Below are 56,738 nucleotides of genomic sequence, written 5' to 3' on the forward strand. Positions count from 1 at the left end.
CATGTTTCAAATCCTTCGGGCCGGTGCGGATAAGGTTTCCATCAACACGGCCGCCCTTCAACAACCGGAATTGGTGGAAAACGCCGCAAGCCGTTTCGGTTCCCAATGTATCGTCGTGGCCATCGATGCTCTTTATGATCCGTCGGAGAAGGATTGGTACGTCTATACCCACGGTGGACGCCGCAGGACCGAGTGGAAGGTTTTGGACTGGGCTCAGCAAGCGGTGGACCGGGGAGCGGGGGAAATTCTCTTGACCAGCATGGACCAGGACGGCCGTAAAAACGGATACGACCTGGCCCTGACCCGGACGGTCTCCGATCGCGTCCGGGTGCCGGTGATCGCCTCCGGAGGTGCGGGAACGAAAGATCATTTTGTCAAGGTTTTCACTCAAACTCGAGCGGAAGCCGCTTTAGCCGCCTCGATCTTTCACTACCGGGAGGTCGGTATCGAGGATTTGAAAGCGGAGCTGAAGCAAAAGGGGGTGCATGTCCGTTGAATATCGAGATGAAGCCGGAAGAGATCCGTTTCGACGAGCACGGTTTAATACCCGCCATCGTTCAGGATGCCGCCAGTAAAAAAGTACTCACGCTGGCGTATATGAATGAAGATTCCCTGAAGAAGACCCTTGAAACGGGTGAAACTTGGTTTTGGAGCCGTTCCCGCCGCCGACTGTGGCACAAGGGGGCTACCTCCAGGAACATTCAAAAAGTGGTTTCCATCACTGCAGACTGCGATCGGGACGCCTTGCTGGTTCGGGTGAATCCCGCCGGCCCCGCCTGTCATACCGGAGACTACTCTTGCTTTCACACCTCCGGCTCCCCCGACTCCTTGGATCGATTCGCTATCATCGACACACTGGAACAGGTGATCGCCCAACGTGAAGCGGAACAACCGGAAGGATCCTATACGACTTACCTGTTCCGGGAAGGAGTGGACAAGATCCTGAAAAAAGTGGGGGAGGAAGCCGGGGAAGTGATCATCGCCGCCAAAAACCGATCCTCCGCCGAGCTCTCCTGGGAAACCGCGGATTTGCTCTTTCACCTCTTGGTTCTGCTTCGGGAACAGCATCTGCCCTTGGATCGGGTGCTCCGGGAGCTGGAACAGCGGCATGGAGGAGAAGGAAAAGGATAAGATTCGAAACCAAAACACCGGTATCCTTTAGTGAAAGCCACTAAAGGATATTTACTTCCTAAATTCACAATCGAATCGAATAGATACCAAAATAAAAAACCGGTTCTCTTTTAACGGATCCGGTTTTTCTCATGGGCCATTCTTTGTGAACTTCTCGTTGTTTATTCAACCCGATAGAAGTTCTTCCAAGTTTTGTTGAATATCAGGATGTTTGGACTGAACTGATATTCCCTGAGCATTTACTCGAACGAAAGAGCTCGACGCATAGAAGTCGCTTCGAAACATTTTGTTCCAACGATTTCTTTTTTCTGTAATAATAGAAACAATATAGTATGGCTGTAATTGTCGTTGAATTTTTTTGATCCGTTGGGCTACCTCTCTTACATTAGAAAAGGCGTTATCATCAATTAGGACGACAACGTGTTGAATGGATGATTGAATTTGAACGAATTGGGCAAGGACAGATACACCGATCCCCATACAGACAGCCGGAATCTGTTTCTGGCTGAACTTAGAGCACAACGTATCGATACGTCCCCCATCTCCAATTAACAGGTTTTTCTCTTTTTCAGTATTCACATACACCTGGTAATTAAAGCCGGAGTAATGGCCAGTCCCTTCTAGGTTTTTTAACGAAAATAGGATTATTTCATCTGGCAGCAGGAATTGCAACCAATTGATAACTTCTAAAACCTTATTCATCTCTGACCGGACTTTCTTATGTACAATCTGGTCTACCCATGTTCGAAGGGTTTCAATTTTCATGGGGCCTTGTGTAAACAAACGACTTAATATCTGCTGATCAACTAAATTAAGGTCTGTTTTTTCCAATTCCTCTAATCCTTTAAACCGAATATCCTCGGCTAGCGATGGTCTAACCGAGTTAAAAATGTTGTGGTTTGAAAGTTGAATATATGATACGTTTACGGAGGAAACCCGGTTGAGAGCCTGACAGGTTAATGTGAGGAGTTCCGCATCCGCAAAATAGGAAGAAAGCCCCCATGTTCCAACAAGGATCTGCTGAAATTCACGACGATAACCGGGTCGTTGTGGAATACGGTCCCTGTATAAATTCCCAATTTGTATCAACTTGAGAGGAAAGGTTTTGTTGAGATCAGCAACAAACCGAGACATACTCATCGCGAGATCGGCTTGCAATGCATATTTGGTTTTTTCCTTCACCCGATGCACTTCAAAAATCTTGCTATGATGAACATGGGTAGCATTCAAATATCTCTTTCGTAACTCAACCATAGTTGTTTGGATTTCCTCGAATCCTGCAGGTTTTGTTAGGTCTAGAAACTGCTGATAAATATGTCGAACGGTCTCAATCTCTTTGGTTAAAAGATCATAAAACTGCGGGACCTTAGACTCGATATAGGTTTTCTTCAAACGTCGCTTCCTCCCTCCGAATCTAGTTGAAGCAGTTGAATATCTTTTCGGACAGGATCTACTCTTACGATGGAACCTATGGGAAGGGTCATAATAGGAGCCGTATGCCCAAAATCCAACTGTGCCACTACCGGAATATCCCTATTCTCGTGCTTCAAGACCTCTTGAATAATAGTCTTCATGTCTTTAACCTTATTCAAACTCATACCTTCAATTTTTCCGATAAGTAGAGCATGGATGTGCTTAAAAACCCCCCTCAATTTAAGGGACCAGATCATCATGGCCCACTGTTCAAGGGAGATGTAGGTATCTTCTATAAACAGAATAGCTCCGTCTGGGATCTCCCAATATTCAGTGTCTAAGATGTTAATTAAACTGTTGGTGTTTCCCCCAACCAAAACTCCAGACACTGCCACCTCAGTCACATTGAGCCATACTGGGCCATCGTTTACAAACTGTTTTCTCGGTCGAGTTCCCCATTCGTAGCTGGTCCATTCAATATATTCATCAGTCCACTTCTCCGGGTATGAAAAAGAATAGGGTAAGGCTACCGTCTGCTCCGCTATTTGCCGGAAGGATGAAACTGTGAACTCAAATGGATGTGGGTATTCGCCAAAGCTTGGGATGACTGCCGGTCCATGGAAGGTGATTAGGCGACTTCGATAGTAAAGTACGTTCAGCAATACGCTTGTATCCGAAAATCCACAAATAAACTTAGGATATTTCCGAATATGGTTAAAATCAAGATACGGAAGCATTTCCAACGAATTATATCCACCAATCGTACAAATTATTCCTTGGATCTGGGGATTCTCAAAGAACGCATGTATCTCGTTCGCTCGCTGGTGTGGGGGAGCAGACCGATAGTTGTCCATCGTGGTACATGTTACGCCTTCCACAAGGGAATACCCTAGGTTCTTTAGGGTTTGTTTACCGAGTTCGTACTGTCGGGGAAACTTTTGTGGTCCGGGACTGCTAGGAGAAAACAAGGCTAGCGTATCACCCGGTTTTAGAGCCGGTGGGAAGAGAGTGTTCTTCATTTTTCACTTCACCTTTCGTTAGCTGCTTTTTAACCTTGACAACTGGAAGAATCAATAGTGTTATTAACAACAATGCTGTCGAAACAATAACCAGTAGATGCATATTTTCAATGGGTATCGGAAAGAGCACTAATGTACATGAGACTACCAAGGCGATGATTGTTTCGATGATTACCCGTTGATTCGTGACCGGCCCCACCTCTTTAACGGGAAAAATGATTTGGGGTACAGACTTTATCACACTGCCCCAACCTCCGTTAACGAGGCCAATAAAAAAGCACATAATCATAAGCCACAAAGGATTTTTCATTAACAAGAACAGAGGAACCATTAGAACCATTAAACTGCCATAGGGGACTAAGGATCGCATTTTCAGTCGATCCTTAACCACATTTGCAACTACCAATCCTCCCAAGGCGGATCCCACAGCGTACAAGGCATTCATATTGGCGAACAGGGTTGGATCTTGCACAAGGGACTTTGCTTTAATAGGCGCTAAAGTATTAAACAACAACACTACGGTTGCTACGGCGGAACCCATTAATGTTATGGATAGAACCGAAGGATTCCACCACTTCAAATTTTCCTGTTTTCGTTTTTCAGAATCCTCTTCGATCGTCTTCTCCTGAGCTTGTTTCATGCCTCGGAATCCGAGGATTAAAAGCAGAGCCGACAGAAAGTACGTCATACTATCCACCAACAGTAAATGTTGGGTCGATACTAGTAACAACAGACCTGCCGCTGTTAAGGAGCCCAGAATATCTCCCAACTGAATGAGGACAGTCGAGTAACTGTTAAACTTGACAATGGTTTTGGACTCACCCTTAAATCGTTGGGCAATAGCGGCGAAATAACTGGGGAGAAAGATTGCACTCAATGAATGTATCAGAAAAGTGATTATCCAAATAGTAAGTTGGATGTGTATTTCTAATAGAATGAAAAAATATCCTACAAGCACCACGCCACTGCGGATTAAATCCGTGAATACCGTAACCCGTGCGGTATTATGTTTCCTGGAAAGATTCGAAGAGAGCTTTCCAAACATCAAATAAGGTAAAAACTTGGTGAGAGCAACAATCCCTAATCCGGCCACCCCACTTGGTGAATCTAATACGATCCAAGAGATAGCCACAAAATGCAGACTGTTTCCAAGAAAAGTCCCGAAGGCCGCGATCAATAACCAGATCATGAAGAACCATCCCATCTTCAATTTAGATCATAACGAATTTCGAAAAAGATAGAAAGGGAACGTTGTTCGTCCCTTTCCTTCTCTAAGACTATATGCGTGGGGGATAGGGTATTTATTACTACCTTGTTAATGTCTAAAATATCTCATCATGGATAGCAGGAACTGGCGAAAAGTTTTAAAACGTTTATGATCAAGGGACTGAAACCATCTTGGACTTTCGTGACTTTTTTTTAAGGAGTGATGGTGACTCCATTAAAACGAGGTATTATTTGAAAATCCCTTATATCATCTTGCTGGGCAATCCACATTAGTAACCGTTCTAATCCCATTCCGAAGCCAGCCGTTTGCATTGGGAAATAATCTTTCATATACACATACCACTCATATTCTTTTTCATTAAGTTCATGGAGTCTCATAGATTCACGCACCTGATTTCCTGTCTTATGTCGTTCGCCAGCACCTACCACTTCCCCGATGCCAAACAGAAGGTCAGCATTTAGAGCGTATTTTCCTGTTTTATCCTTTGTTTGATAAAATGGAACAGATAGGTAATCATGGTGTGTTAGCCATACCATTCCACCATACTGTTTAATCAGATTTTTTTCACCTTCGGGGGTGATGGTCCGGAACCCCTCTGGGTGGTGTACGATATAGTCTGAATCATTGTTTAACTGTTTCACGGCTTCTTCAAAAGAGATCTCCGGAATATGTCTATTCTTACTTATGATTTGCTCCAGGTGTTCTGTTGTGCCTGCCATCTTTTTGATATGTGCCGGTGTGTGTTTTAGAAGGTCTTCGCATAATCGATAAATATACCGATTTACTAGTTGTATAACATCATATAGTCCACCAACGATTTCTGATTCGCTGTGGTAAAACTGACATAGATGCCTCTCATCTGCGAGTTCTCCACGGAAAGAAGGCATTATGTAGTGCACGCCTTCAGGTAAATACCGAAGCATATACTCTAGGTGAAATTGCATAGAATCCGACAGATACGTTTCTACACCCTCCAACTCCACCTTGACAGGTAACGAGTCACTTCCCAGGCCCATGGGACTAGTGATCGATCCGGTGGTAATCGGAAGACTAACCGTTCGGATACCTTGGTCTCGGAAAAAGTTCCAGGTTGAATGATTTATCTCATCCTGGATGATTGCAAGTGTTTTATACCATTCACTTTTTAAGGCAACCTTGTAGTGGGTTGTTGGGTCCGCCCACGACTTTGTCGGCATTAGTTTTTGGATCGTGTCTTTCATCCTTTATTCCTCCTTCCAGAGTTTGGGCCCATTGAGGTTCCATGGATCGATTACGCCTTTTTCCAAGAACAGCTCTTGCTGTTCGGGGACGAATTGGTTCCGTAAGAGAGCCGTCATGAAAGAAAGATACCGGTGATTTTCATTAAAAACCTCCATGATTTCTAACCATCTACTTTTAAACTCCTGCACTTGTTTATCGTCTAGACTTTTAAGTGCCGGAGATTGATTAATTAGACCATTTGTATAGGTCTTAATCACATTTGATGGGCGCGCTTGCATTTCTTTTTCTTGGTACCAATACAACTCCATTCCTGATTGGAGCAAAAGATCGAGCCAGTAATTCTTCGTCCACGGTTGGATTTCAAATCCTAAAATATCATTGAGTTTTTGTAGCAATGGCTTCGGAACATCCCGGTGGTAAAATAAGTTTGTAACAGACAGCAATCCATAAGGCTTAAGAACTCGTTGATATTCAGCGAAGGCTAGCTCACGATCTTTTTCTGGGATAAAAGTATTGGCTCCACCTGTTATAACAAGGTCGAATTGATTATCTTTAAAGCGAATGTTTCTAGCGTCTCCGACCTCGAATTTGACACGTTCCTGAATAAAATCTGGTTCCTTTTTTAAGATTTCGTTAGCTTTTTGAATGGCCTGAGGGTTGACGTCGATCCCAAACAGTTGGCAGTTCTTCATTTTTGCAACTTCAATTGAAGTAAATCCTGTATTACAACCGATCTCTAATACTTTGGCACCGTCTTGAAGTAGGGATCGCATTAAGATGTTATTTACCGTTCTTTTACCTCCGGGACACCTATTAACTTCTTCGATGTACGATAAAAGATCCACATAGGACATAGAATGAGGATTCTCAAGAGAATCGGTCATTAAGAGACACAACCTTTCTAACCTTTTGAATAAATTAGCTTTTTGTTGTTGGCCATAAGATGTCTATCACGTAGCCTTTTGTCATGAAACGGTTCATGCAAAATATGATTTCAAACTTTTCTATTTCCTGTGCTGAAACGATTTGCTAAAAATAGAATATTACGAGCGAACGGTTTAAGAAGAATGCCGAAGTCGCTCCTTGTTCTGCTTAATAAATAGGTCCAACACTCCATATCTCCTCATTTTTATTCGTATATTACGTGTATATGTTGTTGCAACCGTTCCAAATCCCTTTGTGCCGATGGCTCATCTTCTGAAGTAAATATTATATGACCTAAACGTGTATCGCCCCAAGTAAGAGGTTTTTGAATTTGATCTCCTTCGCTACAGTAGATCTTCAGTTCCAGTATTTTAACTCCATGACCATCTTTAATTTCTACTTTTTTAAACTTATTCCCATATGAACAAGCCGGTGCCGAGACAAATACAATCCCCGTGATCGCTTTCTTGTTGTGAGAAGAAATTACTCGGTCTACGTCTTCAACAGCAAGTTGCCCAGATGATACATCCACTGCCAGTTTTAAGGTTTGTATTTTTAGGGATTGATCTATCAGTACTGGGATATGATCACCCGCCAGACGGGCTCCCAACTCGAGCATTACCGGTCTACCATTATGGATTTTAAATTCGGCATGTGTCATAGCGTTTTCAATCCCTAGTGCTTCGTGAGCAAGTTGCAACTGAAATTGAATCTTTTCCCAAGTAGATGGATCAAAGCGATTCCAAGGGAAAAGATGACCAGTCTCATCAAAATATTGACTGTCCTGAAGCGTGTATTTTTTCGTAATTCCTAGGAGGCGGTACTTGCCTCCAATTACGAGGCCTTCTGCGCTATATTCTTCTCCTTCAATATATTCCTCAGCCAATACGGTGGGTTCTATTCCATAGATTTCGTTTAAATTGTAAACTTCCCCTTCGAAATCTAAATAAAGATCAGACCGGAACGGGATGTCAATCTTAGCTGTAGCTTCTTCAAGGTTGTTGGCTTTAATTACTGCGTTACTTCCCATTTGTGAGGCAGGCTTTAAAATCAAGGGAAACTGCCATTGACTTAAGGCATATACATCTATTTTTTTGTTTAAGATTTGATATTTTGGGATGTTCACTCCTTGGGATTCCCAAACAAGACGCATACGATCCTTGTGACGAAACGCATCGGAATTATGGCGGGAGATAACCGGCAATTTTAGTAACTTGGCTAATCGATTAGTAATGGGAAGGGCTCCTTCGTTGTAGCAAAAGACTCCGTCAAAAGAATCTCTTTCATGTTCTGCTTTCATAGTTTGCGAAATATAGGGCCAGTTCCTTAAACGTGTAAGAATTATTTTTTCGTAATATTCCTTTTTCCAAACAGGCAACTCATTGAGAAGGGTTATCCGATAGCCCATTTTGTTCAATTCTTTCGGTATGTATGATCGTGCATTTGGCTCACCTTGTTCAACAACCAGAAGTCTCACCATTATCAGACCACCTTAATGACAAATACCAGGAATATTATATATTAAAGGGATGATTCGTTCAATAATATAAATTAAAAAGAATGTATTATCTTTGCAAAATTCCCGCGATAATCGCATCTCTGGAACTTATATCATTGAATTATTTTGATTTTTTAGAATTTATTTCTGAACAAGGTAGGATGATATCCAGTTGAGTAGGAAAAAAGTTAAATATAGAGTATAAAAGCTATTTTAGTTGTAGTTTAGGTTATGAACCGATGGTATTCCAAGCCAAGTTGACGATTTTCCCCCTCTATCCGTACAATAAAGGAAAACCCAGGAATCCACGCGGGAGGAGTGGGGCGGGACTTTCCGGAATCTTCGCTTTTTCGGGATATACGATTTCCTGAAATATTGTTGTCCGATGAGTCCGTTCAGGACTATTCGTGAATTCAACCGTGGAGGGGTTTGATGATTTCCAAGGGTTTTATGTTGTTTTCCGGGAGTTCCAGCCCGTCATTGGTCGATCGGATGGCGGATCATCTCGGCAAAAGTCCCGGAAAGGTCCGGATCGGTCGGTTTAAAAGCGGCGAGGTCTATGTCCATTATGAGGAAAGCGTTCGCAACGCTGAGGTCTACCTTGTCCAATCCCTTTCTCATCCTGTCAACGATCATCTCATGGAACTTTTGATCATGGTGGATGCGGCTAGACGCGCCTCAGCCCGTACGATCAATGTTGTGATCCCCTATTTCGGCTATGCCCGCCAGGAGAAAAAAGATGCTCCCCGGGAGCCCATCTCCGCCAAAGTGGTTGCCGACCTCCTGCATACGGTGGGTGTTAATCGGGTCATTACCCTGGATTTGCACGCTCCGGCAATTCAAGGATTTTTCAATATACCCCTCGATCACTTGACCGCTCTGGATCTGTTTACCGAATACCTGGTCGACAAGAAAATTTCCAACCCCGTCGTGGTCTCTCCCGATGCGGGACGGGTTAAAACGGCGGAAAAGCTGGCTACATACCTGGATACCCCGTTTGCCGTCATGTTGAAAAAACGCCCCTCCCATAATCAAGCCAGCGTGACTCATATCGTCGGAGAAGTGAAAGAGCGCACTCCGATCATCATTGAGGATATCATCGACACCGGGGGGACGATTGTCAGCGTGATCGACGGTTTGAGGGAAAAGGGGGCGGAGGAAGCCTATCTGTGTGCCACGCATCCGGTTTTTTCCGGAAATGCCGTAGAAAAACTGGACTATCCCGGGATCCGGGAAGTGGTGATCACCGATTCATGTCCCGTTGAACAGCCCTTGCCGGAGCGGATTCGACTCTTGTCCGTAGCCCCTCTGTTGAGCAAGGCGATTCGGTTGATTGAAGAGGGAGGCTCCATTAGTACATTGTTCCGGGCGGGCATGTAAACGTTGGTGCAAATATGGTATACTTTTTCCGACGTGTCAATCGGAACCTCAATACCCGATCGGGTGGGGAAGTGTACATGAGAAAACAATATGCTGACGTAAAGGACCGCACCAAAGGACGTAAAGTGGTCCGGCTCCGCATGGACGCCGGTTTCTTCTTCGAACGCGCCGTCCGTTCTTTGGATCGGCATCGTTTTGACAAAGCTTTAAAATATTTTCGCCTGGCCGTGGAAAAAGAGCCCGACAACCCGGTTAACCAGTGCAACCTGGCCGGCATTCTGTCGGAGATGGGCCGCTTCGAGGAATCCAACCAAGTATTGAACCGGATTTTGGAGGATGTAGATCCCGATCTGTATGAGTGCTATTTTTATATGGCCAATAATGCGGCCAACATGGATCAATTCGAACAGGCCGAGGAATATCTGATCCGGTATCTGGAAAAGGAGCCAAACGGCGAGTTTGCCTCTGAAGCGGAAGAGATGCTGGATATGCTGGGCTACGAGCTGGGCCGGCAGCCTCGCCGACCGGAGGTCAAGCCCAAGAACCAATGGCTGAAAAAACACGATGAAGCCCGGGCGGATTTGGAAGCGGGCCATTTTCTCCAGGCGACGAAAACCTTGGAGCAACTGGTGGAGCAGGTGCCCGACTTTATGGCGGCTTTGAATAATCTCGCCTTGGCCTACTATTATACCGGGGATCTGAAAAAGTCGGTCCAAACCATTAACCGGGTGCTGGATTCGGACCCCAACAACCTTCACGCCTTGTGTAACCTGGCCGTCATCTGCCAGCACCGGGGAGATACCGATAAACGGGATCAACTGGTGGAGATGCTGAAAAAATGGGCTCCCTATCACCTGGAACACATGTATAAGCTGGCGACGACCATGGGAATTCTGGGAGAGCATACCGAAGCGTTACGGCTGTTCAAGCAATTGATCAAGCTGGAGAAAAACACGGACGCCAGCCTGTATCACTATGCGGCGGCAGCCGCCTTTAATACCAAGCAATTTCATCAGGCCCGGAAATACTGGCGCATGGCACAGAATTTGGATCCGGGTTCGGATATTCCGGGCTTTTACCTCAAGCAGCTGGAGGAATGGCGGGATTGTTCCCCGGAGCGGGTTCCGACGGTCAGTTATCATTACCAGCTGCCCTTTGAGGAACAGTTTATGCGGCTGGATCGCCAGTCGAAGGCGATTCCCGAACAAGTCAAGAACAACCCCTTGATCCGTTCTTCCTTCTTCTGGGCTCTGAACTACGGGGACCGGGAGACCCAAATGCAGGTGATTCAGGTTTTTGAGTGGATTGCCGACCGGGAAGTGGAGCAGGTATTAAAAAGTTTCTTGATGAAAAGGGACGAAGAGGATGACGTCAAACGGCTGGCCCTTTACGTATTAAGGCAGATCGGTGCGGAAAAGCCTTATAAAGCGATTTTGAGTAACCGGGAAGTGGAAATCCAACCTCACGACCTGTCGCGGGAGCTCCCCTCCTGGATGGAAACTTGGGAGCAAGTGCTGGAGTGCTGTTTGGAAGGGATGCACGGGCATTACGATATCACGCATATGAACGACGCCCAAATCATCTGGGCGGAGTTCCTGCGACAGAATCAGTCCAATCCGCCCCGGATTCAAAAAGTGGAAGGATGGGCGGCGGCCTTGGAATACGTGGTGGCCAAACTTCACGGGATGCCCCTGACGCAGGAGAGAGTGGCCAAAAAACACGAAGTGTCCTCTTCCACAGTGGGGCGTCATGTACGTCTGTTGGAAAAGGTATGCCGCGTTCACAGGGAACGCTCTTCATTCTCGCAATAAGCGCATGAAGCCAGTGCGAGGGGGAACCATGGTGGAGAAAATCGATAAAGTTTCTTTCAATCACTTTATCAGTGAGGGGCAGAAGGTGGTGGAATTCATCGCCGGTTGGTGTGTGGATTGTAAACGCATCGCTTTCTCCATGCCCGCATGGGAGGAGGAATACACCTCCTTTCGCTTCGGCGAGATCGATGTCGATGAAGCCCGGGAAATCGCGGAAAGCCGTGATGTTAAAGGGGTTCCTACCTTTATCGCCTTCCGCGACGGGAGAGAGATCGGTCGTCTGCACAGTAAGGAGGCGAAAAAAGAAGAAAACATCGAGGCGTTTTTAGACCGGATCACCGAAGGAGTCACCTGCTCCTAGTGCCTCTTCTGAGAAAGTCGATCGTGTTTTTCCGACGAGGGAGGGGCCGGTTTTTCACGGAGCGCCTTCATCTGTCGATGCGAACAAAGAACGCATCCATCACATCGTTTTCCAGCGACATAAAGACAGGATCAAGCGGATGTTAAAAAAGGGATAACGTCTGAAAAATTTCTTGACCTCCCCACAGCGGGGGAGTATGATACCTTCATGGTCGCGAATGAACCATTTGTGCTATGTCCGGTTGGGTCGCGTGGTTTTGCCGGTCCGCCTGACAGAGGCACCCATTTTTTCAAAGCCATTCAATCGCTGAATTCGACGAAAGTCGAGCGGGGGACCCGTTCTAATGGGGTGAATCCCGTATTTCTCCGGGTGAGAGATGCGGGTAGGGCAAACTCTTCCAAAGCCCGAATCCGTCAGCTAACCTCGTAAGCGTTGGTGAAGAGGGTGGTGGTTTCTTTTGTTGTGGCAAAAAGCCGCCGAAGCGACCCCTTCGGCGGCTTTTTTGTGGGGTAATGCCAAAAAGAAGGGATAAGGATTGTTTGATATGAAAAAAAACCTGTCCAGTCTCTTTTCGAGGGAGATTTCTTCCCTGGTGATCCCCAAGGAGGATGTGGTTACAGTTGCACCGGAGTGGACGCTGGAGCGGGGTCTACTGGTGCTGACACGACGCGGCTATGCTTCTGTACCCGTCATTGATTCGAAAGGACGGGTCGAAGGAGTGATCAGCAAAACCAATATTTTGGATTTTATGTTGGCCTCCAATCATTTCGAGTTTGGAAAACTATCCCGGTATCGTGTCCGGGAGGCGATGAACCAGAATCATTCAGGTATTCTCGCCAACTCGATTTTTTCATTTGCCTTCGATGTTTTAATCGACCGTCCCTATATTCCGATCATCGATATGCAGAACAAATTTGTCGGGATCCTGACACGGAAGGTTTTGATGGAAAAGGTGACGGGGTACTTCCAACAGGAATTTATTCAAACGATGGCAGACCATCGCACTTGAAAAACGGTCTTCAATAGGCCGGGGACGGACTCGGATAGAGGCACGGAATGGAGTTTTCGGCTCGAGGTGTCTCTTCCGGGTCGGTCTGCGGTCTTTTTTTGACGATTGGTTCGGTATAAGCAAAAGGATTTGGCGGTTTCCGACCGATTTGTGTATAATGATCATGTTTCGATTGTAATCGCTTTCGTCTTTGGCGGGTGGGTGCAGAGACCCGCTTTTTTTGTGCGCTCACGGTCCATCAGCAGACCGGATCTTCATGGATAACAGAGGTGAAAAACGAGTGCAACGAATCGCCAACTGTATTTTAACGGATAAAGACCAAGTCCTTCTTCTCAAAAAGCCGCGTCGGGGTTGGTGGGTGGCTCCCGGTGGAAAAATGGAGCCGTCGGAGACGATTTTGGATACGGTTTGCCGGGAATTTGAAGAGGAGACGGGCCTGATTTTACAGGACCCCGTCTTAAGCGGTGTTTTTACCATGCGAATGGAAAATAAAGGATTTCTGGAGAAGGAATGGATGATGTTTACCTTCCGGGCGAATCGTTATAAGGGAAAACGATTGGAACAATCGTTGGAAGGGGAGCTTTGCTGGAAGCCTGTCGCATCAGTACCCCGCTTGCCCACTTCCGGTATGGACCGAAAAATCCTCACTCACCTCCTCACCTCTCGTGATCTTTTCATCGGAAAAATCGTCTATACCCCTGATGAACAACTGATCGATTACACTTTTTCCTCCAATAGGGACGCGCTTTGACCCGCGGGTTGACCCGGAAGGTGCGATGAAGTATAGTCATAGCGAAGTTTGGTATGGATGGGGGTTGACATCTCTTCCACAGAGAATCCTTCAGGAAAGGGAACGAAAGCGATGGGAAAATGTTACCTCGGAATCGATTTGGGAGGTACCAGTGCGAAGCTGGGGGTTGTGGATGAGTCGGGGGCATTACTGCACCAGAGGGAAGAGCCGACTTTGTCGGATGAAGGAGCGGAAGACGGCCTGCTCCGTATGGCCTCCTCCCTCCGCCGCTTGACTCGGGAGGTTGGAATCCCCTGGGATGCAGTTGCCGGGCTGGGATTAGGGTTACCCGGTTTTCTGGACATTCCCCGAGGCCGCATTATCCGTTTGACCAATATTCCCTGGGAGGATGTTCCGGTCAAGGAGTATCTGGAGCAAGAGTTGCAAATACCGGTGGCCATCGATAACGACGCCAATGCTGCCGCCCTGGGTGAAGCTTGGAGCGGGGCGGGTGCCGGACGATCGGATCTGATCCTGGTTACCCTGGGAACCGGTGTCGGGGGTGGCTTGGTGACAGGGGGACGGTTGGTTCGCGGTGTAAACGGTATGGCTGGGGAGATCGGCCATATCCGGGTGGAAGAGAGGGGGGCTCTCTGCGGTTGCGGACAACGCGGCTGTGTGGAGACGATTTCTTCCGCCACCGGGATGACACGATTGGTGCGTGAAGCGGTCCTCTCCGGAGGGGAGACGATCTTGGCGAAAAAGGCACAGTCGGGATCGCTGGAGGCCAGGGGAATTTTTGAAGCGGCGGAGTTAGGGGATCCCATCGCTTTAAAAGTGATCGATGCGGCGACGGATGCCTTAGCCCGTGTCATGGCTGTTTTATCTGTGGTCACCAACCCGGAGGTATTTATTATCGGAGGCGGTATTTCCAAGGCCGGGGAGGGTTTATTTGCTCCTCTGCGGCAGGCATACGCTAAACACGCTCTTCCTCAGGCTTTGGAAAACGTTCAGATTGTTCCCGCTCAGTTGGGAAATGATGCCGGTATGATCGGTGCTGCTGGTTTGACAGCAAAAAGAGAAAAAATGAGTTACAATATCATATAATAAGTGGGATAAGAAAGCGGTGACGGAGTATGGACGTCCAAACGGGTAAAGAGATCAACTTGGTTGTAATCACCGGAATGTCCGGTGCCGGCAAGACCGTTGCGATGCAGAGCTTGGAAGACCTCGGCTTTTTTTGCATCGATAATCTCCCTCCCGTACTCCTGTCCAAGCTGGCGGAGCTGTTAGAGCAATCCGGAAACCCGTTGCAGCGGGCCGCTCTGGTCATCGATCTCCGGGGACGCGACTTTTTCTCCTCCCTCTTTGAATCCCTGGACACACTGGAAAAACATCACGGGATCCATTATCAGATTTTGTACCTCGACGCTAACGATCAAGCATTGGTTCAGCGGTATAAAGAAACCCGCCGCCGTCATCCCCTGTCTCCCGACGGGACGCCGATGGACGGTATTCGTCTCGAGAGGAAGCTGTTGGAGGAGATTAAGGGCCGTGCTCATCAGATCATTGACACCAGTTCATTGAAGCCCGCTCAATTGAAGGAGAAGATGGTCTCTCTTTTCAGTCAGTCAGACCAGAACCGTCTTTCAATCACTTTCCTTTCCTTCGGGTTTAAATACGGCGTACCGATTGACGCCGACCTGATTTTTGACGTTCGTTTTCTCCCCAATCCCCACTATGTGGATTCATTGAAGCCCCAGACGGGAAAAGAGATCGATGTCTATAATTATGTGATGAAATGGCAAGAGACGAAGCAATTTGTCGACAAACTGATCGATATGATGTCTTTTCTTATTCCTCACTACCGTCGGGAAGGAAAAGCCAGTTTAGTGGTGGGGATCGGCTGTACTGGCGGTAAACACCGTTCCGTTGCAATCGCCGAACTTTTGAACCGGACCTTTGAAAAAGAACAGACCCGCGCGGCACATCGAGATATCGGTAAGAACGGCTAGTGAGGTGTCCATCTATGAAGAGTACGGAGTCCGTCGGCCGCCACAAACCCCGGATAGCCGTGATCGGCGGGGGAACCGGTTTGGCCGTGATGTTGCGCGGGTTGAAGCAACTCCCCGTTGACATTACCGCCATTGTAACCGTCGCTGACGACGGAGGCAGTTCCGGTCGGATTCGAACGGATCTGCGAATGCCGCCTCCCGGTGATATTCGTAATGTCATGGTTGCTTTGGCGGATACCGAGCCCGTATTGGAACGTGTATTTCAGTATCGCTTCCAAAACGGAAACGGATTGGCCGGTCATAACCTCGGCAATCTGATTATGGCTGCGCTGAAGGATATTACCGGAGATTTTACTCATGCCATCCAGGAAATGAGCCGGGTGCTGGCGATCCGGGGTCGGGTCCTTCCATCAACGGATCAAGAGGTGGTACTCGGCGCGGAAATGACGGACGGCAGTCTGGTCGTGGGGGAATCGAGCATTCCCAAGTCCGGCAAAAAGATTCGGCGGGTCTTTCTTCGTCCTGAGGACGCCCATCCCTTGGAGGAAGCCCTCGAAGCCATCGATCAAGCCGACGGAATTGTCGTCGGCCCGGGCAGCTTATTTACGAGTATTTTGCCCAATCTATTGGTGAAAGGTGTGGCGGATGCGATCCGCTCTGCCAGGGGACGAAAAATTTACATCTGCAACGTGATGACCCAGGGCGGGGAGACGGATGATTATACCGCCGCCGATCATTTGGCGGCGATTCACGAGCATGTGGGCGACCGTTTTTTCGATGTCGCCATTGTAAATAATGAGTTACCTCCTCCCTCGATTCAGCGTCAATATGCTGTCGAGGGGGCGACCACAGTTTTACCAGATATTGACCGCATGAAAGAGTACGGATGCGAAGTATTGGCGGGAAACTTCCTTCAATATCGGTCTGTGCTCCGTCACGACGCGGCCCGCCTCAGCCGTTGCATCGTGGAACTGATTGGGAAAGGGTCTTTGTCGCCGTGACAGCGGATGAGGGAAGTGATCGTTGATGTCCTTTGCCTCCACCACCAAACAGGAATTAACCCGTATCGATTCGATGGAACACTGTCAGCGTGCGGAATTGTCCGCCCTGGTTCGAGTAAACGGGGCCGTCCAGCTGAATGGCGAGCATATCCGTTTGGATGTCAGCACGGAAAACAACGCGATTGCCCGGCGTACCTATACCCTGATCAAACAGCTTTACCGGGTGCAACCGGAGGTATTGGTTCGAAAAAAGATCCGCTTAAAAAAGAACAACACTTATGTGGTTCGAATCCGGGCCGGCGCGGATAAAATTTTGCAGGATTTGCGCATACTTGGAGAAAGATTGGAACGGATCCGGGGGATTCATTCTGATCTCATCATAAGGGAGTGCTGTCGGAGGGCTTATCTCAGGGGAGCTTTCCTGGCCGGGGGATCTGTCAATAATCCTGACAGCGTTTCCTACCATCTGGAGATTGTTTCCACCTACCAGGATCACAGTGAAGATTTGTGCGATTTATTAAACCAGTATCGCCTTCATGCCAAATGGCTCGAACGAAAAAAGGGTTTTGTCGTCTACATCAAGGAAGGCGACAAGATCGGCGAACTCCTGAATATCATCGGTGCGCATCAGTCCTTGTTTGCATTTGAGGATGTTCGGATCATGAAGGATATGCGCAACTCCGTCAACCGATTAGTCAATTGTGAAACCGCCAATCTCAATAAAACAATTCAAGCGGCGATGCGCCAAGTGGAGAATATCCGTCTGATTGAGCAAGAAATCGGGTTGGACCAGCTTCCCGATCGGCTTCGGGAAATCGCTGAAGCCCGGGTGAAGTATCCGGAGGTTACTTTGACGGAACTGGGACAAATGCTTCCGGGGCGCAAAGTGAGTAAATCAGCGGTGAACCATCGCTTGCGCAAGCTGGATCATATCGCCGAAAAGCTGAAAAACAACAACACCCCTTCGTCCGTGCAAGCGTGTACCGATTGATATCTATCTTTTTCAATCCATGGAGGGATTCATATGGCTGAAAAAACTGTGACCGTCAACCTGAAGACCGGACTGCACGCCCGCCCCGCCGCTTTGTTCGTCCAGGAGGCCAATAAATATTCCTCGGAAGTATTTGTCAGCAAAGAAAACAAAAAAGTAAACGCCAAAAGTATTATGGGCATTATGAGTTTGGCAGTCTCCAACGGTTCTGATATCGTGATTTCCGCCGAAGGTGCTGATGCTGACGAAGCGGTGGAAGCGTTAACCGCTATCGTCAGCAAAGAAGAGCTTTAATCCGGGTTTTCGACTAAAAACAGCCGTTGCCTGCGGGTGGCGGCTGTTTTTCGTTGCCTTCCCATATTAGGGTCACACGGAAAAGGGGATACTTAAAGCGATATCCCCGAAGAACACTTCCTATACCAACAGGATCGGAAAGGAGGTCGGAGTCATGGAAGGACACTCCGTCGTATCCCTCATGATTGTCGTCATCGCCGCTTTTTTGATACCGATTGTTTTACATCGTCTCCGGTGGCGTGCGATCCCTGTCGTCGTCGCAGAAATCGCTGTCGGTTTGGTATTGGGGGAAAGCGGGCTTCAGTTAATCCAGCAGGATGAGTTGTTGGACCTCCTGTCGATGCTCGGCATTATCTATCTCATGTTCCTGACAGGACTGGAAATCGATTTTGATCTGATCCGCCGAAGCCGTAACGGTTCTCAAAAAGTGAACCCTCTGTGGATCAGTCTGGTCGGTTTCACCGGAATTTTCGCCTTATCTTTCCTTTTCGCTTGGGTGTTAAATGTATTCGGTATCGTCAACGAGGTCTTTTTTATGACCCTGATCATATCGACGATCTCCGTCAGTGTCACATTGCCTGTTTTGAAGGATAAGGGACTTTTAAACGTCCCCTTGGGTCAGACGATTCTATTGACGGCGGTGATTGCGGACCTGGTAACCATGATTTTGCTGGCGGTTTTTGTTTCTTTTCGCCAGTCTTCGGAAGGGGTTACCGATATCCTCTTGCTGTTACTTCTCTTTGTCGGAGTATTTGTGGTCTATCGGTTGATTCATTGGTTCCAGCCGCTGAAGATCATGGAAAAAATTCATCAAGAGACCGTCTCCATCGGTACCCGGGGCGTGTTCGCACTGATTTTGTTTTTTGTCGCCTTCTCCGAAAGGGTAGGGGCGGAAAACATCCTGGGGGCTTTTTTGGCTGGAGTGATCCTGTCTTTATTGTCTCCGAAAAAAGAATTTGTTCAGCAACTGAACGCTTTCGGCTTCGGCTTCCTGATCCCTGTCTTTTTCGTTATGGTTGGGGCGGAGTTGGATTTGCCGGGCATGTTTCAGGATCCCCAGGCACTTTCTCTGTTGCCTCTACTCCTGATTGCCTTTTATCTGTCCAAGATGGTACTCATTCCTATTTTTCGCCGATTTTTCGGTCGGAAGGAGTCTATCGGTTCCTCCCTTCTGCTGGGGTCCACCCTGAGTTTGGTGATTGCCGCCGCCAAGGTGGGAATGGATATGGGAATCATCAACAACACCACCAACACAGCTTTGGTGTTGGCGGCGGTGGTCACCGTGTTGACCTCTCCGGTTGTTTTCCAGCGTTTAGTGGAGGATGCCCACGGCGAAGAAAAAGTGTATCGGGCCGCCCTGATCGGATTTAATCCAGTCACGATGAAACTGGCCAAGGATTTGTCGAGGGACGGTTATCACGTGACGATGTATGGATCGGATCAAACCAACCTGGAACCTCTAGAACGCCACCCCTTCCGGGTCGTGGAGGTAGCACCGGGGGATTTGGATCAACTGGATCGAGAGGGAATGTTCGACCGGGAGATTGTGGTCGCCTTTACCAGAGATGATGAATGGAACCTGGAAATGGCTTTGGAGGCGGAGAAAAGAGGGGTTGAGCAGGTGATTGCCCGGGCGGAAGCCAAACAGAGATTGCCCGAGGAAACCCGGATCCAATTTGTGTCCGCCTTCTTTTCCAATACCACACTGGTCAAAGCCATGATTGAGTATCCCACCTTGCTTCGGTTGGTTACCACCCATGAACATCTTCACGAAATCTCGGTGAACAACGAACAGTACCACTGTACCCGGATTCAGGATTTGGCGCGGTTGGGGGATCCCCTCGTATTGCGGATCATCCGCGGGAAGGAAGTAATCGTGCCCCACGGAGAAACGGTCCTTCATGTGGGTGACCGATTGATTGTCGGCGATACGCCGCCGGAAGAAATATGGGAACTAAGGCGGATATTGGAGTGAGAGAAACGCACCCTGCGGGGGGCGTTTTTGTAAGCATGAAAACCCCCGGCGGTGAGACCGCCGGGGGTTTGCGGTGCGGACGCCCGCTTTTTTATAGTAAAGGTCTTGGCCTTTCCTGCTTCTATCTTACCCATACTCGCTTTTTCGAGGCAATAGGCTAAAAGTCGAGGATCTAAAGACCGTTTCCGTAGGATGGATGCCCCCCCTGCTTGGTTCTTACGGGTAACGAAATGAATAGAATCAATAGAGGAAAAGTAGGATATATGAGAGATCTTCGGTTTGAAGCATTGAAAAAAGAACAGGCGCAGGGCCTGTTCTTGGGCGGGATGGGCTTTTTTCTCGTTGTTTATATTCCGGTCGATTTCCGGAGCTGGCTCCGGAATCACGAATGGATTACAATGCGGTAAATCGTTGTTCAATCGATGAGCAATGGTGTGGTGCGTGTTTGAATCCGAATCACGGTTCTCCGTGCCGCCGAGAAAACTGAAACTTCCATGGTTATACGCCTGCTAATTCGATCTTATGATTTCTGCTGGGTTAAAGCGGGGTGGAATCCTAACAACGCACATCCCAACAGGAACAGCTGCAAGCCGATCCATGCATGCGAAGTGGAAGGGCTGGCGGTTTCCGGCAACTCTCCGCCTTCCTCCGACTTCGATTGGCTGCTGTCCAGGTTTTGAAGGCTGCCGGCTTCCTCCTTGTCAGTGATGCCGTCGCCCGTTTGGGATTCTTCGTTCTCCGGAGTTTTACCGGTTTCTTCACGATCCGATTGGGAATCGTCTCCGTCAGGATGGATGGCTTCATCGACAGAGGAGGAAGAATCGCTTTTCTCGGAAGAAACCGCCTTCTCAGCAAACCCGCAACGTTGGAGTTTAACTTGGTTGTCCAACTCCGAAGTGGGTTTTTTCGCTTCAAACTGGAAGCAGTTGTTCAGATCGACGGGCTGATCCCCGTTTTTACCGTAAAAAACGGCGATGACCTGATAATTCCTGCCATCTACCAGGTCGTCGTAATTGACGGAGAATTGCCCCATTTGCGCAGCCTCGGGAGAAGTCTGCTCGTAACTGCCGTTAAGCGTTACGATCCACTTTCCCTGAGGTTGGTCCGCATGGGGGAGTTGTAACTCGATGTGGTGTTGTCCATCTTGAGTAAAATAAGAGCCTTGAAGGTTTTGAGAGGCGGTATCCTGGAAAGTTTCAGCAAAAGAGGCGGCAGGAGCGACCGTGAACATCAGAAGGCACATCAGTACGGTGACAGCGGCCGTTCTCAAATTCCCGATCCTCCTCCATTGGCCCATCGCATACCCGTGGCCAGAGTAACATATTTGACACGGATCGGCAATGAATTTTCAGTCAATAATGGATTTTCAAATCCTATTTTGAATATATATGGAAAACGATCGGGTTCAGCCTTTAACGAAAGAAACGGCTGACCAAGGCGATGAGCATGATCAAGGCGATTACGATGCACAGCCAGAATAATTTTCGGTCTTGTTGGTCAAAGGAGTTCATCAGCTAAACCTCCTCGACGGATGGGAACCGGCCTTCTCCCCGGTCGGGAAAAAAGCAAACGGACCCTTTCGGTCCGTTTGCTCTTGTCGATTCCGATCAAGATTTGGTTTCCTGAGTTGTGATGATGTTGTCGATCAGCCCGTACTCTTTGGCTTCCTCCGCATCCATGAACCGGTCGCGATCCGTATCCTGCTGGATTTTCTTCAGCGGTTGACCGGTCTGTTCAGAAAGCAAACGATTGATTCGATCTTTCAGCCGCAAGATGCGGTTGGCACTGATTTCGATATCCGACGCCTGTCCCTGAGCTCCACCGAGCGGCTGGTGAATCATCACTTCGCTGTTGGGAAGAGCGAGTCGTTTCCCTTTCGTTCCGGAGGAGAGAAGGAAGGCGCCCATGGAAGCGGCCATCCCGACGCAAATCGTCTGGATATCGCATTTCACGTGTTGCATGGTGTCATAGATGGCGAAACCGGAGGAGATGGATCCTCCCGGAGAGTTGATATAGAGTTGAATATCCTTCTTCGGATCTTCGGTTTGAAGGAAGAGTAATTGTGCGATAATCGTGTTGGCGACAGCGTCGTTGATTTCACTGCCCAAAAAAACAATGCGGTCTTTCAACAGGCGGGAATAAATATCGTAGGAACGCTCCCCGCGGTTCGTCTGTTCTACCACATAGGGAATCAGATTCATCCTTTTGGTTCCTCCTCTGTCGGGTGGATACAATACAGTTCCATCATAACCCAGAAGGTCAGGAAAGGTCAAGAGAGTCAAAACGAATCACTAAAAAAGAAAAATGGCAACCTTGAAGGCTGCCATCGTCCTTGGTGCGCCTACCAGGATTCGAACCTGGGCACCTGGTTCCGGAGACCAGTGCTCTATCCCCTGAGCTATAGGCGCAGATTTGATGTGCTGTTATCGGCGACAAAAATTATTATAGCGAAGGTTAGACAAAAAAGCAAGGGGTCCAAGCTATTTTTATCTTTATCGCCGCATGAGGAAAGAAAGACGCGAGGCAGCTAAAACCTCACAGATCATGGGGTTATGTATTTTTTGGACCAAGTAACCTTTCGGTTTTTTTGGTAAAATAGAAAATGAGAATGAATCGCCGGGTGCGGAGACGGAAATCAACTCTCTTCTCGCTAGGGCTTTTCTGATCATTAACGATAACTGGGTGCGGGGAGCCGATTTCCGGCTCCGCGCCGGGTTGCCCTCCCGCAGATGACCTGAGTGCAAAGGGCGCTACACTGGAAATCGGCATCCAGCTACTTCTGGCGATTGACAGACACGCCCTAGAATTCCGTCCGGCGACCGTGTCGGCTTTCTTCCTTCATTGAGGAGGTGCTTCTGGGCTTATTCATCAGTTTTCCCCCGGTGGGCGGATTTTAACCGTCTCATACGGAAAAGTCCGGCGTAAAGCATCAAATCGGAACAGAGCCACATATACTGGAACACCGGAGGTGACGCAAATGGCTCTTTCCATGGGCTACGGTTTGTTACAAGAACAGCGGATGAAACTCGTCATGACACCGGAATTGCGTCAAGCGATCAATGTGTTGCAGTATTCCGCTCAAGACCTGGTTCAGTATATACAGGAACAAGCGATGGAAAATCCGGTACTGGAGATGGAAGAGTCCATTCCCGAATCGCCGGAGAACCTTCAACCCTCGTCGATGGAGGGGGAACAACTGCGAGAGTGGGCCTCTTTCATAGGAAAAGGGGAGGGGCGGAATCGATCCGTCGCCGACCGGTCCGGGGAAGAAGAACACCCGGTGGAACGGCTGGCTGATTCACGGGAATCCTTGACCGATGTTTTGGAAGCACAGCTTCTTTATCTGCAATTGGATGATACGACTCGGGACATTTGTCGATACATCATCGGAAATCTCAATGAAGACGGATACTTAGAGGTTGAAACTGACCAGATATGTAAGCGCTTCAATACGGATGAAGAAAGCCTCCGTCCCTGTTTCGAGGTGATTTATTCCCTGGATCCTGCAGGAGTAGGAGCCCGTGATTTGGCGGAATGTCTGAAGATCCAGCTTCTCCGGGAGGATCCTCCTGATGAGGTCGCTCTGGCCGTAGTGGAGCGGGGGCTCAAGGATTTGGCGGAAGGGCGGTATAAAAAGGTGGGGCGGATGCTGGGCTGCAGCACAGGGCGGGTGCAGCAGGCGGCGGACCGCATTAAAAGGCTTAACCCGAAGCCCGGATTGATCTACGGATCAGGCGGCGCCCGCTACGTATGGCCGGATGTGACGGTACACGCTGTGGGCGATGATTATGAAGTGGTCGTCAATGAAGGATATATGCCGCGTTTGGGAATCAGTTCCCACTATGAGCGCCTATTGATCCGGGAAGACGAAGGTGCGCAGCAGGCTGCTTCTTATATCAAAAGCCGCCTTCAATCCGCTGTCTGGCTCCTTAAAAGCATTGAACAGCGACGCCAGACCATGTATCGGGTCACCCAGGCCATCATAGAGGAACAGCGGCCCTTTTTCGACCACGGAATTACCCATTTAAAGCCCCTTACACTACGGCAGGTGGCGGAATCGCTGGATTTGCACGAATCGACGGTCAGTCGGGCAACCCGGGACAAATATATGCAAACCCCGCGTGGACTGTTCCCTTATCGCTTCTTTTTTCCATCCGGAATTTCCACACGGAGTGGAGAGAATACTTCCGCCCGAAGTGTCAAAGATAAAATTGCCGAGATGATTGCCGAAGAGGATAAAGGAAAACCCTTATCCGACCAGAAGATCGCTGACCGGCTCAAAGAACGGGGGATGCGAATCTCCCGCCGCACGGTAGCCAAATACCGGGAGGAACTCGGGATCAGGTCATCCCAGGTTCGGCGCCGTTATGATGAAGAGTGACGGGGCTTTTAGAGCAAAATATCGGAAGAGAAAGAAGTGTCGGCGGCTTACCTCGCTGTCGGCACGGTTTTTCCCATTTCGGAGCGAATCCCTGTCTTGTCAAGCGGGGACGGATTCGCTACAATCGAAAGCGAAACCCCATTTTTTTTGCTTCGGTTGGGACGAAATTCGCTACATGGGACAAATAAAGTCCCGGAGGTTGTTATGAAAGCATTGCTAGAGTTGCAAAAGCAATTGCTCCCTGACCTCTTGGAAACCATGCGGAAGAGGTATGAAATCCTGAGGCATCTTCAATTGATGCAACCTGTAGGTCGGCGCAGTCTGGCTTCGGCACTGGGAACGACGGAGCGGATCCTGCGGGGGGAAGTGGATTTTCTGAGGGAGCAGGGGTTGGTCCGTATCGAATCAGTCGGGATGCGTTTGTCTGACGCCGGGAACAACCTGGTATCCGAGATGGAACCCCTGATCAAAGACTTGTTTGGGTTGACCGAGTTGGAAAAAGGATTGAAAAAAATCCTCGGTATGCGTCGCGTAACGGTCGTTCCGGGGGATTCGGACCGGTCCGGTTGGGTTAAACAGGAAATGGGCAAGGCGGGAGCTCGTCTGTTGAAACAGCTGGCTCGACCGGATCAGGTGGTTGCCGTGGCCGGGGGAACGACGGTGGCGGCTGTGGCGGATCGGATGACCGCCGCTCCGGGGTTGAAAGAGACCACCTTTGTTCCGGCTCGGGGAGGCTTGGGGGAAGCGGTGGAATTGGAGGCCAACTATATCGCTTCCCTCATGGCTCGGAAATCCGGGGGGCATTACCGACTGATGCATGTACCCGATCAGTTGAGCGCGGATGCTCATGAGACGTTGGTAAAGGAACCGCATATTCAGGAAATGCTGCAAGTGGTCCGTTCCGCCCGCATCATCGTTCACGGCATCGGAGATGCTAAAACTATGGCAACTAGAAGGAAATCTTCTTCTGCGCTCCTCGAGCGGCTCGAACAGGCCGATGCCGTAGGAGAAGCTTTCGGATATTATTTCAACCGTAACAGCGAAATCGTATACCGGGGCCGCAGTATCGGCCTCGGGCTGGAGGATCTGGAAAAGGCGGATGCGATCATCGCAGTTGCCGGCGGTTCCAGCAAAGCGGAGGCGATCGCCGCGATCTGTCCCGCCGCGGGTCGGGATACGCTGATTACCGACGAAGGAGCCGCCCGGTCCATCCTGGGTCGACGGATCGATACGACCATGGAAGATTCACCCCATTCTTTTTCTGGAGGGATTTTAAATGGCAAAAACCAAAGTCGGGATTAACGGTTTCGGACGCATCGGACGTGCAGTCTTTCGGATCGCCATGGATCATCCCCAGCTGGAAGTGGTGGCGATCAACGATTTGACCGATGCCGACACCCTGGCTCATCTGCTGAAGTATGATTCGGTGCACGGTAAGCTGGACGCTTCCGTGGACGTAAGCGGCAGCAATCTGGTGGTAGATGGCCGGGAAGTGCAAGTATTGACGGAACGCGATCCGGAACAGCTCCCTTGGGGCGAACTGGGTGTGGAGGTTGTTGTGGAGTCCACCGGTCGGTTCACCCAAAAGCAGGATGCTGAGAAACACCGCAAAGCGGGGGCTAAAAAAGTCGTTATTTCCGCACCGGGTAAGAATGAAGATCTGACGGTTGTCATGGGCGTCAACCATGACAAATACGATCCGGCCTCCCATCACGTGATTTCCAATGCGTCCTGCACCACCAACTGTCTCGCCCCGGTGGTAAAGGTGTTGCATGACCAATTTGGTGTGCGCCGCGGTCTGATGACAACAGTCCATTCCTATACCAATGACCAGCAGATCCTGGATCTGCCCCACAAGGATTTGCGTCGGGCCCGGGCCGCCGGTATGTCCATCATTCCGACCAGCACCGGAGCGGCCAAAGCGGTGGCCAAGGTGCTTCCGGAACTGGAAGGCCGGTTAAACGGAATGGCCATGCGCGTCCCGACCCCCAATGTATCGGTGGTTGACTTTGTCGCCGAACTGGACCGGAAAGTGACGGTCGACGAAGTGAACGACGCGATGCGTCAAGCGGCGGAAGGGGATTTGAAAGGAATCATGGATTATTCCGACGAGCCTCTGGTGTCCAAAGATTATAACGGTGATCCTCACGGTTCCATTGTGGATGGCATGTCCACCATGATTCAGGATGATGATATGGTGAAGGTTGTCTCCTGGTATGACAACGAGTGGGGCTTTTCCAACCGTGTTGTCGACTTGATCGAGTTTATTGCCAAGAAAGGGCTGTAAGTCTAGAATGTAAGAAAGGACGAGGAGAGGAGAGTGACTCTCCTCTTTCTCATGCAGGAGGAGGGCCTTCCATGAAAAAGATGTCGATCAAAGATGTGGATGTTCGCGGCAAAAGGGTCTTTTGTCGCGTCGACTTCAACGTTCCCCTGGAAGACGGCGAAATCACCGACGATAACCGGATCCGGGCGGCTCTTCCGACGATCCGTCACCTGACGGAACGGGGTGCCAAAGTGATTCTGGCCAGCCACCTGGGGCGTCCCAAGGGAGAAGTGGTGGAGGAGTTGCGCCTGGATCCCGTAGCGGAGCGTCTTAGTCTACACCTGGGCCAATCGGTACAAAAGGCGGATCAAGCCGTCGGTGAAACCGTGGAAAAAATGGTGAGGGAGCTGGCCGACGGAGACGTCCTCCTGTTGGAAAATGTCCGTTTCTACCCCGGGGAAGAAAAAAACGACCCCAGCTTGGCTCGATCTTTCGCACAACTGGCGGATCTGTACGTGAACGACGCCTTCGGTGCGGCTCACCGAGCCCACGCGACGACAGCGGGAATCGCCGAGCACTTGCCGGCAGTGGCCGGTTTCTTGATGCAGAAGGAACTGGAGATGCTGGGCCGGACCTTGGAAAAACCGGATCGGCCCTTCACGGCGATCATCGGCGGGGCCAAGGTGAAGGACAAAATCGGCGTGATCGACCATCTATTGGACAAAGTGGACAATCTCCTGATCGGCGGGGGACTGGCTTACACCTTCCTCAAAGCGCAAGGGTTGGAGATCGGCCAATCCCTGTTGGAACCGGAAAAACAGGATGATGCCCTCGTTTTCATTGAGAAAGCAAAAAAGAATGGGGTTCGTATGCTGTTGCCGGAGGATTTAGTCGTGGCTGATGAATTTAAACCGGATGCCCGTGCGGAAACCGTCTCTACCGAGGTGATTCCCTCCGATATGCAAGGGATGGATATCGGTCCGAAAACCCGGGAAAAGTACGCGCAAATCATCCGCGAATCCCGGTGTGTCATCTGGAACGGACCTTTGGGCGTTTTCGAATTCGACCGGTTTGCAAAGGGGACCTTTGCTGTCGCTGAGGCTGTGGCCGAGTCGGAGGCCCGATCCATCATCGGTGGCGGCGATTCCGCGGCGGCAATCGCCAAGGCGGGGCTGTCGGACCGAGTGGATCATGTATCCACCGGCGGCGGTGCTTCACTGGAGTTGATGGAAGGAAAAGAGCTTCCCGGCGTGGCGGCTTTGAACGATCAATCATCCCATCAGTAAAAGAATGAGGCGGTGAAACCGTGCGTACTCCTGTCATCGCAGGCAATTGGAAGATGTTTAAGACGGTAGAGGAATCCCGGGAATATTTCCGCACCTTTCAACCCCTTGGACAAAAAGAGGGAGTCGAGACAGTTCTCTGCGTTCCCTATCCCTCCCTTCCGGAATTGGTAGAAGCGGCCCGGGAGACCGACATCGGAATCGGAGCGCAGAATATGCATTGGGAAGAAGAGGGGGCTTTCACCGGAGAAGTGAGCCCGACTATGTTGAAAGGACTCCATGTCTCTCACGTGATTGTGGGTCATTCCGAACGGCGTACCCATTTTGCTGAAACGGACGAATCCGTCCGCTTAAAAACCCGGTCGGCACTGGATCACGGTTTGACCCCCATCGTCTGTGTCGGTGAAACCCTGGAGGAGAGGGAAAAAGAGCGTACCCGGGATGTGGTGCGAAACCAGGTGGTTCAAGCTTTGAAGGGTCTCAGTTCCGAAGAAGCGACCCAAACGATTCTCGCCTACGAACCGGTATGGGCAATCGGAACAGGGAAGGCTTCCACGGCCGAGGACGCCGGAGAAGTGATCGGATTTATCCGCCAAACGGTGGAGGAGCAGTTTGATTCCCGAGCGGCGGAACGGGTCCGCATCCTGTACGGCGGAAGTGTGAAGCCGGCCAATGTCGATTCCTTCCTGGATATTCCGGATATCGACGGAGGTCTGGTCGGGGGAGCCAGCCTCGATCCTGAGACTTTCGGTCAGTTGGTTTCTGCCGCTTCCGCTCGGAGGGAGCGTCCATGAGCCAAAAAAACCCCGTCGCTTTAATCATCCTGGACGGATTCGGCCTGCGGGAAGAAACCCATGGTAATGCCGTCGCCCAGGCACATAAACCCAACTTCGATCGGTATTGGTCCGAGTTTCCCCATACGACACTGACGGCCTCCGGAAAAGCGGTCGGTTTGCCCGAAGGACAGATGGGCAATTCGGAGGTGGGACATCTCAATATCGGATCGGGTCGAATTGTGTATCAGGACTTGACCCGGGTCACCGAGGCGATTGAGAACGGCACTTTCTTCAATAATGAGACCTTCCAGGGGGCCGTGCGCCATGTCAAGGAAAACGGGAGCAAGCTTCATCTGTACGGCTTGTTGTCCGACGGCGGCGTACACAGCCATATCGGCCATCTGTTCGCACTGTTGGAATTGGCGGCTCAGGAAAAAGTGGAGGATGTTTATATCCACGCTTTCCTGGATGGTCGGGATGTCGCTCCGGATTCCGGGATCGATTATATCCGGCAGCTTCAGGATAAAATCGACGAAGTGGGCGTCGGTAAAATCGCCACGGTTCAAGGCCGTTACTATGCCATGGATCGGGACCAGCGCTGGGAACGGACGGAAAAGGCTTACCGGGCCATGGTTTATGGAGAGGGCCCTGCGTATACCGATCCCGTCGAAGCGGTCCGGGAATCCTATGAAAAGAGTGTCTATGACGAATTCGTCATGCCGACAGTGATCGTTGATCGGGAGGGACGGCCTGTAGGCCCCATCGAAAGCGATGATGCCGTTATCTTTTACAACTTCCGCCCCGACCGGGCCATTCAGATTTCCCTCGCTTTTACCAACGAGGATTTTCGGGGGTTCGACCGGGGGGAGAAGAAGCCGGAACGCCTCTATTATGTATGTTTGACCAAGTTCAGCGAGTCGGTGGACGGTTATGTGGCCTATAAACCGACCGATCTGGACAATACTTACGGCGAAGTGATTGCGCAGTATCATTTGAAGCAACTGCGCATCGCCGAGACGGAAAAATACCCCCATGTCACCTTTTTCTTCAGCGGAGGACGGGAAGATCCCTTTCCCGGGGAAGATCGTATCTTAATCGATTCCCCGAAGGTGGCTACTTATGATCTAAAGCCGGAGATGAGCGCCTACGAGGTAACGGAAGCCCTGGTCAAGGAGATCGAAGCAGAAAAGCACGACGCGATTGTGCTTAATTTCGCCAACCCGGATATGGTGGGTCATTCCGGACGGTTGGAACCGACGATCCGGGCGGTGGAAGCAGTGGACGAATGTTTGGGACGCGTCATGGAAGCCTTGCGGGCCAAGGGAGGGACCGCTGTTATTATCGCGGATCACGGCAATGCGGATCAGGTGCTGTCTGATGATAACGAACCGGTAACCTCTCATACTACCTTCCCCGTTCCCTGTATCGTTACCGATAAAAAAGTGAAGTTGCGGGAAGGTGGAATCCTGGCGGATGTGGCTCCGACGTTGCTCAAATTGCTGGATCTGCCGCAACCGAAGGAAATGAAGGGTCGATCCATTGTCGAGTAACGTTGACAGGGTGGAACCCAAAAAAAGGAGGAACATCGATGACAACCATTCATGAGGTTCATGCACGGGAAGTATTGGACTCCCGGGGCAATCCCACTGTAGAGGTGGAAGTACTGTTGGAATCCGGCGGTCACGGACGTGCGATCGTACCCTCCGGCGCTTCCACCGGTGCTCATGAAGCGGTGGAGCTCCGGGACGGTGATCAAGAGCGTTATCTCGGTAAAGGTGTTTTGAAAGCCGTCCAAAACGTCAACGAAGAGATCGCCCCCCATTTGGAAGGAATGGATGCCCTGGATCAAGTGTCGATTGACCAGGCGTTACTTCAGTTAGACGGGACCCCCAACAAAGGCAAACTGGGAGCCAATGCGGTGCTGGGCGTGTCCATGGCTGTGGCCCGCGCCGCCGCCGACGCTCTCGGCCTGCCTCTGTATACGTACTTGGGCGGGTTCAACTCCAAGGAATTGCCGGTGCCGATGATGAACATCCTAAACGGCGGGGAACACGCGGATAACAACGTGGATTTCCAGGAATTCATGGTGATGCCGGTCGGAGCGGATCATTTCCGGGAAGGACTGCGCATGGGGGCGGAGGTCTTTCATCATCTGAAGGCAGTCTTAAAGGACAGAGGTTTGTCCACTTCCGTCGGAGATGAAGGAGGCTTCGCTCCCGATCTCTCCTCCAACGAAGAAGCTCTGTCGACGATCGTCACCGCTATCGAAAAGGCGGGATACCGTCCCGGAAAAGACATCCTGTTGGCGCTGGATGTCGCATCGACGGAACTGTACAAAGACGGTTCCTACCGACTGGAAGGGGAAGGGGTTACGAAATCCTCCGAAGAGATGGTTGCATTTTACGAGGAACTGGCGGAGAAATATCCGATTGTTTCCATTGAAGACGGTTTGGCCGAGGATGACTGGGAAGGCTGGCAGATGATGACCCGGCATCTGGGGGACAAGTTGCAACTTGTCGGGGATGATCTCTTCGTTACCAATACCGAGCGCCTTTCCCGGGGAATCGAAATGGGAGTCGGTAACTCCATCCTGGTCAAAGTGAACCAGATCGGAACATTGACCGAAACCTTCGATGCCGTTGAAATGGCAAAACGGGCCGGCTATACCGCCGTCATCTCCCACCGTTCCGGCGAGACGGAGGATACCACCATTGCCGATATTGCCGTCGCTACCGGGGCGGGGCAGATCAAAACCGGTGCTCCTTCCCGAACTGACCGTGTTGCTAAATACAACCGGCTCTTGCGGATTGAAGAAAGCTTATCCACAACTAGGCGGTCTCCCGGTCCCAACGCTTTCTACAATTTGCGGAGATCTTGATCTCGCAATAAACGAAACCCGGACACCCTTAGGGGATGTCCGGGTTATTTATGAAAAGCGTATCTCAGACAGGCCTTAGGGGGCTGGCTGCTTGGTCCGGATCCCCTTTTGTTGAAATGCGAGAAAGGTTATGATACATTATCACCAGTGCAAAATCGCCTATTCTGTATACTCGACAGGGGGTGGCTGGGTCATGAAACTTACGGTGGATATCTTGCTGGCTATTGTGAGTGTCGCACTCATTGTCGTCGTATTGTTGCAATCGGGGAAGAGTGCCGGCCTTTCCGGTGTCATCGGCGGCGGTGCCGAACAGCTGATGGGAAAAGCAAAAGCGCGGGGGATTGATGGTCTGTTGAGTAAGCTGACCGTCGTATTGGCTGTCCTGTTTATGATTTTAACCCTGTTGGCCGGCTATTTTATTAAATGAAGTTTATCCGACATGTTTAAACGAATTTGCGACAACAGCAGGGGATCCCCGGCTGTTTTTTTTACCCTTCCTTTGAATGTTGAAGCGGTTCGACAGATTTTGGCTGGGGATCCTCGCCTTCAGAACGAAGGGTGTCGATCAGTCGGAGAAAGCTCCGATATTCCTCTGGACTCAGAGATTCAATCCGGTCGAGGTCGTCATGAGCCGACTCCAGCATTCGGTTTCTGATGCGGTTTTCCTTTTCCGACGGGTTCCCCGTTTTTTTTCGATCGGACAGCACATACGTAAAATGACCGGCGATGCTGGCCGTAATCGAACCGATCAAACCGATTCCCGTAAACATCAGGACGACAGCGATTAAGCGACCGCCGAGCGTCACCGGAGAAATGTCCCCGTAACCCACAGTCGTGGTGGTAACGATCGCCCACCAGACAGCATCGCTGAAATGGGTGATTCCCTCATTGGCCGGTTTTTCCAGCAAGTAGACACCGCCGGCTCCCCAAAGCATCATCGTTGCAGCCACTCCCAGGGAGAGTTGGACCTCCTTTGCTTTTAACAATCCCCATAGGAAGGAAGACATTTAAATCAGGTGAACTAGGCGAATCAACCGCAATAGGCGAAAAGGACGGAAGAAGGATTCGAAGGGAATCATCGCAACCAAGTCAAACCAGTTGCGCAGTACGAATCGGCGTTTGTTCGGTGCATGCCACAACCGGATCAGATAATCGACAGCGAACCATGCGATCAAACACCAGTCGATCCAGAGCATCACTTCCGGGGTAAAAGGCGATGAAGCCCCCGGTTGGACCGTTTGATGGATTAAGATGACCGTATAACTGAAAACGACGAGTGCGGTAACCGATTCATAGAGAGGCCGTAACAGGGATTCCAGCTTCGAAGGTTGGATCTTCATCGAAAGCACTCCTTTGCTGAATCCAATCAACCTTATCTATCGTAACATGAAAGCCGGTAAAGGAGGTCTTTGAACCCGCCCGAAAAATTTAGCAAAGGGGTTGCACAGAAGACAGGACCGTGTTATTATAATGGATGTCTGGTAATGATGGCGGAGGGGATCCACTCGTTCCCATCCCGAACACGAAAGTTAAGCCCTCCAGCGCCGATGGTACTTGGGGCTTTCGCCCCCGGGAGAGTAGGACGTTGCCAGGCGCCAAGCAGCTCTGAATGGAGCTGCTTTTTTGTATGAGATTTTTTCGGATGATTGTGCCGAATGTTAAAGATCGCGTTTCAAGTACCCATTCCGTTACCCGTTTGTTCTGTGATAAGCTTTGATTGAGGTAATCGTCGATTGAAAACCGGCAGGTTGGTGAACAATGATGGGAAGGAAGGTATGTCGAAGTCGGATTATTGGACCTCCCTTTCTTTCCTTATTGAATAAAACAGCCGATGATTCGATGTGTCCGATACCCCTTTATAGAGATGTGTAGGAGGAAGTGGCCGAATGAAAATCAAACGCCGTTCACCGGATCCCTTTTTTTATTCGGGAGGGGAGACGGGGATTCTGCTGATTCATGGATTTACCGGCACTCCTTCGGAAATGAGACCGATGGGAAACTATCTGAAGCGGCGGGGTTATACGGTTTATGCCCCTTTGCTGGCAGGACACGGCACTTCCCCTGAGGATATGGAGTGTACGTCCTGGAACGACTGGTGGAACAGCGTTCTGGAAGGTTATGAACGGTTGCAGCAGGAGGGGGTTCGCCGGATGTTCGCGGTCGGTCTGTCCATGGGCGGTTCTTTAGTTCTCAACCTGGCCCGAACCCGCCCGCTGGACGGAGTCGCCGCCCTTTGCGCCCCGATCCGCCTTCAGGACCGCCGGGTCTATCTCGTGGACGTCGTTCGTCATGTGTGGCCCTACTTGAAACGAAACGGTACAAAACCGACTCATATCGAGGAACACCTCGTTCCTTATGACAGGACCCCTCTCAAGTGTGTTTCGAGCCTGCGCAAGTTGGTTCGACATGTCAGGCGTCACCTGTCTGAGGTAAAGGTTCCGGCCCTGATTGTGCAGGCGGAACGGGATGAGACGGTGGTACCGAAGAGCGCTTCCTACATATACGAGGCGATTTCGTCAAAAGATAAAACCATCCGATGGTATGCGAATTCCAGCCATATCATTACCCTGGACAAAGAACGGGAACGGCTTTTTGCCGAAGTGGAGCGATTTGTGTCCCGCATCGCCGGTAATCCCGATTTCCCGAGTGCTTCCCGGTAGGGAAAGGAGTATGAACGTGGTAGAAGAAAGAGACATGATTGAATTTATGCTAAAAAAAGCATACAAGCCGATGACGGCGAAAGAGCTTCAGCACATCTTCCAAGTGGAAGACCCGGAAGAGCAGAGCGGTTTTCTGCAATTGCTCAGCCGTCTGGAAGAAGAGGGGAAAATTGTTCGCACCCGCGCTGACCGGTATGGGGTGCCGGAACGGCTGAATTTAGTACGGGGGCGGTTACAGGGCAATGCCAAGGGATTTGGTTTTGTCATCCCGGACCCGGAAATGCCCCATGAACAAGATGTCTTTATCCACGGGAATGAGATGAACGGAGCGATGGACGGAGACCGAGTCTTGGCTCGCGTTCACAGCCGGCGGAAGGACGGGCGCCGCCCGGAAGGGGAAGTGGTGCGCATTCTGTTCCGGGGCCGCTCCATTATCGTGGGAACTTATACGGATTCCAAGCATTTCGGGTTTGTCGTTCCTGATGATAAGCGGTTACCTGCGGATATCTTCATTCCCAAGGAAGCCCGGAACGGGGCGGAAGAGGGTCAGAAAGTGGTTGTGGAGATCCTTCGGTATCCCAACGGACGTAAAAGTGCCGAGGGGAAAGTGACGGAAATTTTGGGTCACAAGGATGAAGCCGGAGTGGACATCCTGTCCATCATTCGCAAGTACCAACTGCCTGAGGGATTTCCCGATGAGGTGCTGGCGGAAACGGACCAGGTGCCGGAAACCATCGACGAACAGGAGATTCGGGGACGGCGTGACTTGAGGGATCGCCGTATGGTGACCATTGACGGGGCAGACGCCAAGGACTTGGACGATGCCGTTTCGGTGGAGCGTTTGGACAATGGTAATATTCGCTTGGGCGTTCATATCGCCGATGTCAGCTATTATGTGAAAGAAGGCAGTGCTCTCGATCGGGAAGCATATCAACGGGGAACCAGCGTCTACCTGGTGGATCGAGTAATCCCGATGTTGCCCCAACGCCTTTCCAACGGGATTTGCAGTCTCAATCCCCAAGTGGACCGGCTGACCATGACTTGCGACATGGAGATGGACGGAAAGGGAAATGTCGTTCGTCACGAGATTTATCCCAGCGTCATCCGCACCAATGAACGGATGACCTATACCGATGTGAAAAAAATTCTCGTCGATGAGGATGAGGAGTTGATCCGGCGGTACCAGCCGTTGGTGGAGGACTTCCGTCTGATGGCTTCTCTGGCTAAAACATTGCGACAACGGCGGTTTATGCGGGGAGCGATCGATTTCGATTTTCCAGAAGCGAAGATCCGGGTGAATGAACAAGGCCAACCGGTGGAGATTGTCAACCGTCCCCGTACCATCGCCGAGCAAATGATCGAAGAGTTCATGTTGGCGGCTAACGAAACCGTTTCCGAGCATTTCTACAAGGGAAAGTTCCCTTTCGTTTACCGGATTCACGAAAATCCGGATCCTGACAAGCTCCAATCTTTCTTTGAATTTATCACGCTCTTCGGTTATACGGCCAAGGGGAAAGCGGACAAAATCAAGCCCCGGGTGTTACAGCAATTGCTGGAACAGATCGACGGAAAACCGGAAGAGCCGGTGATCAGTACGGTGATGCTTCGCTCGATGCAGCAAGCCAAGTATTCCGCTGAATGTCTGGGTCACTTCGGCCTCGCTGCTCAGTTTTATTCTCACTTTACCTCTCCGATCCGCCGGTACCCGGATCTGATCATTCACCGGATCATCTGGGAAGTTTGGGAAAATGGAGGCACTCTGTCCCGAGAGCGGAAAAATGAACTGGACGAATGGCTGCCGGAGGCCTGTAAGCACGCTTCCGAACGGGAACGCCTGGCCATTGACGCGGAGCGAGAGACGGATGATCTGAAAAAAGCGGAGTACATGCAGGATAAAGTGGGCGAGACCTATGACGGAATCATTAGCAGTGTCACCTCTTTCGGTGTATTCGTGGAGCTGGCGAACACTATCGAAGGGATGGTTCATGTCAGCTTTATGACGGACGATTATTACCAGTATGATGAACACACGTATTCCCTCGTGGGGGAACGGACCGGAAAATCTTACAACATCGGTGATGCTGTGACGGTAAAGGTGATCGGAGTCAATCTGGATGAGCGAAAGGTGGACTTCGAACTGGTTGAGGAATCGACGGAAAAGCCTGCCCCCGCCCGCCCCCGAAAAAGACGGAGGAAAAAAGAAGGACCGAAAAAGGCGGGAGCCAAAAAACAGGTGAAAAATGAAGCTGTCGGTAAAAAAACGAGGCGTGGAAAAGACCGTGGAAAAGACCGTGGGAAAGGCGGTGGAAAAGAGGGCGTAAAAAAAAGAAGAAAAAGAGAGCGCAATAGAGGAAAGAAAAGACGGCCCAATAAACGGTAACAGGAAAAGCGGATGCCCGAAAGCCGGCTGGATAGTGATTGACCCCCGTACCCTTTTGCGATATACTAAATGGTGCAGTTTTTTAGGGGGGTGAGCCGAATGCCCAAGGGTGGCGGCGCAAAGGTAGTCGCACGAAACAAAAAAGCATTCCATGAGTATCATATCGAAGATACTTATGAAGCGGGCATCGTGCTCACCGGGACGGAGATCAAGTCCATCCGGCAGGGTCGGGTTAATTTGAAGGACAGCTATGCCTGGATCGACAAAGGGGAGATTTATTTGTTGAACATGCATATCAGCCCCTTTGAACAAGGGAACCGTTTCAACCATGACCCGACTCGAACCCGCAAACTCCTGTTGCACAAAGGTCAGATCGACAAGCTGATCGGTCTCACCCAACAGAAAGGTTTTACTTTGGTTCCCCTGGACTTGCATTTACGGAACGGATTTGCTAAAATCCAACTTGCGCTGGCCAAAGGGAAAAAGCTTCACGATAAGAGGCGGGCCATCGCCAAAAGGGATGTGGACCGGGAGATCCGAAGGGAACTTAAAGAGCGGATGCACCGGTAAAAAATAAAAAAGTCCCTTTACATGATCAGAAGATGGTGTTATAATGATAAATGTTGGCGCTTGAGATAACCCATCGAAATCCGGGGGCGTTTTTGGGACTCGACGGGGACAGATCGAGCGTCGGTAGCGAGCCGAGGGGCTGCGACCTTCGTGAAAACGCAGACGCCAAATGTAACTGGCAAACAAGAAACTCAACCTCTGGCTGCAGCTGCTTAATCGTAGCTCACCAGGATCCGATGCGCTATCGCCCGTGTAGCGTAGCCGGGTCTCATAACTCAGCGGGCTAGCTGATCGGATGGTCACCGGCCGATAAGCGAAACGAAGGTGACTAGCTCGAAGGAACGCCTGTCACTGGGCAGTCCCTAGGGCGAACTCCACAATACAGTGACTGCGCTCGGAGAAGCCGTCGTGGCGATGTCTTCGGACAGCGGTTCGAATCCGCTCGCCTCCACCAATATCAAGCCACACGCTGATGTAGCTCAGCTGGCAGAGCACTTCACTCGTAATGAAGGGGTCGGGGGTTCGAATCCCTCCATCAGCACCATTCTCGCTCATTTCAATCTTATATGGGGCATTAGCTCAGTTGGGAGAGCGCTACACTGGCAGTGTAGAGGTCAGCGGTTCGAGCCCGCTATGCTCCACCATACAGTTTCAATGATTTTTATTAAGTGTCAAAATCCTTGATATGAAAGGAATTTGACGCTTTTTCTTTTTCATGGAATGTCAATACATTTCATTTAAACGTAGTCAAATACGTAGTCAAAATGTCGTCGTTTTTTACAGATTTACATAGCTTGAAAACTTTTGTATGGCTTGTTCTTGCGCTTTTTTTGTAACATGTGTGTAAATGTTCATTGTCGTTTTTATATCACTATGACCGAGCCGATCTTGTACTTCTTTTAACGTAGCACCTGCTTCAAATAAAAGCGAACAGTGGGTATGACGTAAACCATGTGTCGTCACTTTCTTTAAATTGTACTTTTCTTGAACGTATAGCATCCATTCACGAGTTTTTGACGGTTGTATAAATTCATTCTTCTCATTGCTGAAAACGAGTTGAGATGGTTTAGATGTATTAAAACCAAGCTTGAAATAATCTTCTTTCTGTTTCTTTTTCCACATCCTTAATACGCCCATTGTTTTTTCATCCATCTTTATCGTTCGAGCTTCATTCGTTTTTGTTGACTTGATATAAAGCTTACTGTTTTTCCCGCGAGAAAGCGCCTTGTTAATGCGTATTTCTTTTGTTTTAAAGTTTATGTCGCGCCATGTCAGCGCTAACGCTTCTCCTTTTCTCATGCCACTGAATGCGAGCAAACGAAATAGCACGTATGCTTTCACATTTGTTTCTTTTTCCAAACATGAAAGAAATTCAATTAATTGTTCACGAGTGTAAAAGTTCTTTTCGTCTGTTTCATCAGGTAATGGTTTATTCCTTTTTCTTGGAAGCTCGACTAAATCAAACGGGTTTTTTTGAACAAAATCACGTTTGACAGCAAAGTTAAATACTCGAGAAGCATATGCTTTAACCTTACTAATGTTTTTAAGTTTTTTCGCCCAATCGTTTACAGCTTTCTGGCATATATCAACCGTAATTTTTTCAATTTTATATTCACCAATGCTAGGAAGGATATGATTATCAAATAAGCTAACCGTTTTTACAAACGTGCTTTGTTCTACAGTGTTTTCATACTGAAGTAACCACAACCCATAAACTTCTTTAAATGTTTCTGCCCGTTCTTTTCTAAACTCGCCACTTGCGACCTGCAATTTAATTCGTGCCAATGCTAATTCCGCTTCTTTTTTCGTTTTAAAGCCGCGTCTAGTTGTTCGCATTTGTTTTCCTGTGGCTTCATCTGTTCCTAAATAAACTTGAAATTCATATCTAATCTCCCCATTTTTCAATTTGTATTGTTTAATCACTTAGTAAAACCTCCTCTAATCAATTGCGGGGGCAAATGATTAAAAAGAGGGTTTACCTCATAAACCATTATACTCATTTATGAGATAAACCCACAATGCGCTAAAAACTATGCTCTTGTAAAAATCGGTCTATCTCTGATTTTTTCACCCTTTTTACCCCATCAATTTCAGCAACCTTTAAACCCATTTGCCGAAATTTCATAAATGTATTGTAAGAGACATTGGCATATTTAGCGGCTGATTTCAGATCGAGCCATTCTTGATGCGGATTCATTTTGTTAAAATATATTTCTAACTGGTCCTTAATAGACTGTATAATATCGTAATCAATTTGTTGTGTCATTTATTATCACTCCTATGCTTCAGTTTTGTGTATCGAATACGATATTCCTGGTATCCTCCACCGACTTTTTTGTAACCTGTGTACGTTTTTTGGAACAAAACCTCGTCATCTGAAAATGTCTTCCATTCATCGTTTAATTCAAGTCTAACTTTGGGCTGCTTTAAGTTTTTGGATTTAAACACTCTTTTTTTATTCATGAACAAAACCTCGTCATCTGAAAATGTCTTCCATTCATCGTTTAATTCAAGTCTAACTTTGGGCTGCTTTAAGTTTTTGGATTTAAACACTCTTTTTTTATTCATAAATTTTACAAGTAATTGCGGATCATCAATGTTTTTTTCAAAATATTTACTTATATACCGTCCGATATTTTCTCTTTGATCTACATCAATCTTTTTTATATTCACTGACCCGTGTGGCCAGATTTCTTTCAAATCTTTATAAGGAATTTTAGGTACAGAAAACAAAACAATATGATAATGGATCGCTCCTCTTTTTTGTAACTCCCACACACCAATATATTTTAACTTTGCTTCTTTCGATTTATATATTTTATAATTCAATCTCTTTATAAATTTATTAAATTCATAATTCGTTTTTTGAATATCATCTATATTTTCTTTAAATGTTAAGGTTAAAAAGCTAGTTCGATGATCAAAGTTTGCATCGATCAATCGACCGAGTTCCCAACGCTCATTTCTATGATATTTCTTCATTCGTTCCACACGTTTACTTTTCTCTTCGTATGAAGCATCTTCAAACTTTATATATTCCCTATTCGTTTCATTTGATGGACGTGTAAATCCATAGCCAGTCACTTCTTCATACTCGTATACTTCTGTAAAACTGGTTTCAATTATTTTTGTATTGTAATACTTTAATTTTCCATGTTTAAACACCACCTTTTTCTCTTCAAATTTGCATATATAACAAGTTAACAGCTTTCGCTTCGCTCAAGCTCTCGACCGTTAGAAAAGTGACCGCTCCGCTTGACCGTTCCACTCTGCTACTGACGTAGCAGTCATCACTTTTCTACGGTCGAATACGACGAAGCAAACTATCTGTTATTCATCATTGCTGAATACAGTTCTTGACGATAATTTAATCCTTCAAAGTTCAGATACGGAGCTTCAAAGGGTCTAGGTAAAGTCCACCCTTCACCATCTAAAAATACGAATCCTTTTCCAGTTCCGGTTTCGGCTGAAGGCAATTCATCCCATTCGTCACCTAATGTCATCCGATATCCACTTTTCGATAGTTGTCCTAAAGCAATCCTTAATCCGATTTGATCACGTATGACCGTTGATACAGCTTCTGCATTCGGTTTTTGAGTACTTAAAATCATGAATATCCCCGCTTGCCTGCCTTTTAGAATGAGTTGCTTTAAATATGAATCGATTTCTTTGGCGATTTTTTTGTCTTCTTCCATTGCAGCGGCAACTTCATCAAAAACAATAACGATCGGTTTCAAGTTATAATGATTATAATTTTTACCCAATTCGACATCGGTTTTATTAAACATCGTCTCATAACGTTTATTCATTTCATCGTTGGCTTCCCTTAATATTTTTGCCATCGTTGCTGGAGTGCTAGCAATTCGATTTAAAGCATTAGGAATGCTAGATTTTAAACTGGATAAATCGCTTCTTTTCGGATCTAATATGAAAATATCAGCCCCTCGAATGGCAAATTGCAAAATTAAATAATAAATCATAAACGTTTTTCCTGAACCAGTCGCTCCAGCGATTAAAGCGTGTGGAATACTTGTAAACTTCCAATCTTTTTCGGAATCTAAAGGAATTGTTAATGGATCAAAATCATTTAATAATGCTTTATTGACGATAATGCGGTCTGGTTTATTTACGCTAAATTCATATGTGACAAAATGAGGTGAACGATGTTTTATATCTGTTAAGTTCATTGATAAAGCGGATTCAAGCTTCTTGGCCAGACTATCCGGTTGTAACGTATAAGGCGCTCCGTTTGGATACGATTCAATGATTAATGAATGATTTTGAAAGTAAATTTTAAACTTCATGGACGTTACGGCTTTGTATGGATTGGTATCTTTATCCGTTACATACAATTGATTAAAAAGGATAACGTGTCTAAGTTTCGCTTTTATTTGTTGGATTTTAGAGAATGAATAGCGACTCGTATAAAAAAGGTAAAAAGTGAGAGATGCGAATGCTATAATTGGTATGAGATAAAATATAGTAGCAATCTCATATGAAAAACGCGTGAGTAAATAATGATCGAATACAAAAATCGTGACGAAGAATAAAACGATAAAAGAATAGGCATAAATGATATGGAGCAATCTTCGTCTTTTAAACGTGACAGTATGTTTCTTTTTCAATCTGAACATCTGTACCAGCCTCCTTTCATCATGCTCTAGGTAATGGCGATGCCATTTACCTAGAGCATGACGGTTATTGTTTCACTACAGAAATGGATGAAGCTTTAAAAGATAACGCAACTCTGCCGTTTTGACTAAAAGGGTTGACTTCTAGATTCTCAAAAGTCACTTTAATCGGCTTTCCGTCTTTGATTTGTTCTGGATTAATTTGTGGCGTTTGCCCTTCGATTTTGACTTGAATTTTATCCCAATTATATTCAGTCAAAACGACCGGGTACCTGTAACCCGCGATTTCACCCGTATTTTTACCATCGATAAACCGAGTATAAGGTGAAGGCGCTTCGACCAATAACATTTCTTTGCCCAGTTTTGAAACATCAACCAGATCTTTAATATTGATAGCCATTTTCTCACCTCCTACAAAAACAAATTAGATGAAAGTTAAAAGTCGGTCAATTAACTTTTAACTAAATTTAGTATATAATCGATGTGAGATATATGTCAAGAGGTGTAAAAAGAAAGGAGATGAAAAAATGATCGAGTTGGATAAGGGGAAAATAGGAGAAAGAATTCATCAAATACGAAAAGAATCAAATATGACGATGGAAAAATTCGGTTCTATTATAGGCGGGATCAACAAAGCTACTGTCAGTTACTGGGAAAAAGGAAAAAGTTTACCTTCTGAAAGATATTTAAAATTAATTGCTCAAACATTCGACATAGATTACAAATGGCTTATTTATGGTGACTTGGAGGATTATGTGAAAGCCGTCTTAGCCTCTCTAAATGTTGATGTAAACGAATATATTAGTGAAATTGACTATTTAATTAATGTCCTAAAAGTAAAAAATGTGAAGCAAGGTGATTATAACGAAGTTATTAACCATGCAAAAACAATTATCCCTCCACTTTATGAAGATAATATTGATGAGATGAAAACTAACGATATGTCAGAAAAGGACAAAATTGATTTCGGAATTTTGAAAGACAAACATTTTCATGATGTATATGTTCATTCTTTAAATGATTTATTACTAAAAGATGAAAAAGCTCATGAACATGATCAAATCTTTATGTTTTTAATTGATCTTTTGTCTAGGATGAATCAATCGACAAAAGAAGAACTCAAGGAAGTAATACAAGAAATGAATTGGTTGCTTTCAAATAATATTTTCAGGCTAGAGAAAAAGTATCAAAGCAAAGAAGCTGTATTTGGTGGGGTTGTCGGTGGCGCTTATGAAGAACAAAAAGAAAGAAGTTATGAAGAAATTGAACAAGACGCAGAAAAAATTATTGAAAACATATCTGAAATGCTAAGACATATTTGGAAAGAAAACTACCATGAATTTCAAAAAAGGGATTTTAAATCTATTTTTTAAATATATACATGGGGGTTACAGGACATGAAAACAAAAATTAATAAAGAAATTAGAAACGTGCTAGAGAAATTTGGCGACAAATATTTTGTTGAAGGTAACGTTAATAAAAGTAAAGTCATTCAAGATTTAGACGCTTACGATAAGGATTTACTAAGTGCATTTATTGAAAATGAAACGATTAAAGAGAACTTCGCCATCACGATTAACGGTCATATGGTTTTACAAACGAATAAGTTAATCGAGCTCTTTGAAGCAGACGAGTATTGGCAAGATTCGTTTACAAAGTACTCGAAAAAAATCGGTTTAACCGCTGGCGGCAAGTTTATCGATGAATCAACCGATGTCGTATTAGATTTTCCTTATAAAGACACCATTTTAAAAGCAAGTATGTCGAAAGAAGATACAGATAAAGATGATTTAAGACCAGATGAGCCTTTTTTAAATGAAGTGATTGCAAAAGAGGAAATTGATGTTCTTTTAGATAAGAAGATATTAGTTAATGCGAAAAAATATACTCAAAATGGTGTGGAAGATATCGATCATTTTAATGAAAATGATAATTTAATAATTAAGGGAAATAATTTACTTGCGTTACATACGTTAAAATTAAGATATGCAGGGAAAGTGAAAGCATGCTTTATTGATCCTCCATACTTTTTTTACAAGAATAAACCAGCTGATACTTTTTCGTATAATTCTAATTTTAAATTATCTTCATGGTTGGTTTTTATGCAAAACAGACTTTCTATTACAAAAGATCTTTTATCAGAGGATGGAGTAATATATATAACAATTTCCTCCGAAGGTGGACATTACCTAAAAGTTTTGGTGGATAATGTTTTTGGAATGGAAAATTTTATTGCAGATATAACTTGGCAGTCTAGAAAATCTGTTTCAAGTGATGGTTTAATTTCTGTTTCGAGCAATCATATTTTAGTTTACGCCAAAAATATTAACATCATAAAAAAGGATGAATTCAGATTATTTTTAGATACAGATGGATTTAAATATGATGATAATGATGGGCGAGGAAAATATAGGATTGAGCCTTTCGATGCTCCAAATATAAGGAAAAATCTAGAATATCCAATAAAAAACCCTAATACTGGTAAAATTTATTATCCACCTGAGGGCAGGTGTTGGAGAACAACTTATGAAGATTACATCCGGTTACTTAAAGATAATAGAATACGTTTTGGGGCAAAAGGACAAACAAAGCCACAATTAAAAGTTTATTTGAAAGATGTTAAACAAATGGGGAAAGGAAAAGCTAGTACAACGATATGGAGTGATTTAACTCCTGATTCAATCCTTTGGAGTGAAACAGGAACTACTACCAATGGCACTAAACACCAACAAAAAATGTTTGGGAAAGTAGTATTTGAAAATCCGAAACCAGAAGATCTAATTAGTAGATCCTTACAATTGGCTACTGATGAAAATGATATTGTACTAGATTTCTTCATGGGATCAGCTACTACCCAAGCTGTTGCCCATAAAATGAACCGTCGATATATCGGTATCGAACAAATGGATTATATAAACACTGTCTCTGTTCCGCGACTTCAAAAGGTAATTGAAGGCGAACAAGGTGGAATTTCTAAAGATGTAAACTGGCAAGGTGGAGGAAGTTTTGTTTACGTAGAATTAATGGAAAAAAATCGTGGGTTTTTAAAGGCAATTAGAGACGCTAAAAACCATAATGAATTACAGAAAGTATTTGATTTTATGTTAGAAGAAGCGGAAATTGATTTTAGAGTTGATTTGGAAAAGATAAAAGATACGTTACACGAACTATCGTTAGACGACCAAAAACGAACGTTAATCAAAATCATCGACAAAAACCAGCTGTATTATAATTATTCCGAGATCGATGACGAAAATGTTCGCGATCTAATTAGTGATAGCGATTATGCCTTTAATAAAAGCTTTTATGAAGAGGGTGAGGAATAATTATGTCAAAGCGGAAAAAAAGAAAACAGTTACCCTTGCCTTTATATGATGAATTAACCAACCTTGATCAGAGTTTATTTAACGAAGAAGGGATGTGGTCTACACCAGACTACATTGCTGAAAATATGGTACACACATTCAGATACTACCAAAGGGCTGCACTACGATTTTTTCATTACTCGCAAGTGAGTCAAGCGTTTCGTTATCGAAATATCAACCACGTCTTATTTCATATGGCGACAGGTAGTGGAAAAACGGATTTGATGGCAGGGTTAATCCTGTATTTATACAAAGAAAACGGTTACCAAAACTTTTTATTTTTAGTGAATACGAATGGCGTGTTAAACAAGACGATCGATAACTTAACGAATAAAGCTTCTGAAAAATATTTATACAAACCACAGATTGAAATCGATGGAGAAAGAATTGAAATACGGCAAGTGCAGTCCTTTCCTAAAAACCAAAGTAAGAATACGATTTATTTAAAGTTAGCAACCGTTCAGAGTGTCGCAACAGACATTTATACTCAAAAAGAAAACGCGATGGGGGAGGAAGATTATGCGAAACATAAAGTCGTTATACTAGGTGATGAGGCTCATCATTATTCCGCAACGACGAAATCGGAAAAAGAAACCGAGCAATCATGGGAAAGCGCCATTTCCACCATTTTAAATGCAAGAGAAGATAATCTCTTGTTAGAATTTACAGCGACGATTGATCTAGATAACAAAAATATTTATGAAAAATATAAAGATAAAGTGATCTATCGTTACGCGCTGGATCGGTTCATTCAAGATAAATACTCAAAAAACGTCAAACGAATTCAATCCAGTAACGCAGATATTGAAAACATGTTGAATGTTGTTTTATTAAGCGAGTATCGAAGAAGATATGCACTTGACCAATATGGCACATACATTAAACCTGTTGTTATGTTTAAATCACAGCGAATTGACGCCTCTAACGAAGCGAATGAAAAATTCAATGAGATGATTGAGACGTTGACAGCTGATTCGCTAAGAGAATTTTTAGCGAGACAAGAACAAATTACAATGGAACAGGACAGTGAAACGTTAGCTTTCGCTCATCAATATTATCGAGAGCATGATGACCAGCTAACGGAAATTGTTCGTGAAATGAAAAGGGAATTTGCGCCTACCCGGATTATTAATGCAAATGATACGGAGCGAACAGGGTTACTTGAAAAAGGTCAATACGATGCGTTAAATAGCTTGGAAAGTCCGACGAACTTATATCGTGTTATCTTTGCCGTGGCGAAACTGACCGAAGGATGGGATGTACTGAATCTGTACGATATTGTTCGGCTCAGTGATGATCCAAAAGTGAAAGGTACGAAAGCCACAACGATGTCAGAGGCTCAATTAATCGGTCGAGGCGCAAGATATTATCCGTTTCTATTAAATGGTGAAAGATCTTATAAAAGGCGATTTGAAGACGACAGCAAGGATAGCCTTATTTTAGAAACGATTCACTATCATACCATTAATGAACCACAATACTTGAAAAACTTAGTTGAATCGTTAAACGAAATGAATTTACCGACAGGCACGGATGAAAAAAATCCGTTACTGAATGTAAAAGTAAAAAGAAGTTTTAAACAAACGGATGTATGGAAATACGGGAAAATCTATTATAAGTAGCCTCTCGGCATTCGCCGAGGCAGGTGGGGCAAGGTTTTCCTCGTTCCACCCATTTCTCAATCCTCCCACTTTGCAGGAGGTTTTTTTATTTTGAGCAACATTCCGAACTGGAAATAATGTGTCGGAATATTGTCATAGAAACATCTGAAATACACTTGACTTTTCATTTCCCCCTAAACAATGGCTCGAGAAGGGTTTGTTTTTTCCCTTACTATCCATTTTTGGGGGTTTTAGGATGAAACCTGTTTTGATTCCACATTCTTCTTATCAGTCTTTCTTGCTTGAACAACTTCGCTTTCATTACGGTCCGGGCATCGTGATCGTCAACAAGGATTGGCCGCTTGTTCTGAAACTTTGGAACACCGATCTCTCCTACCTCACCACATTGCTTCAACCCGTTTATTCCAATCAAGGTCCCGAGTCGCGCGACCCCGCCTCAATGTTCCGTTCCTTTCTCCTCTTTCTGATGACAAATCCGGAAAAGGGTCTCACCGAATGGGTGAACGAAATGAAGCGTACTCCAATCTACGCGCTTCTCAGCGGTTTTCCTTTGGACAACATTCCCGGTGTGGGAACCTTCTACGATTTCTTCAGCCGTCTTTGGCCCGCAGTCGACCCGCATCTGAAGTCCAAGAAACAACAAAGGCGCAAGCGAAAAACCAAGAAAGGCAAAAAGAAAGGGGAGAAAGCACCAACCACTACAACTGGCAGAGTCCATCGCTTAGTCCAATGGATGATGCGTCATTCTGACATCAAATCTGCTCTTCCATCGGATCGCCTTTTCGATTTTTTCCAATCGCAAATCGTTGCTGTGTCGGCAAAACTCGGTTTACTCGGGGATCTTTCAGCGCTCAGCGCTGCCGGTGATGGTACACCGATCACCACTGCCGCCTATCCCCGGAGCAAACCTATTTGTGATTGTCGTGCCCGCGGTATAGCTCATTGCAACCATCCTCGTGTTTACTCCCAACCCGACTGCGACTCGGGGTGGGACAGCGCCAGAGAAAAGTACTTCAACGGTTACCACATGTACATGATTTCTGCGGCGGATAGTGAACACGATTTGCCTTTATACCCCAGACTGCAGCCAGCTTCCCGGCATGATGCCGTCAGCCTGGTCATGAGTGCGGTTGAATTCAAGCAACGTTTCACCTTGGGCACGGTAGACAAAATGCTTCTGGATGCCGCTCATGATGCCGAATCCATCTATCTTCTCCTGGAACACCAAGGCATGGAGCCCTTTATTGATTTGAATATTCGTTCCAAGAAGAACATCCAGAGCAAGGGTTCAAGTGACATCAAGATTTCTCCCGAAGGCATTCCCATCTGTCCAAATGGAAACTGGATGAGACCGAATGGAACCGATCGCAAACTCCATCGTCGCAAATGGAGATGTTCACCCCATTGCGGTTGCTCTTCGGCCAAGTATGGACGGACCTTTTATACAAAAACCAGTGATGATCCAAGGCTGTTTCCCAAAACCCCAAGGGATTCGGATAAGTGGAAACTGATTTACAAGCGCCGCACCTCCATTGAGCGTTCCAACAAACGAGAGAAGATCGACTACAAACTCGAATCCGGAAGACATCGTTCCACCATGATGTGGTACATGCGCATCTATGCCATTATGATTTGCCAGCACATGGACGCATGGTATGTCAGCCAGAAAGAAGAATGGGATTCACTCAAGCGGACGATCTGCCCATCGGCAGCCTGAGTTTTAAAAAGGCCACTTTGAAAATTGGATGGGTATGCCCATTTTTGAAAATGGTTTTCATTTTCCATTTTTTCCAGTCCGTAAGTGTTAGTTTTTAGGTAAATTCCCCCTTATCTAGACTCGAATGCCGAGAGTCTATATAACGAAACCGTTGAAGTGAGTGATGATTATTATGATTCGCTGGAAAAGTATGGCGTAGATAACAAAAAAGATATTATGATTCCTTATCTTTTCTCTTCTCAAGAATTAGATTATAAAGATCGTGAAGTAACAGGCGATGTGACGAATACCCATCATGTTGCCGTTGAATTTGATAAACGTTATGTCAATAAAGTGATGAATCGTATCTCATTCTATCACTTTCATAATTTGAAAAAATACATCCCTTTACTCAAATCAAGAGAACAGTTTTTAGGTGAAAATTGGTTAAATCTGTACAATCGGACGGTTTATGCCATCGTTCCACGTTCGATGACAAAAGATGATCTTCGACCGAATGAAAAACTTAAGATACTAGAAGCATACTTCATGGATGTGGCAAAAAAAATTAAAGCCGGCTATAACAAACGTCGTGGCACGAATAAATTTATCGGCTATCCAATCAAGGAGTATATCACGAACTATCGAAAACGTGTTCCTAATTACGATACGTCAAGAATCTTAATGGATACAAACCCACAAAAAGTACAGCGGTTTGAAATGAAAGAAGATTATTTTGTTTATGACTCAGCCATTATTAACCAAACGGAAAAACAGTTAATCGATCGAATCGGCGAACGAGTGAATGAGTTTAAAGAACAGTATTCAGACGTGTATCTCATCAGAATGGACGAAAATATGCATCGTGAATCGGCAAAAAATCACCAGTTAAAATTACATCAATTTGGATATGATCATAATGAGATACGATTAGAAGGATTTCAACCAGACTTTATTTTGTACTTAAAAAATGCCGATTTCATCGTCCAAATATTTATTGAACCAAAAGGAAGGGATATGGAAGAGGAACAGTGGAAAGAGGACTTACTGCTCTATATAAACGAACAAGAAGCTGAAATCATGTTTGAAGATGAAACAGAAGATGTAAAAATTAAAGGGGTTAAATTCTATACGATGAATGATGGAAGGAACACAATTAAACAGATCGGTGAAATCGCATTAGGACGAGCGTTTAAAGGTTTAAGTGTTCAAGAGTTATAAATAAACGAAGTCAATAAACACTCCCGTAATTCACGTTTAAATGTTTTAAACATATTGGAGTGATTGAGGTGTCAGGGAAATTAATACGTTTGTTTTTAGTCGATGGGAATCCGAATGGACTTAGAACGGTAGAAATCTCCAATATGACGATATACACGACCATCTTTCCTAGATCAAAACTGAAAGAGTTTTTACTAAGAGAAGAATCACGAAAAGCAGGCTGTTATTTATTGATTGGAAATGATATCGCAACACCGGAAGAAACAACGGTTTATATAGGAGAAGGCGAAATCGTCGGGGAACGATTAAAGTCACACTCTTTGGGAGGAAAACAAAAAGAATTTTGGGATGAGGCCATTGTTTTTACTTCAAAAGATGATTATATCACGAAAACACAAATACAATATCTTGAATCAGAGTTATGCAGACTAGCGGATGATGCGGGAAACGTAAAATTGGATAATGGAAACAGACCATCAAAGCCTACTTTATCTGAAGTAGACAATGCCGAGATGGAACAATTTTTAAGTGCGATTCAATTGATTTTATCATCCATAGGTATAGATATATTAGAGTCTAAAAGAATGTCAAACAGTCAAGAAGACATCCAAAAACAAGAAAAAATATTTGAGTTTACAAGAAAAAATGCAACAGCAAGGATGAAAATCGAAGATGATAAATATATTGTTTTGAAAGGATCAACGGCAGTTATTGAAAATAGGCCTTCAGCTGGAAAATCAATTAAAACGATGCGACAGACTCTCATTGAAAAAGGGATTATGAAACGAACAGAACAAGGGGATTTATATCGGTTCGAAGAAAACTACATTTTTACAAGTCCAAGCTATGCAGCTGCTGCTATTTCAGGAGGTGCAGAAAATGGAAGAATACAATGGAAATATAGAGGAAAGAGCCTTAATCAAATAGAAAAAGAAGAAATTGAGTAACGATTCAAGAAGTAATCGCTTCTATCTTTGAGATTTTATCAAGTGTAGTCAAACACGTAGTCAAAAACATCAAATGCCCCCGCAAATATTGATTTGTTCGTGTTTTGAGACGATTGGTTTCAGGCCCGCTATGCTCCACCAAAGGAAATCCACCCTTCAGACCTAATCTGAAGGGTGGATTTTTTGTTTTGAATCGACTTGAAGAGATCTCAGGATCTAAGAAGCGATCTCTTATTTATTATTCAATATGAACCTCAATGTCTGGGTGTCTGGGACTGTCTTTGTAGGCATTAACGTAAATTGTCCCAATAATCTCTTGTACCATTGTTTTTTGTTCCTCAACACTGAGTGATCTGTAGATGTTTTGGAACTCTATGTTTTAATTAAACGAATAATCCCCTTGTATAAGTTTTGGGAATGCGGGGAATTTTGAGAAAATATTTATCTAAGCGATTTAATACTGGTTTACATTCATATTTTGGCTATTTGTGCGACTTACCGTCGATTGTTTTATTTTTGCTTCTGTTATGGAATAGAAATGTAGCTGTTGCATCCACAAGAAAATTTGGAGGGGTTACATGAGAAGAAAATGGCTCAGTCTGTTCTTGGTCCTATCCTTGTTCGTCACTCCCTTTTTGCCTACAGATGCGTTTGCTTCCGAGGCTACCGCTGAAGCTCCTAAAGAAATTAAAAAACAGGCTGCTTCAGCATTTGAGCAAGCCATAAAAAAAGGCGAAGAGGGAAAGTACAACATTGACGGGATGACGGTCAATCTCAAGAAGTTATATGCTGTGGTCGATAAAAAAAATAAAACTGTTGAAATCCATGACGAAAAGCCCGTCACTTCCCAGAGAAAAATTCGTTGGGAAGCGGTTGAACTTGCGTGGGGAGTAACGTTTATTCCCCCTCCCCGAGAGAATAACGGTTATCCCGGAGACGGTTATGTTTTGACGACATTTATGGTCGTTGATACGGATGGGATTGGTGCGCTAAACATTAAAGCCGACATCGATGTCAATACCTCGAATGAATTACGGGGGCCTTTCAACGAAGATTTCACAGCTATTAACGTCGATTGGAATTGGTTTCAATACTCAGAAGGTGATGTCGAAAACACTGTAACCAAGGTTGAAAATACAAAGTTTTATCGGGTAAACACAGATATCACCGTGGACTTTTTGTTCGACTCAGATAGTCATTCGGAAACCATGGGGCCTTTATTAGCAAACAAAAAAGCCTTTGAATATCCTTGCGAATATTACAATCCTGCCGACAATACGCTGCCACCGAAATGTCATGGAGACTCTTTATATCCACAGCTTTACCAAGATCCTTTTTCGGACAAAGTAATGTTCATGCCGATTACTACTCAAATGCAACAAGTCCCTCCTGAGGAACGAGTGGAATGGAACAATGAAAAACGAGGAGAATACATCAAGCAATACATTGATACCTACGGCGATCCGAAGAAAAAGGATCCCAGTTTCAATTGGTCCGACTATGATATCCACCACATCATCCCTCGAGAGTATGGTGGACAGAACAATTTTGCTAACTTAATCCCTCTAAAACGTGAATTTCATCAACGGAACGTGACACCTTGGTGGACCAACTATTGAGCATGAAAACCCATCTGCACCTGGTTTATACTAGGTGCAGATATTTTTTAAGGGGGAAATCGTATGACCACGTCGCTGGTTGAAAAAACCCTCTCGGGCCTGAAAAAACGATTGGTCGACAACCAGTTAACCGTTCAGAATGAAAATGGGCATGTGGAAGAGATGGAGTTTCAATTCAAAGAAGCCGCAACTGATGAAGAAATTGAGGGCTTCATTCAATCGACGGGGCTTCAACTCCCCGAGGATTACCAAGCCTTTTTACGCATTCATAACGGATCCATCCTCTTTCAACCTTGGTATGGGGGGCAGTTTGAACTCTACGGCGTCTCGGAAATTGTTAAAAATCAGGTGCCCGGTTTACACCCAGAATCATGGTACCCGATCGGTTATCAGGATGGGGGTTATCTCTTACTGGATGGACAAAAGATCAAAAAAGGAGAACCCGATTATTTGATTTGGTGGGAGTCGAGCCTGATTGAAGACGCCAAGCCGCTCGATTTAAACTTTGAGTTATGGTTTGATCGCTTCGTGACAGCCCAGGGGGCGAAGTTCTGGGACTGGCCTCTGTACAATGTCCATCGTTATTATAAAAATCGCTAAAGCCCTATCCACCCATTCCCATCAACCCCCATTGGCGGGAGAGAAGGGAATATCCCTTTCTACCGCCATTTTTATTTTTCCTGGCTGGCCCAGGGTGGTGGCAACCGGGTGGTAATCGCAAGGTGGGGATGAGAAACATTCGCAAAATCATCAGGAAAATAATATAAAATGGCTTTTATAGCCGGGATTAGCGAACTTGTCGGAGGAATATTATTTACTGTCGGTATTTTGACCGTTGTAGGAGCTTTTCTCATTGTTGTTACCATGTTAGTCGCCATATTTACAGTACACTGGAGATATGGTTATTGGATCACTGAAACCGTGAACGGTTTTTGAATACAATTTAATCCTTATTACCATAGCCATTGGAATCGCTCTTATCGGACCCGGAACATATGTTCTTTTTTGAAAATAATGGTAATACCTCCATATGGTTCAGGATCATGACAAATTAACATTTTAAGAAAAGGCAAGAAGGGTTGCAAATTTGAAATTTAACCACTTTCTATTCCACAACGAATGGGAATGTCATCGATTCAAGTGGTAACCCTAAGATGGTGATCCGTCTCATCCAGACTTTCAAAACTTATCAAAAAGTCTTTTTTGTATCTATTGCCTCTAGCGGCTGTAGCCTGGCCTCGATATTCTCCCGTTGCGGTTCAAGGAATGGGGGCAACGCAAGCTTTTGCCCAAGATGTTCAAAATCTTCGTCCATCGTAAATCCAGGACCATCTGTCGCAAGCTCAAACAGGATCCCGTTCGGTTCACGGAAATAGATCGAACGGAAGTAATAACGATCGATTGGCCCGGAGGTATGGATGCCGGCGGTCTCCAATCGCTCCAACCACTCTTTGTATTCTTGTTCATTCGGGACCCGGAAGGCAACATGATGGACACCACCGCGTCCCAGACGCTCCTGCGGAAGATCCTGTCGTACTTCAACATGAACCTCTGCACCAGTCCCCCCGGCACCCGTGGCGAAAACAAGCACATCAGGTTGACTTTCAACAGTTGACGGATATTGACCAGCTGGCTGGAATCTCAGCACATCAGTTAACAATCGAACCGTCGGTTCAGCATCAGATACGGTTAGCGCAACCGGGCCTAAGCCGCGAATGCCATGCTGTACCGGAACCTGACTTTTCTCCCACGGTACACCACCGGGAACCCCTTCATTTTCATCCTCGACAACCAGCACGAGGCGTTGCCCTTCAAAATCCCGGAATGCAAGCGATTCCCGGCCTGCCCGGTAGAGAATTTCATCGTGATCCACCTGGAGCGAGTGGAATCGCGCTTGCCAATAGTGAAGGGCCTCCCGGTTTGGGACCCGTAACGAAATGGTGGATATACTGCTGGTGCCTGGATATGTGGGAGCGAGATTGGGGATATCAAAAAATGTTAATTCTGTTCCCGGGTTACCGCGTTCATCACCGTAAAACAAATGATACGACGAGGTATCGTCCTGATTGACCGTCTTTTTGACCAACCGCATGCCCAACGTTTGCGTGTAAAAATTCACGTTTTGGGGAGCTTTCGAGGTGAGTGATGAAACATGGTGAATGCCTGTCAGTTGCATGTTAAGACCTCCATAAATTTTACTTTTGTCATCCGACTGTGAATATTATTGTTCCCCTTCTTTCAAGGAGGTGCCTATTTTAACAGAAAAACAAGAAATTATTTTTGTTTGGTATTCATCCCTTGAGAATTTGATAAGATCAACACTTCGCCTCCTCCACGAATAGTGACTTGAAATAATCTATTCACTAATTAATTATAGTACCTATACTTTAAAAAAGTAAGTTATTATACTGCACTAAAGCTGTATAAACCCTTTCGCTTTTTTATCCTTTGGGGATTGGTCGATATGTACGCCTGTCCGGCTTTTTTCAGGATGGGCAACTGGATGTAAGGGTTAAAAATCAAGATATCGGGTTAAGTAATATTCGTACAAAACAAAAAGTCCATGTACAACCGAAAAATCGGATTCCGTAACCGTACACCTTTATGTAAAATAAAAGATTCAGGGTATAGAACTGATGTTTGTGATAAATTACGAGATGCCCTTCGAGCACTTTCGATATTAATTTATCCAGATGAGACACTGTTACACACCCCATTTTCATCAAATAGGGGTGTAAGTCCTCATTCGTTAGATAACATACTGGTGCGATGACTTTAAAAAAGGCATGTTTTTCAACTGTGTATTGTGTAATGACAATCTTTCCTTTTAGATTGTACCTACATCACTTGGAGTTATACTTATCTATCCTTAACGGGATGGGCGGCGAGCCCGCTATGCTCCACCAAAGGAAATCCACCTTTCAGACCCGATCTGAAGGGTGGTCCGAGATACCTGTAATATATACAGTTTAGGTTGGGGCATTTGTCCCCACATCTTGCTTTGTCCATTCGATCATTGCCTATTGGAGACGAATCGTTTATTATGGACATCAAAGGTCCATAATAAATATAATCTTGGAAAGGGAGGAAGTAAACATACAGTTTTCCAAAAGCACCGATTACGCCCTGCACGCCTTAATTCATTTGGCTCACTCGGAGCATCGCCATAACATTGGAATTAAGGAGTTATCTGCCACACTTGGCGTTTCGGAAAGCTACTTATCCAAAGTCATGTCCAAGCTGAGGCGGGATGGAATCGTACGCGCTGTGCCGGGAGTGAACGGCGGTTATGAGCTTGCACGGCCGGCCGAGCAGATTACATTTCTTGAGGTTATTCAGGTGATTGAAGGTCGGCAACAGCTGTTCGAATGCTCGACTTTGAATTCGCAGCAACATCGGTTGTTAGCTGAAGAGGGAGCCGCGGAACGGGATCGGGATTGTCAAGGAAAGAGCGAATGCCTAGTTAAAAAGGTGATGGACGGCGCCGAAGAGCATCTGTATCAATACTTGCGGGAACACACGATCCAGTCGGTACTGGATGAAGCTTTCCAGCGTTAAGTCAACAAGAAGTGATACACTTCTTGTTATTTAATTATGGATATCATAGGTCTATTGATGTGTCATATACATGGAAAACCAACGACTCGATGTGGCGATTATTGGCGGGGGGGGGGCCGGCTGGTTTGAGTGCGGCCCTCGTTTTAGGATATGCGAGCGGGAATCCTCCCCATTTTAATGGGGTAGTGCCCCTTCAGGCCACTTTGATCTGTTTGATCCCTTGCTGGGGGTGGTCGGGCTGGTAGGCCGTCTCCGATCTCTTGCAAAAAACGCATAGTGAGACCGGGAAGCGGAGCGACCTTGGTGAGACTTGTGCTCTCCTGAGTGCAAAGGATCTACGCCGGCCTCCACCCTCCTAACTTGGTTACCAGATGGAGCAGTAGATGAAAGCGAGCGTCGGACGAGGGGGGTGTTAACCCCCCGCAAGTCCGACAATGTCGGTAGACAATCAGACCATATGTCGAGGGGAAATCGCGTGAAATATAGCCAACTCCCACTATTTTCACTATACTACATGGATGGGAAAAGAGAACATCAAGCATGCGAGAACCTGTGTCTATAACATCAATGATCATATCGTTTGTTCCGTCAAATACCGCAGAAAAGTACTGGATATGGAAATTGAATCCTTTCTGACAGAGCTTTTTCAAGAGATCGCGGAGGAAAAGGGCTTTGAAGTTGTCATGATGGAAGTGGGTGAGAAAGATCATGTCCATGTATTTGCTTCCGCTCATCCAAAGGTGGCTCCCTCGTACATATGTTAAAAGGAATTTCCGCACGAAAATGTTTCTTAAAATTCCCCCATTTAAAACAGAAACTTTGGGGAGGGCATCTTTGGAACAGTCGTTTCTACATCGAAACCATTGGCTCCATTTCTGAAGATA

The 56,738-nt window shown here is 46.4% G+C and carries 48 protein-coding genes, 3 tRNA genes, 1 rRNA gene, 1 other RNA gene, 2 pseudogenes and 1 riboswitch (1 of these 56 running past the window's edge); of the genes and pseudogenes, 39 read left to right on the forward strand and 16 right to left on the reverse strand.

Annotated features, from left to right (window positions below):
* Both hisF and hisIE read left to right on the forward strand, forming a co-directional pair.
* Positions 1-496, forward strand: the 3' portion of a protein-coding gene (hisF, locus tag CHM34_RS08565) for an imidazole glycerol phosphate synthase subunit HisF (RefSeq protein ID WP_094264183.1). Its footprint begins 263 nt before the window's first position; only the last 496 of its 759 coding nucleotides appear in the window; the start codon falls outside the window, past its left edge; it ends in the stop codon at positions 494-496.
* Between the two features lie 8 nt (positions 497-504).
* Entirely contained in the window at positions 505-1,131 is a 627-nt protein-coding gene (gene hisIE / locus CHM34_RS08570) for a bifunctional phosphoribosyl-AMP cyclohydrolase/phosphoribosyl-ATP diphosphatase HisIE (protein ID WP_094264250.1), read from the forward strand.
* A 165-nt stretch (positions 1,132-1,296) separates the two neighbouring features.
* Here the strand turns inward: hisIE and CHM34_RS08575 are convergent, their stop codons facing one another.
* From CHM34_RS08575 to CHM34_RS08600, 6 genes are all read right to left on the reverse strand, one after another.
* The gene (locus tag CHM34_RS08575; RefSeq protein WP_094264184.1) at positions 1,297-2,523 is read right to left on the reverse strand and encodes an ATP phosphoribosyltransferase regulatory subunit; all 1,227 of its coding nucleotides are present in this window, start codon (positions 2,521-2,523) and stop codon (positions 1,297-1,299) included.
* On the reverse strand, positions 2,520-3,563 hold the full coding sequence (locus tag CHM34_RS08580; protein WP_094264185.1) for a S66 family peptidase: 1,044 nt from the start codon (positions 3,561-3,563) through the stop codon (positions 2,520-2,522). Before CHM34_RS08580 ends, CHM34_RS08575 begins: the two co-directional genes overlap by 4 nt.
* Positions 3,523-4,752: an MFS transporter gene (locus tag CHM34_RS08585; RefSeq protein WP_169713655.1), complete on the reverse strand. Its 1,230-nt coding sequence runs from the start codon at positions 4,750-4,752 to the stop codon at positions 3,523-3,525. Before CHM34_RS08585 ends, CHM34_RS08580 begins: the two co-directional genes overlap by 41 nt.
* Positions 4,753-4,982: 230 nt before the next feature.
* Complete coding sequence (locus CHM34_RS08590) at positions 4,983-6,011, reverse strand: asparagine synthetase A (RefSeq protein ID WP_094264187.1); 1,029 nt, start codon at positions 6,009-6,011, stop codon at positions 4,983-4,985.
* Between the two features lie 3 nt (positions 6,012-6,014).
* Entirely contained in the window at positions 6,015-6,896 is an 882-nt protein-coding gene (locus tag CHM34_RS08595; protein ID WP_094264188.1) for a class I SAM-dependent methyltransferase, read from the reverse strand.
* Between the two features lie 245 nt (positions 6,897-7,141).
* Positions 7,142-8,416, reverse strand: a complete 1,275-nt coding sequence (locus tag CHM34_RS08600) for an ATP-grasp domain-containing protein (protein WP_094264189.1) — start codon at positions 8,414-8,416, stop codon at positions 7,142-7,144.
* Between the two features lie 450 nt (positions 8,417-8,866).
* Between CHM34_RS08600 and CHM34_RS08605 the strand changes: the two genes are divergently transcribed.
* The 11 genes from CHM34_RS08605 to CHM34_RS08655 all read left to right on the forward strand — a co-directional run bounded on the left by CHM34_RS08605 (position 8,867) and on the right by CHM34_RS08655 (position 20,001).
* A complete protein-coding gene (locus CHM34_RS08605; protein ID WP_094264190.1) occupies positions 8,867-9,814 on the forward strand; it encodes a ribose-phosphate diphosphokinase in 948 nt (315 codons plus the stop codon).
* A 77-nt stretch (positions 9,815-9,891) separates the two neighbouring features.
* The gene (locus CHM34_RS08610; protein ID WP_094264191.1) at positions 9,892-11,625 is read left to right on the forward strand and encodes a tetratricopeptide repeat protein; all 1,734 of its coding nucleotides are present in this window, start codon (positions 9,892-9,894) and stop codon (positions 11,623-11,625) included.
* 31 nt (positions 11,626-11,656) lie between these two features.
* Entirely contained in the window at positions 11,657-11,986 is a 330-nt protein-coding gene (locus tag CHM34_RS08615) for a thioredoxin family protein (RefSeq protein WP_169713656.1), read from the forward strand.
* Between the two features lie 294 nt (positions 11,987-12,280).
* Positions 12,281-12,433, forward strand: a riboswitch (cyclic di-AMP (ydaO/yuaA leader).
* A 97-nt stretch (positions 12,434-12,530) separates the two neighbouring features.
* Positions 12,531-12,995, forward strand: coding sequence for a CBS domain-containing protein (locus tag CHM34_RS08620; protein ID WP_141201667.1), 465 nt, complete (start codon positions 12,531-12,533; stop codon positions 12,993-12,995).
* 256 nt (positions 12,996-13,251) lie between these two features.
* Entirely contained in the window at positions 13,252-13,746 is a 495-nt protein-coding gene (locus CHM34_RS08625) for an 8-oxo-dGTP diphosphatase (protein ID WP_240511938.1), read from the forward strand.
* A gap of 111 nt (positions 13,747-13,857) precedes the next feature.
* On the forward strand, positions 13,858-14,832 hold the full coding sequence (locus tag CHM34_RS08630; RefSeq protein ID WP_094264251.1) for an ROK family glucokinase: 975 nt from the start codon (positions 13,858-13,860) through the stop codon (positions 14,830-14,832).
* A 29-nt stretch (positions 14,833-14,861) separates the two neighbouring features.
* Positions 14,862-15,740, forward strand: a complete 879-nt coding sequence (rapZ, locus tag CHM34_RS08635) for an RNase adapter RapZ (RefSeq protein WP_094264195.1) — start codon at positions 14,862-14,864, stop codon at positions 15,738-15,740.
* 14 nt (positions 15,741-15,754) lie between these two features.
* A complete protein-coding gene (mgfK, locus tag CHM34_RS08640) occupies positions 15,755-16,741 on the forward strand; it encodes a gluconeogenesis morphogenetic factor MgfK (RefSeq protein WP_094264196.1) in 987 nt (328 codons plus the stop codon).
* Between the two features lie 25 nt (positions 16,742-16,766).
* Complete coding sequence (gene whiA, locus CHM34_RS08645) at positions 16,767-17,732, forward strand: DNA-binding protein WhiA (protein WP_094264197.1); 966 nt, start codon at positions 16,767-16,769, stop codon at positions 17,730-17,732.
* A 33-nt stretch (positions 17,733-17,765) separates the two neighbouring features.
* On the forward strand, positions 17,766-18,026 hold the full coding sequence (locus CHM34_RS08650) for an HPr family phosphocarrier protein (protein ID WP_094264198.1): 261 nt from the start codon (positions 17,766-17,768) through the stop codon (positions 18,024-18,026).
* Between the two features lie 154 nt (positions 18,027-18,180).
* On the forward strand, positions 18,181-20,001 hold the full coding sequence (locus tag CHM34_RS08655) for a cation:proton antiporter domain-containing protein (protein ID WP_094264199.1): 1,821 nt from the start codon (positions 18,181-18,183) through the stop codon (positions 19,999-20,001).
* Positions 20,002-20,521: 520 nt separating this feature from the next.
* Here CHM34_RS08655 and CHM34_RS08660 read toward each other — a convergent pair.
* From CHM34_RS08660 to CHM34_RS08670, 3 genes are all read right to left on the reverse strand, one after another.
* Positions 20,522-21,271 carry a hypothetical protein gene (locus tag CHM34_RS08660; RefSeq protein WP_094264200.1) on the reverse strand — a complete coding sequence of 250 codons (750 nt, stop codon included), beginning with the start codon at positions 21,269-21,271 and terminating at the stop codon, positions 20,522-20,524.
* Between the two features lie 337 nt (positions 21,272-21,608).
* Positions 21,609-22,202 carry an ATP-dependent Clp endopeptidase proteolytic subunit ClpP gene (clpP, locus tag CHM34_RS08665; protein ID WP_094264201.1) on the reverse strand — a complete coding sequence of 198 codons (594 nt, stop codon included), beginning with the start codon at positions 22,200-22,202 and terminating at the stop codon, positions 21,609-21,611.
* Between the two features lie 132 nt (positions 22,203-22,334).
* Positions 22,335-22,409 (reverse strand) — tRNA-Arg (locus CHM34_RS08670).
* A 569-nt stretch (positions 22,410-22,978) separates the two neighbouring features.
* Between CHM34_RS08670 and rpoN the strand changes: the two genes are divergently transcribed.
* From rpoN to secG, 8 genes are all read left to right on the forward strand, one after another.
* Positions 22,979-24,382: an RNA polymerase factor sigma-54 gene (gene rpoN, locus CHM34_RS08675; protein ID WP_094264202.1), complete on the forward strand. Its 1,404-nt coding sequence runs from the start codon at positions 22,979-22,981 to the stop codon at positions 24,380-24,382.
* 204 nt (positions 24,383-24,586) lie between these two features.
* Positions 24,587-25,684 (forward strand): sugar-binding transcriptional regulator, encoded by a 1,098-nt coding sequence (locus CHM34_RS08680; RefSeq protein ID WP_094264252.1) that lies wholly within the window; start codon positions 24,587-24,589, stop codon positions 25,682-25,684.
* Positions 25,659-26,669 (forward strand): type I glyceraldehyde-3-phosphate dehydrogenase, encoded by a 1,011-nt coding sequence (gene gap / locus CHM34_RS08685; RefSeq protein WP_094264203.1) that lies wholly within the window; start codon positions 25,659-25,661, stop codon positions 26,667-26,669. The genes CHM34_RS08680 and gap overlap by 26 nt, the downstream gene beginning before the upstream one ends.
* 71 nt (positions 26,670-26,740) lie before the next feature.
* Positions 26,741-27,934, forward strand: coding sequence for a phosphoglycerate kinase (locus CHM34_RS08690; protein ID WP_094264204.1), 1,194 nt, complete (start codon positions 26,741-26,743; stop codon positions 27,932-27,934).
* Positions 27,935-27,954: 20 nt separating this feature from the next.
* Positions 27,955-28,725, forward strand: a complete 771-nt coding sequence (gene tpiA / locus CHM34_RS08695; protein ID WP_094264205.1) for a triose-phosphate isomerase — start codon at positions 27,955-27,957, stop codon at positions 28,723-28,725.
* The gene (gene gpmI, locus CHM34_RS08700; RefSeq protein WP_094264206.1) at positions 28,722-30,257 is read left to right on the forward strand and encodes a 2,3-bisphosphoglycerate-independent phosphoglycerate mutase; all 1,536 of its coding nucleotides are present in this window, start codon (positions 28,722-28,724) and stop codon (positions 30,255-30,257) included. The genes tpiA and gpmI overlap by 4 nt, the downstream gene beginning before the upstream one ends.
* 38 nt (positions 30,258-30,295) lie before the next feature.
* The gene (gene eno, locus CHM34_RS08705; protein ID WP_094264207.1) at positions 30,296-31,585 is read left to right on the forward strand and encodes a phosphopyruvate hydratase; all 1,290 of its coding nucleotides are present in this window, start codon (positions 30,296-30,298) and stop codon (positions 31,583-31,585) included.
* A 193-nt stretch (positions 31,586-31,778) separates the two neighbouring features.
* Positions 31,779-32,012, forward strand: coding sequence for a preprotein translocase subunit SecG (secG, locus tag CHM34_RS08710; protein WP_094264208.1), 234 nt, complete (start codon positions 31,779-31,781; stop codon positions 32,010-32,012).
* Between the two features lie 61 nt (positions 32,013-32,073).
* Here secG and CHM34_RS19810 read toward each other — a convergent pair.
* Positions 32,074-32,925: pseudogene (locus CHM34_RS19810) on the reverse strand (ion transporter).
* Between the two features lie 137 nt (positions 32,926-33,062).
* Here CHM34_RS19810 and rrf point away from each other — a divergent pair.
* The 7 genes from rrf (at position 33,063) to CHM34_RS08755 (ending at position 37,839) form a co-directional block, all read left to right on the forward strand.
* Positions 33,063-33,179: ribosomal RNA gene (rrf, locus tag CHM34_RS08725) — 5S ribosomal RNA — on the forward strand.
* Positions 33,180-33,471: 292 nt separating this feature from the next.
* On the forward strand, positions 33,472-34,245 hold the full coding sequence (locus CHM34_RS08730; protein WP_094264211.1) for an alpha/beta hydrolase: 774 nt from the start codon (positions 33,472-33,474) through the stop codon (positions 34,243-34,245).
* Between the two features lie 34 nt (positions 34,246-34,279).
* Positions 34,280-36,625 carry a ribonuclease R gene (gene rnr / locus CHM34_RS08735; RefSeq protein ID WP_439116318.1) on the forward strand — a complete coding sequence of 782 codons (2,346 nt, stop codon included), beginning with the start codon at positions 34,280-34,282 and terminating at the stop codon, positions 36,623-36,625.
* A 99-nt stretch (positions 36,626-36,724) separates the two neighbouring features.
* Positions 36,725-37,195, forward strand: a complete 471-nt coding sequence (gene smpB / locus CHM34_RS08740) for an SsrA-binding protein SmpB (RefSeq protein ID WP_094264213.1) — start codon at positions 36,725-36,727, stop codon at positions 37,193-37,195.
* 82 nt (positions 37,196-37,277) lie between these two features.
* Positions 37,278-37,649, forward strand: a transfer-messenger RNA (tmRNA) gene (gene ssrA / locus CHM34_RS08745).
* A 14-nt stretch (positions 37,650-37,663) separates the two neighbouring features.
* Positions 37,664-37,739: transfer RNA gene (locus CHM34_RS08750), tRNA-Thr, on the forward strand.
* 24 nt (positions 37,740-37,763) lie between these two features.
* A tRNA-Ala gene (locus CHM34_RS08755) sits at positions 37,764-37,839 on the forward strand.
* A 133-nt stretch (positions 37,840-37,972) separates the two neighbouring features.
* On the opposite strand, the gene CHM34_RS08760 is transcribed toward CHM34_RS08755, so the two are convergent.
* The 5 genes from CHM34_RS08760 to CHM34_RS08780 form a co-directional block, all read right to left on the reverse strand.
* Complete coding sequence (locus tag CHM34_RS08760) at positions 37,973-39,118, reverse strand: site-specific integrase (protein ID WP_240511939.1); 1,146 nt, start codon at positions 39,116-39,118, stop codon at positions 37,973-37,975.
* 100 nt (positions 39,119-39,218) lie between these two features.
* Positions 39,219-39,461: a helix-turn-helix domain-containing protein gene (locus CHM34_RS19560; RefSeq protein WP_206093770.1), complete on the reverse strand. Its 243-nt coding sequence runs from the start codon at positions 39,459-39,461 to the stop codon at positions 39,219-39,221.
* Positions 39,458-40,360 (reverse strand): rolling circle replication-associated protein, encoded by a 903-nt coding sequence (locus tag CHM34_RS08770; protein WP_206093771.1) that lies wholly within the window; start codon positions 40,358-40,360, stop codon positions 39,458-39,460. The genes CHM34_RS19560 and CHM34_RS08770 overlap by 4 nt, the downstream gene beginning before the upstream one ends.
* Positions 40,361-40,518: 158 nt before the next feature.
* On the reverse strand, positions 40,519-41,829 hold the full coding sequence (locus tag CHM34_RS08775) for an FtsK/SpoIIIE domain-containing protein (RefSeq protein WP_094264214.1): 1,311 nt from the start codon (positions 41,827-41,829) through the stop codon (positions 40,519-40,521).
* Positions 41,830-41,893: 64 nt separating this feature from the next.
* On the reverse strand, positions 41,894-42,226 hold the full coding sequence (locus tag CHM34_RS08780) for a hypothetical protein (protein ID WP_094264215.1): 333 nt from the start codon (positions 42,224-42,226) through the stop codon (positions 41,894-41,896).
* Positions 42,227-42,353: 127 nt separating this feature from the next.
* Between CHM34_RS08780 and CHM34_RS08785 the strand changes: the two genes are divergently transcribed.
* The 9 genes and pseudogenes from CHM34_RS08785 to CHM34_RS08825 all read left to right on the forward strand — a co-directional run.
* Positions 42,354-43,199, forward strand: a complete 846-nt coding sequence (locus CHM34_RS08785) for a helix-turn-helix domain-containing protein (protein ID WP_094264216.1) — start codon at positions 42,354-42,356, stop codon at positions 43,197-43,199.
* A gap of 24 nt (positions 43,200-43,223) precedes the next feature.
* On the forward strand, positions 43,224-45,152 hold the full coding sequence (locus CHM34_RS08790; protein WP_094264217.1) for a site-specific DNA-methyltransferase: 1,929 nt from the start codon (positions 43,224-43,226) through the stop codon (positions 45,150-45,152).
* 2 nt (positions 45,153-45,154) lie between these two features.
* On the forward strand, positions 45,155-46,813 hold the full coding sequence (locus tag CHM34_RS08795) for a DEAD/DEAH box helicase family protein (RefSeq protein WP_240511940.1): 1,659 nt from the start codon (positions 45,155-45,157) through the stop codon (positions 46,811-46,813).
* 235 nt (positions 46,814-47,048) lie between these two features.
* On the forward strand, positions 47,049-48,530 hold the full coding sequence (locus tag CHM34_RS08800) for a transposase (protein ID WP_094264218.1): 1,482 nt from the start codon (positions 47,049-47,051) through the stop codon (positions 48,528-48,530).
* A gap of 156 nt (positions 48,531-48,686) precedes the next feature.
* Positions 48,687-49,730 carry an HI_1054 family type III restriction endonuclease gene (locus CHM34_RS08805; protein WP_240511941.1) on the forward strand — a complete coding sequence of 348 codons (1,044 nt, stop codon included), beginning with the start codon at positions 48,687-48,689 and terminating at the stop codon, positions 49,728-49,730.
* A 68-nt stretch (positions 49,731-49,798) separates the two neighbouring features.
* A complete protein-coding gene (locus tag CHM34_RS08810; protein ID WP_094264219.1) occupies positions 49,799-50,677 on the forward strand; it encodes a GIY-YIG nuclease family protein in 879 nt (292 codons plus the stop codon).
* 578 nt (positions 50,678-51,255) lie between these two features.
* On the forward strand, positions 51,256-52,296 hold the full coding sequence (locus CHM34_RS08815) for an HNH endonuclease (RefSeq protein ID WP_094264220.1): 1,041 nt from the start codon (positions 51,256-51,258) through the stop codon (positions 52,294-52,296).
* Between the two features lie 63 nt (positions 52,297-52,359).
* Positions 52,360-52,896, forward strand: coding sequence for an SMI1/KNR4 family protein (locus tag CHM34_RS08820; protein ID WP_094264221.1), 537 nt, complete (start codon positions 52,360-52,362; stop codon positions 52,894-52,896).
* 168 nt (positions 52,897-53,064) lie between these two features.
* A pseudogene (locus CHM34_RS08825) lies at positions 53,065-53,305 on the forward strand (DoxX family protein); the annotation flags it as partial.
* A gap of 180 nt (positions 53,306-53,485) precedes the next feature.
* On the opposite strand, the gene CHM34_RS08830 reads toward CHM34_RS08825, so the two are convergent.
* Entirely contained in the window at positions 53,486-54,472 is a 987-nt protein-coding gene (locus CHM34_RS08830) for a ring-cleaving dioxygenase (RefSeq protein WP_094264222.1), read from the reverse strand.
* A 920-nt stretch (positions 54,473-55,392) separates the two neighbouring features.
* Here CHM34_RS08830 and CHM34_RS08835 point away from each other — a divergent pair.
* Positions 55,393-55,854, forward strand: coding sequence for an RrF2 family transcriptional regulator (locus CHM34_RS08835; RefSeq protein WP_094264253.1), 462 nt, complete (start codon positions 55,393-55,395; stop codon positions 55,852-55,854).
* A gap of 518 nt (positions 55,855-56,372) precedes the next feature.
* A complete protein-coding gene (tnpA, locus tag CHM34_RS20175; RefSeq protein WP_206093772.1) occupies positions 56,373-56,618 on the forward strand; it encodes an IS200/IS605 family transposase in 246 nt (81 codons plus the stop codon).
* Positions 56,619-56,738 lie beyond the last annotated feature (120 nt).

It is taken from the genome of Paludifilum halophilum, from assembly GCF_002245355.1.
GTDB lineage: Bacteria > Bacillota > Bacilli > Thermoactinomycetales > DSM-45169 > Paludifilum > Paludifilum halophilum.

Bases quoted from the DNA above. Each gene is read 5' to 3' on its own strand.
- CHM34_RS08580 (WP_094264185.1), bottom strand. From the start codon at position 3,563: ATGAAGAACACTCTCTTCCCACCGGCTCTAAAACCGGGTGATACGCTA.
- CHM34_RS08800 (WP_094264218.1), top strand. From the start codon at position 47,049: ATGAAACCTGTTTTGATTCCACATTCTTCTTATCAGTCTTTCTTGCTT.
- CHM34_RS08730 (WP_094264211.1), top strand. From the start codon at position 33,472: ATGAAAATCAAACGCCGTTCACCGGATCCCTTTTTTTATTCGGGAGGG.
- smpB (WP_094264213.1), top strand. From the start codon at position 36,725: ATGCCCAAGGGTGGCGGCGCAAAGGTAGTCGCACGAAACAAAAAAGCA.
- CHM34_RS08785 (WP_094264216.1), top strand. From the start codon at position 42,354: ATGATCGAGTTGGATAAGGGGAAAATAGGAGAAAGAATTCATCAAATA.
- CHM34_RS08795 (WP_240511940.1), top strand. From the start codon at position 45,155: ATGTCAAAGCGGAAAAAAAGAAAACAGTTACCCTTGCCTTTATATGAT.
- CHM34_RS08690 (WP_094264204.1), top strand. From the start codon at position 26,741: ATGAAAAAGATGTCGATCAAAGATGTGGATGTTCGCGGCAAAAGGGTC.
- tnpA (WP_206093772.1), top strand. From the start codon at position 56,373: ATGGGAAAAGAGAACATCAAGCATGCGAGAACCTGTGTCTATAACATC.
- rpoN (WP_094264202.1), top strand. From the start codon at position 22,979: ATGGCTCTTTCCATGGGCTACGGTTTGTTACAAGAACAGCGGATGAAA.
- rnr (WP_439116318.1), top strand. From the start codon at position 34,280: ATGATTGAATTTATGCTAAAAAAAGCATACAAGCCGATGACGGCGAAA.
- CHM34_RS08605 (WP_094264190.1), top strand. From the start codon at position 8,867: ATGATTTCCAAGGGTTTTATGTTGTTTTCCGGGAGTTCCAGCCCGTCA.
- CHM34_RS08610 (WP_094264191.1), top strand. From the start codon at position 9,892: ATGAGAAAACAATATGCTGACGTAAAGGACCGCACCAAAGGACGTAAA.
- CHM34_RS08585 (WP_169713655.1), bottom strand. From the start codon at position 4,752: ATGATCTGGTTATTGATCGCGGCCTTCGGGACTTTTCTTGGAAACAGT.
- CHM34_RS08775 (WP_094264214.1), bottom strand. From the start codon at position 41,829: ATGTTCAGATTGAAAAAGAAACATACTGTCACGTTTAAAAGACGAAGA.
- mgfK (WP_094264196.1), top strand. From the start codon at position 15,755: ATGAAGAGTACGGAGTCCGTCGGCCGCCACAAACCCCGGATAGCCGTG.
- CHM34_RS08780 (WP_094264215.1), bottom strand. From the start codon at position 42,226: ATGGCTATCAATATTAAAGATCTGGTTGATGTTTCAAAACTGGGCAAA.
- CHM34_RS19560 (WP_206093770.1), bottom strand. From the start codon at position 39,461: ATGACACAACAAATTGATTACGATATTATACAGTCTATTAAGGACCAG.
- secG (WP_094264208.1), top strand. From the start codon at position 31,779: ATGAAACTTACGGTGGATATCTTGCTGGCTATTGTGAGTGTCGCACTC.
- CHM34_RS08595 (WP_094264188.1), bottom strand. From the start codon at position 6,896: ATGACCGATTCTCTTGAGAATCCTCATTCTATGTCCTATGTGGATCTT.
- CHM34_RS08815 (WP_094264220.1), top strand. From the start codon at position 51,256: ATGAGAAGAAAATGGCTCAGTCTGTTCTTGGTCCTATCCTTGTTCGTC.
- CHM34_RS08680 (WP_094264252.1), top strand. From the start codon at position 24,587: ATGAAAGCATTGCTAGAGTTGCAAAAGCAATTGCTCCCTGACCTCTTG.
- CHM34_RS08650 (WP_094264198.1), top strand. From the start codon at position 17,766: ATGGCTGAAAAAACTGTGACCGTCAACCTGAAGACCGGACTGCACGCC.
- CHM34_RS08830 (WP_094264222.1), bottom strand. From the start codon at position 54,472: ATGCAACTGACAGGCATTCACCATGTTTCATCACTCACCTCGAAAGCT.
- CHM34_RS08590 (WP_094264187.1), bottom strand. From the start codon at position 6,011: ATGAAAGACACGATCCAAAAACTAATGCCGACAAAGTCGTGGGCGGAC.
- gpmI (WP_094264206.1), top strand. From the start codon at position 28,722: ATGAGCCAAAAAAACCCCGTCGCTTTAATCATCCTGGACGGATTCGGC.
- CHM34_RS08820 (WP_094264221.1), top strand. From the start codon at position 52,360: ATGACCACGTCGCTGGTTGAAAAAACCCTCTCGGGCCTGAAAAAACGA.
- CHM34_RS08790 (WP_094264217.1), top strand. From the start codon at position 43,224: ATGAAAACAAAAATTAATAAAGAAATTAGAAACGTGCTAGAGAAATTT.
- CHM34_RS08600 (WP_094264189.1), bottom strand. From the start codon at position 8,416: ATGGTGAGACTTCTGGTTGTTGAACAAGGTGAGCCAAATGCACGATCA.
- hisIE (WP_094264250.1), top strand. From the start codon at position 505: ATGAAGCCGGAAGAGATCCGTTTCGACGAGCACGGTTTAATACCCGCC.
- CHM34_RS08625 (WP_240511938.1), top strand. From the start codon at position 13,252: ATGGATAACAGAGGTGAAAAACGAGTGCAACGAATCGCCAACTGTATT.
- CHM34_RS08630 (WP_094264251.1), top strand. From the start codon at position 13,858: ATGGGAAAATGTTACCTCGGAATCGATTTGGGAGGTACCAGTGCGAAG.
- rapZ (WP_094264195.1), top strand. From the start codon at position 14,862: ATGGACGTCCAAACGGGTAAAGAGATCAACTTGGTTGTAATCACCGGA.
- gap (WP_094264203.1), top strand. From the start codon at position 25,659: ATGGCAAAAACCAAAGTCGGGATTAACGGTTTCGGACGCATCGGACGT.
- CHM34_RS08655 (WP_094264199.1), top strand. From the start codon at position 18,181: ATGGAAGGACACTCCGTCGTATCCCTCATGATTGTCGTCATCGCCGCT.
- clpP (WP_094264201.1), bottom strand. From the start codon at position 22,202: ATGAATCTGATTCCCTATGTGGTAGAACAGACGAACCGCGGGGAGCGT.
- whiA (WP_094264197.1), top strand. From the start codon at position 16,767: ATGTCCTTTGCCTCCACCACCAAACAGGAATTAACCCGTATCGATTCG.
- CHM34_RS08620 (WP_141201667.1), top strand. From the start codon at position 12,531: ATGAAAAAAAACCTGTCCAGTCTCTTTTCGAGGGAGATTTCTTCCCTG.
- eno (WP_094264207.1), top strand. From the start codon at position 30,296: ATGACAACCATTCATGAGGTTCATGCACGGGAAGTATTGGACTCCCGG.